This is a genomic window from Cognatishimia sp., from assembly GCF_964229375.1.
GTDB lineage: Bacteria > Pseudomonadota > Alphaproteobacteria > Rhodobacterales > Rhodobacteraceae > Cognatishimia.
This window is the reverse complement of record NZ_CAXREH010000082.1, coordinates 1-52,568: the sequence shown is the minus strand read 5'-3', so window position 1 is coordinate 52,568 and position 52,568 is coordinate 1. Positions and strand designations below refer to the sequence as shown.

The following is a 52,568-nucleotide window of genomic DNA, read 5'->3' as shown; positions in this document are numbered from 1 at the left end:
TGGACGTGTGGTTTGACTCAGGTTCTACCCACTCTTTCGTGCTGCGCGATCGTGAGGATGGTACCGAGGACGGTATTGCGGATGTCTATATGGAAGGCACCGACCAGCACCGCGGCTGGTTCCACAGCTCGCTGTTGCAGGCCTGTGGCACCAAGGGCCGCGCACCGTATCGCAACGTGGTGACCCATGGTTTCACTCTGGATGAGAAGGGCATGAAGATGTCCAAGTCTTTGGGCAACACGATTGTGCCTGAAGAGGTCATCAAACAGTACGGTGCCGATATCCTGCGTCTTTGGGTGGCGCAGACTGACTATACAGCCGACCAGCGGATCGGGCCTGAGATCCTGAAGGGCGTGGCCGATGGCTATCGCCGCCTGCGCAACACCATGCGGTATATGCTGGGTGCGCTGGGCAATTTCACCGAGGCAGACCGCGTTGATCCAAGCGAGATGCCAGAGCTGGAGCGCTGGGTGCTGCACCGCTTGGCGGAGTTGGATGTGAAGGTCCGCGAAGGCTATCAGGCCTTTGATTTCCAAGGGGTCTATTCCGCGATCTTCAATTTCCCGACCGTGGATCTGTCGGCGTTCTACTTCGATATCCGCAAAGACGCGCTTTACTGTGACGGCAACACGTTGCGTCGCCGCTCGGCACGCACGGTTATGGACATCCTGTTTGAACGCCTGACCACGTGGCTGGCGCCGATCCTTGTCTTCACGATGGAAGAGGTCTGGCTTGAGCGTTTCCCCGAGGAGGGCAGCTCTATTCACCTGGTGGACATGCCAGAGACACCGACTGCGTGGCTGGATGCGGATCTGGCTGAGAAATGGTCCAAAGTGCGCGCCGCGCGCCGTGTCGTAACGGCCGCCTTGGAAGTCGAACGCACCAACAAGGTGATCGGCTCGTCGCTGGAGGCCGCTCCCGTGGTTTATGTAACGGATGCCGATTTGGCCGCGCTGTTGCAGTCGGTGACCTTTGAGGACGTCTGCATCACCTCTGCGATTTCCGTGGTGGAAGGCGCAGCACCTGAGAGCGCCTTTACGGTGCCAGAGGTCGACGGTGTTGCAGTGGTCTTTGCCAAGGCCGAGGGCAACAAATGTCAGCGCTCCTGGAAGATCATGCCCGAAGTCGGCACGGACCCGGATTTCCCGGACGTGACATTGCGTGACGCAAACGCTTTGCGTGAATTGCGGGCCGCTGGTCTGTTTTAAAACACACGCGCGGCCCGCCCCCACGGGGGAGCCGGGCCGCGCGGCGCAAATCGTTGCGCGGGTTGCGTTTGGCGCACCCATTTGAAACAGTTGCCCTATGGCAGTTGCATGTTTTGACAGCCCCGTCGGGCGTCTTTCTATCACAGAAGAAAATGGCAAAATCACTCGGTTAAGCTGGGGCGGTGCCCCTGAGGGGCACGCCGATGTTTTGTCACAGGCCGTCGCGCAGCTGGCGGCCTACTTCGCAGGCGACCTGACCGCGTTTGATCTGCCGCTTGAGGTGCATGGCAGTGATTTCCAGCGCGCAGTCTGTGAAGAGATGCTGAAAATACCGTTTGGTGACACGGTCACCTATGGCGACATCGCCAAAGCGCTAGGCGTGCCTGCGCAACCGGTGGGTGGAGCGTGTGGTGGCAATCCGATCCCGATCATCATTCCCTGTCACCGTGTCATGGGGGCGGGTGGTAAATTGACAGGGTTCTCTGGCGCTGGTGGGGTCGAGACCAAGGTCACCTTGCTGCGTCACGAGGGTGCAGCAGGTCTACTGATTTAGCGGCGTTCTGGAATGATCTGCTGCACGACGCCGACGCTGACCAGATAGACAGAGGTCACGATCAACCCCCAATGCGCCCAGCTTTGCGGGTGGAAATCGACCCAAGCGGCCCAACCGGCAAAGATTGTCCAAGCCAGTGCCATAGGCAAGGACACAGCGCGCCAGCGTTCGGTTCTGACCGGATGAATGAACCGCAAAGGCAGGAACATTGCCAGCGATAGCGCGCTGACCAGTGCCAGTGAGACCCAGAAGTTCGGCTCGATTGCAAAAATCACAATGATCAGCATGTTCCAGCAGCCAGGAAAGCCCGAAAAGGAATTATCTTTTGTTTTCATGCGGGTGTCTGCGAAATACAGCGCGCTGGCAAAGGTGATGACGATGATCGCAAACCAGCCCGTCCAGCCTGCCATGAGACCCGATTTGAAAAGCGCGAAGGCCGGAATGAAGACATAGGTCAGATAGTCGATAATCAGATCCAACAGCACGCCATCAAATTCGGCGGCGTTGGTTTTGACATCGTATTTGCGTGCCAAAGGCCCGTCGATGCCATCCACCGCAAAAGCGACCACAAGCCATAGGAACATAAGGCTCCACTTCGCGTCGACGGCGGCGAGCATGGCCAGCATGGCGAACACAGCGCCAGAGGCGGTGAGCAAATGAACGGCGAGTGCTTTGATACGGGGTGTCATGCAAGTGTCATGACGGAAATACTGCCCCGGCGCAATGGAGGAAGACCTACTTTGTGATTTCCTCGTCTTTCACAAACATATTCGCCCAGGCCCGATCAATCAGATCTGGCGACATTTGGCGAGGCATCGCCTCGAAGTCACAGATCGAGATCATCTGGTCGATCAGGAAGCCGGGCTGATAGTTTGCATAGACATTGTCGATCTCGGGATAGCGGGTCTTCATCAGGTGCACGAGGGCCTGTTCATCCAGCTGCAATCCTTTGGCGCGGGCGACCAGACCAAAAATCTTGAGATAGTCTTCCTGACTCGGGCCATCGACCTTGATCTTGAAAAAGATACGGCGCAGCGCGGCTTGGTCAAAGATTTCATTGGGGTGGAAGTTGGTCGAAAAGATCACCAGCGTGTCAAAAGGCGTTTCGAATTTTTCACCCGATTGAAGCGCAAGGATGTCGCGGCCCTCTTCCAAGGGCACAATCCAGCGGTTGATCAGCGCTTGAGGCGGTTCCTGCTGGCGGCCAAGGTCATCCACGATAAAGACGCCGCCGGCGGCCTTCAGTTGCAGTGGGGCCTGATAGGTGCGCGCAACGGGGCTATAGACCAGATCCAGCATGTCCAGCGTAAGCTCGCCGCCGGTGACAACCGTTGGGCGGTCACAGCGCACATAGCGGGTGTCAAACTCGCGACGCAGACGCAGGGCAAAGCGGTCTTCTCCTTCGCCCTCGGCCTCGGCTTTGGAATGCACGATGGGGTCGTAGACGGTGATCACCTGACCGGCATATTCAACAGCGCGTGGCACAAAGATCTTGTCGCCCAACGAGTCTCGGATACCGTTAGAGATCGAGGATTTACCATTCCCCGGAGGGCCATACATCAAAATCGAGCGACCCGCAGAGACCGCAGGGCCAAGGTGATCCAGCAGATTGTCGGGCAACACCAGGTGCCCCATGGCATCAGTCAACTGGGTCCGGGTGACTTGAATGTTGCGGATCGACTGGCGTTTGACCTGCTCGGCATAGACGTCCAACGGCACGGGCATCGCACCATAGTATTCCGATTGCGCCAAGGCGTCCTGCGCGCGGGCGTTGCCTTCGTCGGTGAGCTGATAGCCCATCTCGTTGGCGTTATTGGCGTTTAGAGTGCCGGTGGCCTCGAGGAATTTTTGTCCGCGGGCCAGGTCGATCAGTTCCTGTGTGACAGCCGTCGGCAAACAAATTGCAGCGGCGACCTCGCTGACCAGCGTCACGTTCTTGCGGAACATGGTTTTAATCAGAATATCGCGCATCATCACGATGGGCAGTTTCATATCCTCCATGCGCTTTGGAGCGGGAGGGGGTGTCACTGTCGTGTCGTTGAGTTGGATATTCATGAATAGGCCTCAGATAGTCTTGGCCTTAACTTGCAAGGCACCCGTGGCGAAATTGGGGCAGCGGGGTGGCAAATTTAAAGACGAATAGGCAGGCTTTTTCACGTCCCAAAACAAGTTGAGAGAAATAATTTCTTTTATTTCATGTATTTAAATAAAGGGCGTGGCCAGATAAATGATCAACGCTGGGCCAAGGGCCAGACCCATTGGGAAGTCTTTCTTCATGTTCCAGCTGTCCCAATCTGGAAAGAGCCGCCGAAGGCCCGTGTGTTTTGCGACCCTGTGGGCGGCCCATGCCGCAAGCAAGGCGGTGGCAAAGATCAGTGCGATCTGGGACAGGTCGCTCAGCGCTACAAAAGGCGCTGCCGCTGCAACGAATTTGGCGTCGCCCGCGCCCACCAGCCCGCCAGCGTTCAACCCCATCCCAATCAACAGCGCCACCACAAGGTGGGTGTATCGCCACAGATAGACGTCAAAGGGCAGGGCAATCAGCCCAACGACCGCGAACACTGCGAACAGTGCCACCACCGAAGGGTTCGGGATGCGCATGGATTTCATGTCGCTATAGGCAACATACAGACAAATCGGAACGACAAAGGGCAGAAACCACGCCGCCGCCCAAGGAGTCAGAGACATCAGCTGCTTTCCAACGCGCGCAACGAACGCACGGCCGCTTCGAAATGCTGCGGGTGCGTGTCGATGGCTTCGCGCAACAACGCTTTGCCGGTCTGAACGTCACCCTGTTTGATCGCTGACAACGCGAGCGTGTGCAGCAATTGCGCTTTCTCGGTTTGCTCAAGTGGGATCACCGGCAGGGTATAATTGCGCTGTGCACCCCGTGCCAGAACCAGGTTGTTCTTGGCGGTGAACAGGCTGTCGTCATTGCGCAGTGAATCCATGAACAAGCGCTCGGCGGCGGTGAAATCTCCGCGGCTGAGTTTGGAATAGCCCCAGTTGTTCAGAACCCCGGCAGGGCGGGTCGTCAGACCGACGGCAATCTCATAGAAACTATCGGCTTTGTTCCATTCCTGATTGCTGTCTGCAACGATGGCTTCCAGACGATAACGCTTAAAGCTTTCGTGCGTCGGCGGTACTCCGTCCAGCACTTTGTCAGCCTCTTCCCAGCGACCTGCGCGGATCAGCGCGTCTGCCAGATCGACCTGATCGTCCAGCGTCGCCTCGGGCAGTTTGACCACACGTTTCCACGCGGCAACGCCCTCTTCGGCGCGTTTCGCGCGCACCAGAGACACGGCCCATCCCCGTTGGAAATCGATGCGTTTGGGGTCTTCGGCGGCCTTTTTCGAGAAATACGCGACGGATTCAGCCGGATCGGCCATCGTCAGCATGATATCGTTCATATTGGCTTCGTCGACAGCGTTAATCGCTTCGACGGCGCGCTCCACTTCGGCTTCGGTGGCTTTTTGACAGCCCGCCAAAACAAGCGATGCACTTAGCCCAAGGCCGATAAGGGTCAAATGGCGCATTTTCTGCGTCCTTTACTGCTCTTGCCCTGTCCAATTATGGCGTGCCGGTCAGCAGGTAGCCCCCATTTCCCAAACGCACCAGTTTGAACTCTTGATCTAATTGTTCGCCATCATAGGCGGAATTTTCCAATTTTGCGAGCGCTAAGCGCAAATTGTCCCGAACTGAGTCACTTTGGCCATTGTCCATCGCATAGGCCTTGCGGAAAATCTGAGCGGCTTCGGCAGTTTCGCCCTGTTCGATCAGCACAACCCCCAGATTGTTCCAGATTTCGGGGCGTGTTTCATTGACCTTGATGGCTTGGCGCAATTGGGTTTCGGCCTGACCCAAACGGCCCAATCCGATATTGGCCGTCGCGAGAGAGGCGAGCACATCGGCGGTAAATCCCTGCTGGCCTGCCGCGCGCGTATAGGATTTCAGAGCAAGTTCAAACTCGCCTGCCTCCATCAGTCGATGTCCCACCAACAGAGGGTCGACCGCTGTGCCGCGCGCGTCGACATCGGGCGCAAAAGGGGTATCTTTGGATGCGCCAAGGCCGCCCGTGTTGCAGGCGGCCAAAGACAGCGTCAGAAGAAGTGGGGCCAGAGTGCCTGTCCCCGGTAGTCGTATCATTGTTGCCCGTTACCCGCCAAAGTTTGCGATATTCGCGACCGACGGGGCGACCAGAATGATCAGAAGCGGTGGCACCGTCAGCATCATTGTGGCAAGGGTCATCTTTGTTGGCAACTTGTTTGCGGCCTCTTCGGCGCGCATCACGCGTTTGTCACGCATTTCACCGGAATAGACCCGCAGAGCTTCGGAAATGGGTGTGCCGAAAGACTGCGACTGGTTCATCACAGTGACAAAACTCGAGACATCTGGCACGCCACAGCGCTCGCCCATGTCTGTCAGAACCTGGCTTTTGTCCTTACCGGCCTTCATTTCGTGGGCGACGATTTCATATTCGTCCGCCAGTGCCGGGTATGAGGCGCGCAATTCCGAAGCCACCCGGATAATGGCCTGATCCATCGATTGACCAGCTTCGACGCAGACAAGCATCATGTCCAGACTGTCCGGAAACCCGTAGGTGATTTCCTCTTTGCGGGCTTCGACGCGGCGGGTGATCCAGTATTTTGGCAGGAAATATCCAACCGCACCTGGGCCCAGAACATACATGATGGTCTGCTGCGTTGTGGCTGCATCCGTGTCCATCGAGGTCACGAAATAGGCCACGCCCAGCACCAGACCGATCAGTCCAAGGCCCATCTGAGCCAGATAAAACGCGCGCACCGCGTCCTGAGATTGATACCCCGCCTGAATAAGTTTCAAGCGCACCGAAGAGAGTTCTTCCTGGTTTTGCGGCTCCAGAAAGGCTTTGTATTTGGCCAGCTTTTCGTTTGGTGACGCGCGGCGCAACTTCTCTTTCTTGGTTTCTTTCTTGGCAACTGCCCCTTCGCGGCCGGCATTGGCCAGACGCGCCATGGGGTCGTCGCGCTCTTTCAGCATCAGCAGGATGGCGATGGCGATAATGCCAAGGCCCAGAACACCCACGGCGATGATCGGTCCAAAGGGGCCAAGCGCGCCGGTCAGGATCGTGTTCAAAGTGTCAAAAATGGGCATATCGCGTTCCTTACACTTTGATGTTCGTCAGAATGCGCATCACAAAGAGGTTGGCGGCAAGGAATGCCCCCACGGCGATACAGCCGGTGATGAACAAGGGGTGGTCGCGGACGCCGTCATAGTAGTTCGGGTCGCTGACGTTGATGAAGATCAGGGCCGCAACAGGGAAGCCTGATAGAAACTTACCGGACCACTGTGCTTCGGCGGTGATCGCTTTGACCCGGCGGAACAGGCGGAAACGGGCGCGGATGACTTTGGACAGACCTGCCAGAATCTCGGCAAGGTTACCGCCTGATTGCTGCTGGATCGCAACCGCAACCGCAAGGAACCGCATGTCCTGCATGTCCAGTCGCTCTGCCATCTCTTTGAGAGCTTCCGAGACGTCGCGGCCATAGGCGCTTTCGTCGGCGATCATGCCAAATTCGGTGGCCAGTGGATCTGGCAGCTCTTTGGCGACGATCTGAACCGCGGATGAGAACGGGTGGCCGACTTTCAGGCTGCGGACCATCAGTTCGATAGCATCCGGCAGTTGCTCTTCGATCAGCGCCATGCGTTTGTTGGCCTTCATCGACACCCATAGATAGACGCCGCCGACACCTACAGCGACGGCAATCACCGCGTTGATCAGTGGGCCTGTGTTCGTGGCAATCGTCATGGCCATAAAGGCCAGTCCCGCCAGCGCGCCCATAATCATAATCAGTTGCTGGGGCGAAAAGGCGATGGCGGCTTTCTGGGCCTTGGAAGCCAACAGGGAATAAAGAGGAATACCGCCGGTTTTGGCGTGTGCCGCCATTTCCTTGCGCAGCTGTTCCAAAACGTCCTGACGTTTCGCGCCTTTTTCCATCATGTCCAACCGGCGGCTGACGCGGTTGTTCAGGCTGATGGATTTGCCAAAGACCGTCAGATACGCGCCTTCGACCAGAACGACGACACCAACAAAAATCAAACCATAAATAAGAAGTTCCGGGCTAATCGGCATCTGACTTATCCTACTGTTGGTTCATAGATTTGCGCAGGCAGGTCATAGCCCCACATGCGGAAACGTTCAGAATAATGGCTGCGCACACCGGTCGCCGTGAAATGGCCCAGGATTTTGTTTTCCGGGGTCAGGCCGGTGCGCTGGAACTTGAACACCTCTTGCATCGAGATCACGTCGCCCTCCATGCCGGTAATTTCGGTGATCGATGTCATACGGCGGCTGCCGTCTTGCAGGCGGCTGGCCTGTACGATCAGGTTCACAGCCGAAGAAATCTGGGACCGCACGGCCTTGATCGGCATTTCAATACCGGCCATTGCGATCATGTTTTCAAGACGGCTGACACCATCACGCGCAGAGTTGGCGTGGATCGTCGTCATGGATCCGTCGTGGCCGGTGTTCATCGCCTGAAGCATGTCGATGACTTCTTCGCCGCGGGTCTCGCCTACGATAATGCGGTCCGGACGCATCCGCAGGGCGTTTTTCAGACAGTCGCGCGGGGAAACTTCGCCTTTGCCTTCTACGTTTGGAGGGCGGCTTTCCATACGTCCGACATGGGTCTGTTGCAGCTGAAGTTCCGCTGTATCCTCGATTGTCAGGATCCGCTCGGCGTTGTCGATGAACGACGACAGCGCATTCAGCGTTGTGGTCTTACCAGAGCCGGTACCGCCTGAGACGATCACATTCAATCGGGTCGCAACAGCGGCCTGAAGATAGGCGGCCATTTCCTCGGAAAACGCGCCAAAGCCGACAAGATCGTCGATGCCCAGTTTGTCTTTCTTAAACTTACGAATAGAGACCAGAGAGTCGTCCACGGCAATCGGCGGCACCATCGCGTTAAAGCGCGAACCATCGGCCAGACGCGCATCCACATAGGGGTTGGATTCATCGACGCGACGGCCGACGGCGGACACGATCTTGTCGATGATCCGCAACAGGTGCTTTTCGTCTTTGAAGGTGATGTCTGTCAGTTCCAGCTTGCCTGAGCGTTCTACAAAAATCTGTTGTGGGCCGTTCACCAGAATGTCGTTGACGCTTTCATCCTGCAGCAATGTTTCCAACGGACCAAGGCCTGTGACCTCGTTATAGAGTTCTTGAAACAGCTGATTGCGTTCCTGACGGTTCAGGACAATCGCTTTGTCTTCAAGCACTTCGGTCGAGATGGCGCCGATTTCCGTGCGCAGCTCGTTTTCCGAGGCTTTTTCAAGTGCGGCGAGGTTCAGGTTGTCCAGCAGCTCGCGGTGCAGATCCAGTTTGATTTCCTGCAACCGCTCTTTGCGCTTGCGGTCCTTGTCCGAGGCCTGCGCCTGTGCGCGGGCCAGCGGCATCGGTTTGCGTAGCGTTGCGTCCACTGGGGGTTTTTCGGCGACCTGAGGCGCGGGCTCCGCGGCCTTTGGCGTCGCGTTTACCGGTTTGGCTTTGGCGTCTTTTTTATAACGGCTGAACATGCTCTTTATCCTCTACCCAACACGCGCTGATTTTTCTTCGAGCTCTGCAAGGCTTTGCGCGAGTTTTGCGATTTCCCGACGAAGCGGGTTTTTGGACGCTGACAGCGCCAATGGTTGTCCGTGGTCTCCGGACGCCTGAACTGCTTTGCCGCCATCAGGCAGCTGAACTTCCATCGAGATGCCAAGGCTCTCAGACATCCGTTTGATGCGAGACTTCCCAGACAGATCGGTGAATTTTGGTGCGCGGTTAAGCACATAGCGCAGTTTTTCAAACGGCATTTCTTCGGCCTGCAAGGCACGTTTCATCCGCATTGTGTTCTGCGCCGAGCGCATGTCGATGTCGGTCAGTGCGAAATAGACATGGGCGGCTTGCAGGACCACTTCAGTCCACTGCACGATGGTTGTCGGCATGTCGACCACGACGAAATCAAAGTGGCGGCAGGCGATGTCCAGAACACGTTGAACGTCTTCGTTCGAGATCAGATCCAGCGGCACCATATCGGTGGGCGAGGTCAGAACGTTCAGCTTGTCTTCGTATTTTTGCAGCGCCTGGCCAAAGCTTTCGCTGTCCATGCTTTCAGTGTCTGTCAAAAGCTCGAGTACCGCGTCGCGGCGGGGCAGGTCCAGATAGGTGGACACAGAGCCAAACTGCAGATCCAGATCGATCAGGCAAACCGTTGGTGCGTTCTTTTTGGAAACAGTTGCCAGTTCCCAGGCCAGATTGGTGGACAGGGTCGAGGCCCCAACGCCGCCGGCAAGACCATGGGTTGCTATCAGAACCCCATGCGCTTCGGGGGCGTCTTTCTTAAGGCTCACCGAGTGCGCGGCCTCTGCATCCGGGGCCGCGTCAGGCACGGCTGCAACAGCAGGCACTGCCTCGGGTTCGGCCGCAGGGACCGCCTCGGGGATTTCGTCCACCACGTCTTCTGCCTGGCGCAGTGTTTCGACGATGTCCATCAGTTCGCCTGATGGCGGTGGATAGGGGATAAATTCGTCGGCACCCATGCGCAGCAGTTGGTGCAGCAGGGCGGGGGTGACGTCCTCGGCGATCAAAAGTGTGCGAATGCCGCGTTTTTTGGCTTCGATGACCACGCGTTTCAGCAGTTCGGGTTCATCTTCGTCCAGATCGTCAATCGCGAGGGCGATAAATTCTAGGTGCTGGGCTTCGGCCTGATCAAAGAAGGTCAGCGCATCAGAAAAGCCAAGGTCGCCCCACTGGTCGCCCATGACTTCTTCCATATCTACGATGAGCAAGTCAAAATTCTGCACATCCCGACAGACCGTACAGGCCAGGATCGGGCGCGGATCAGATTCGACTTTCAAACCACTCTTCATTGCCTATTCCTTAGATGCAGACGCTGCCTGTTTTGTTTTTTTGGCGTTGCCTGTGTCCGACTCGTGCGGACATGGTCATCCTTCAGACTGTTTTTGACGGCGAAGTGGGGCGGAAATTGGGCGAAAAGGGCGTCTAAATGCGGAAATTCTGTCTGGTCATCGCGATTGTTTCGCGTGTTTTGACATTCCTGAAGAACCGCCAACCCGACATGAAAAGACCCGCCAGAGGCGGGCCCAGTTCAAAATTGCGACTTATGCTGCCGCTTGAATTCGAGTTATTCGTTGGTTGATGGCACGGCCGCGGTCGGCAGAGGCACCGCGCTGGCTACATATTCGCGATAAATAATGGCGGCGTATTTGCCATCCAGCACGTTCGGATGTCCGGCAACAAAGCCTGAGACCTCTGTAACGGTACGGCGGTTTTGGCGTTCGCGATCTTGCGTTGCGATGACCGGCTGGGTTTCACCAAACGACACCAAAGCCTCGAGCCGATCACGTGAAATCCCTTGCGAGGCAAAGTAATTCACAACCGCATTGGCGCGCCGTTTGCCCAGACGCTTGTTATAGGCGTCAGAGCCAACCGCATCGGTGTGCCCATAGACGTTAAAGCGCACTTCTGGGAATTGTTTGATCCAGTCAGCCTGCTGGCGCAGTGTTGCGCGGGCTGTGGCGTCCAGCACTGCTGAGTTGAAGGCGAAGGTCACAGTTGTGTCGACCTCTGCAGCAAAGCGGTTGCCCAGATCGATGGTGAACTGCTTGTCGCCGTTATGGATTGCCGTGTTGTGCGCGGTTGCTGATCCGAAGTGGCCCGTGCGATCCAGCTCGGAGCCAACTTCGCCAAACCAGTTGCTATAGGTGTCCTTAGGCGTCGAACAAGCTGCGAGCAGTACAAGTGCGGGCAGGGCGATCAGATGTTTCATAGTCTGCGCTCCCTAGTCCAGCACATAGCCGTAAGATCCGCCAAAATCTTGTTTGGCAACTTCGGCGGCTGCGCCTTTGGGTTTCTTGTTGGCCACAACGCGTCCATGCAGGAAAAGATCCTGTTCTGACGGGGGTTTAACACTGTCGGTGGGCAGGGCAATTGCCTCGCCGACGGTTGGTGTAACCAGATGCGCCGTCACAATAATAACCAGCTCGGATTGGTTGCGCTGGAAAGACGCGCTGCGGAACAGTGATCCCAGGATCGGAATGTCGCCCAACCAAGGAAGCTGGCTTGTGGCGTCTTGGAAATCTTCGCGCAGCAGGCCTGCAATCGCAAAGCTTTCTCCGTCGCGCATTTCAACCGTTGTCGAGGCCTTACGGGTGCTGACCGCCTGAATTGTGATCGTGCCGTTGGTGAAACCGTTGGTCGGATCCAAGGCCGAAACTTCGGTATTCAGTTCCAGATTGATCAGATCGCCGTCGATCACGCGTGGTACAAACTGAAGGCTGACGCCAAAGGGTTTGAACTCGACGGAAATCGTGCCGTTGTCTTGGGATACGGGGATCGGATACTCGCCGCCCGCATGGAACGTGGCTTGCTGGCCTGACAAGGCGCTGAGGTTTGGTTCTGCGAGCGTGCGCACCATGCCGCGTTGCTCGAGCGCTTCTAGAAGAATGCCAAGCTGTACGCTGCCAACGCCAAATTCAAACGCGATACCGCCTGCGACGCCATCGGTGACTGTAATGTCCTGACCCAGCCCGTTGCTACCGCTGAGCCAAGTGCCGGACTCACCGCGTACCGAGTTGCCGGTGATGGCAACACTCGAAGACAGGGATTTGGACACAGAGCGCTGCATTTCAGCAAAGCGCACCTTCAGCATCACCTGCTGAACGCCGCCAACTGTCATAAGGTTGCTGACGCGCTCGGGGGCGTAGCGTTCCGCAAGATCCAGTGCGCGTTGCAGTTTCTGCGCGCTCGAGGCCGTGCCCGACAGAACAATGCCGTCGTTGGCTGTGCGCACGTCGATCTTTTCGTTCGGCAAGATCTGGCGCAGGCGCTCTTTGAATTCGCTGATATCGGCGGCGACGCGGACGTCGACATTGGTGATCAAGCGACCGCTTGCATCCAGCAATGTCAGTGTTGTGGTGCCCGGAGCCTTGCCCAGCACGTAAATCGTGCGGTCCGATAGGGTCGAGATATCGGCAATCGTCGGATTGGCGATGGAAAGCTCCGCGAAAGGGGTGTCGCTTTCTACGACAACGGCGCGGTTCATTGGAACGCCCAACAAAGAGCCTGTGCCATTGCGCATCACGCGCAAGGTTTCAGCCGCACTCATGGTGCTTAGAAGGGGTGTACACGCCAGCGTCGCTCCGACGAGCGCCGCCTTAAGAATATTTCGATATGTCATGTGACCTGCCTCTCGATCACGCCTCTGTTGCGGGTCTTTGCGCCCACGATTGCCAACACCATGCGCCAATTTCACTTTTTTTGCAAGAATCAATGACTTCTCTTGCGCTTTGAACCTGTGAAAGTGATGCGCTGTGCCTCAAATGCAAAGGGCGTCAAACAATGACGCCCCGCTAATCAGTTGAAATGACTCAGTTTGAACAAGGGATTGCGATCTCGACCACATCCGCGCCGCGGCGGGTTCGGATGGTACAGACCTTTTCTTCCTCGGCCACTTCAGCCACGATTTCTTCTTCTTGGATCCCCAGCAGGGATTTCTGATCGACTTCGATGGTCTGCGCCACCGTGTCATCAGCGGCACCGACCAGCGATAGGGATAGACGGCCTGAGTTCTGCGCCTGGGCGAGTGCGGCCACCTGTTCGGGGCTGACGGCCACCGTTACTGTGCGCGCAATACGGCCTTCGGCGGTGTCCACGTCAGAATTCTGGTCGATCGCAATCAGATCGACACCCGCTTGAATAAGCTTGGTAATGTCGCGGTTGCCGCCTTCGCGGGTGGCACGCACCGAGCCGGTCCAATAAACATCAACCCGGTCGCCGGGGCGCAAGAAGCCCGACACGCCGCTGGCCACATCCACACGGATCGCAAATGCGCGCATGCCTTTGGACAGACGAGTGGTCAGACCCGCGCCTTCGCCGGGTTCAGAGATTTTAAGCGCCATAATCGGCTCGCCTGGCTCCATGGGGCGCAGGACATGGCGGACGTCTGCATTATTGTTGGGAAACAGCGCGTCTGCGGATTTAAAGACACCGGCAGGCATCGAATTCACCGGCCATTTGATCAGCAAGACGTTTTGCGGATCAAGTTTGTCACCGTATTTCATAGAGGCATTGGCCACCATGATGTCGACGGTCTCGATCGCAGGCTTCTGCGCTTGGCGTTCCTGCGCCAAGGCACGTTGATAACCTTCGATATAGTTTTGCGCCATATAGACGGCGAAACCGGCAAGGCCGACACCGACGAGCAAAACGACTGCAAAAATACCACGCATGGGGTCCCTCATAAAACTGTGCCGCTTGGGCATTCACAGGCAAGCTGACAGCAGAATGTGGCGAAATAACGGAAAGGGGGGGCTGCTTTTGGGGCGAAATGTCTAAACACAAAAGCACCCTGTCGGGCGCAAAAAATCCGGCGCGGTGGCGCCAGACGATACTCGTTCTTGGGGGGCTTTAGTCGCTTGTTGAGGCGGCGGGTGTTGTCACATCCCAGGCCTGAACTGTCGCGCCAATATCGGCGGCAAGCTGATGCGTCTCGGTTTCAACGATGGTACCTGCTGACACCGCAAGGCCGACGAGGGCTGCGGTCAGGACGACCCATTCGACAGAAATAGCGCCGCGTTCGTCACGAATGAAATGCTCGAAGTATTTTGCCATCGTATCCTCCCGTTCAGAAGGTTTGGCGTTTGCTGGAGAATTCTTCTCCGGGGCGGGCCTGAGGCCACTTATTATGTCTTGGAGTGAAAACGGCCGCGCCGGGAAAGGCACGGCCGAAATCTTGTTCAGATGGTTAGGCTATTAGGAGCCTGTGCCGCCTGCTACGCCAGTTGGAGTAGAAGAAACGGCAACGTTCTGGGTGTCGATGGTCGCGCCAACGTCAGCTGCCAGCTGGTTTGTCTGAGTTTCGATGGTGGAGTAAGCTGCTACTGCCAGACCAACGACTGCTGCTGTAAGAACAACCCAGTCAACTGTTACTGCGCCGTTTTCGTCTTTGCGGAAATTTTTGATAAACTTGATCATGATGTGTCCCTCCATAGGATCTCTAAGTGTGTGTTGAACCTTGTCGGATCCGTTGTTGGCCGCTCTCTCTCATTGGCCTGTTCCCGACTTGGTATGAGCATATATAGCTTTGAGAATGGGGCACGATTGGGGCACGAATGGCACGATTTTTTGCGGTTCGGTTTTTTGTCAAAATTTTTCTTCAAGCATCTGTAATTAAACAATAAAATAATCAATAATATTTTCGACAAAGCGTTTTTTGTACTGCGCAGCCGTGATTTTTCAACTCTGAGGTGCTGCAGTTTTCACAGAAATCCCGCTCTGGGGGATCACTTTTTTGCGAATTTGCGCGTCTGACGTGCCATACTTCTGCAAAGAAAGTTCAAAAGGGCAGAAAAAACGTGACTCGGGCGGTCTCTATATTGGCTTTGGCGACGATTCTGGCGTGGCCAATGGGTGTTTGGGCGCAATCTGCACCCGCATTCCCAGAATTCTCGGCCAAAAGGGTCAAGCCGCCCGCGCCGGGGGCCAAAAAACGGATTACGGTGCAAATCCAATCAGCGCCCACGGTGCCCGAGCCGATCTTGCCGCAGGATGTCGTCGCACCCAAAGCGGCGCCGGTGTCTCTTTATGAATGGTTCTGGGATGCGATCGATCCGTCTACGGCAACGTCATCCGGCCCGGGGCGCGTGTCTGACGCCTTAGAAGTGCTCTCGACCCCCTCGGCGCAAGAGGCGCTCTCGCCACCACGACTGCAAACGTTGCAGGACATCGTGACGCTTTATGGGTTGGACATCATGCTCGCGACCATCGGGACGGATGTTTCGCCGGCTCTGGCGCTGGCGGTGATTTATGTGGAATCGCGCGGGCAGGCTGATGCGGTCAGCGGGGCCGGTGCGCAGGGGTTGATGCAATTGATTCCGGCAACCGCCGAGCGGTTTGATGTGTCTGACCCCTTCGATGTTAAACAAAACATCACAGGCGGGGTGCGGTATCTGGATTGGCTGATGGGAGAATTCGGCGAAGATCCGATCCTTGTCCTTGCGGCCTATAATAGTGGCGAGAACGCAGTGCGGAACAATCAGGGTGTTCCGCCGTTTGCCGAGACACGCAATTATGTGCCCAAGGTTCTGTCGGCCTTTTCTGTGGCCAAGGGCCTGTGTCTGACGCCACCGCTTTTGGCAAGCGATGGCTGTGTGTTTGCCAATCTTGGGAATTGATCAGCAGTTTGGCACGTTGACGGCGAGGCCGCCCAAAGACGTCTCTTTGTACTTTTCGTGCATGTCCTCGCCAATCTGACGCATCGTTTCAATGCAGGCATCCAGGGGCACAAAGTGATCGCCATCACCGCGCAGGGCCAGTGACGCAGCAGACACAGCTTTCACCGCGCCAAGGCCGTTGCGTTCGATGCAGGGGACTTGGACCAGCCCTTTGACCGGATCGCAGGTCATGCCCAGATGATGCTCCAGTGCAATTTCAGCGGCGTTCTCGACTTGCTCTGGTGTGCCGCCCATAACGGCGCACAGACCCGCGGCAGCCATCGCCGAGGCTGAGCCGACCTCGGCCTGACACCCGGCCTCAGCGCCCGAGATCGATGCGTTAAATTTCACCAGACCACCAATCGCGGCTGCGGTCAGCAGGAATTCGTCGATGCGGCTCTGCGTAGCGCCCGGGACGTGATCCAGCCAATAGCGCATCACAGACGGCAGCACGCCCGCGGCGCCATTGGTCGGGGCGGTGACCACTTGGCCCCCGGCCGCGTTCTCTTCGTTGACGGCCATCGCATAGGCGCTCATCCAGTCGTTGATGGTGTGTGGCGCGGTCAGGTTCATGCCGCGCTCGGCCAACAGAGCATCGTGAATAGACTTGGCGCGGCGACGCACGTTCAAGCCACCGGGCAGGGTTCCATCGTGGGTCAGCCCTCGGTCGATGCAGTCGTTCATAACCTGCCAGATGCGCGCACAGCCCTTTGCCAGATTGTCAGAGCCGCCGCGCGACACTTCGTTGCTGCGTTTCATATCGGCGATGGACTTGCCGGACCGTTCCGCCATTTGCAGCATCTCTGCGGCGGATTTGAACGGATAAGGCACAGGCGCGCCTTCGTCGGTATCTTTGCCCGAGGCCAGTTCCGCTTCGGTGACAACAAAGCCGCCGCCAATGGAATAGAAGGTCTCTTGCAGGATGACGTCGCCCTGCGTGTCGGTTGCCATAAGGATCATACCGTTGGCATGACCTTCAAGGGCTGGCCCGAAATCAAAGTGCAAATCTTCTTTGGGATTAAACGCCAGCGTGCCAAGCCCATCTGGTGACAGGGTGTGGCTTTGGTGGATCTCGCCAAGGGCAGCCTCGGCTTTTTCGTGGTCATAGGTGTCGGGCAAAAAGCCTGCCAGCCCCAGGATCGTGGCGCGGTCTGTTGCGTGGCCAACGCCTGTAAACGCAAGCGAGCCGTGCAGGCTGGCTTTGACACCAGCAAAATGGAATGGGCTTGCGCGCATAATGTCAAGAAACCGCGCGGCGGCCACCATGGGGCCCATCGTATGAGAGGACGACGGGCCGATGCCCACTTTGAACATTTCAAATACCGAGAGGAACATCAGGCAGTCTCGCTTTAGTACAAGTAGAAGTTTGCTGGATTGCTGAACGGCGTGTCGCCAAGCCCTTCGGCCTCGATCAGCGCCGCAACAGAGGCGCGACCTTCGAGCCGTTGCGCCAAAGCTTTGAGGTGTGGATAGGGATCCAGGGTGACGCGTCCATAGTCTTTGGCGGGGTAGATCTGAGACCACCTCAGCGTCGCCGCGACATATAGATCAAGAATGCTGACGGTCTCTCCGTTCAGCCAAATAGGACGGTCGGCCGCGACGCTGTCCAACAGAGTAAAGCTGTGCTGGATGTTGCGGACGGCCCCGGCGCGCAGGGCTTCTTGTGCGTCATCGGTGTATTGGTCGGGATAAAACCGCAGGTTCAAATTCGCATGCAACGTGTTGGACACATAAAACAGCCACTTCAGCGCATCGCCTCGTGCCGGGTGGTCAGCGGCTGGAAACAGCGCCTTGTGGCGATCGGCCAGCCACAAAAGGATCGCGCCTGTTTCAAACAGGATGCCATCAGGGGTTTCCAAGGCAGGTATCCGTCCGGCCGGATTGATCGCCAGATAGGCGGCTGATTTCTGCGCCGAGGTTTCTCGGTCGACCAACACGCACTCAAACTCGGCCCCCAGCTCTAAGAGGGCAAGCCGAATAATAAGGGACGCATTGTCCGGTGCATAGTGAAGGCGGTAGGTCGACGTCATAGGAGTAGTCTAGGCAGAATTCGGGAATCCAATGCGGTGGTTTGCGACGTTTCCTATCGGAAACAAGACGCGGTTTCCAGCGAATGCGGCGCTCAATTGGGGGTTGTCGTGAAATTGCACCGAAATGCCTCTCGCAAGCGAGTCCGTTTCCACCTATAACCTGTGCAACTGGTATTGATGGAGCTGCGTATGTCCACCGAACTTTCTCCGATTGATAAGGCGAAATTCGTTGCCGCCAAGAAGGCTGTTGAATTTGTCGAAGACGGAATGCGGGTTGGTTTGGGAACAGGCTCTACGGCGGCTTGGATGGTGCGATGCCTGGGTGAGCTGGTGCGCGAAGAGGGGCTGAAGATCAAAGGCGTGCCAACATCGACACGCACGGCTGAACTCGCGCGGGACGTAGGCATCGAAGTGGTGAGCCTTGATGCTGCCAAATGGCTGGATCTGACCATCGATGGCGCAGATGAGTTTGACGGGGATTTGAATCTGATCAAAGGAGGCGGCGGGGCGCTGTTGCAGGAAAAGATCGTCGCAACCGCGTCCGACCAGATGATCGTTATTGCCGACGTCGGCAAAGAGGTGGAAACGCTGGGCCAGTTTCCCCTGCCTGTCGAGGTCATTCCATTTGGCTGGCAAACAACTCAGGCGCTGATCGAAGAAACCTTGGTGTCGCTGGATGTGCTGAGCCGCAATTCGACCCTGCGGATGAATGGCGATGTGCCCTTTGTCACGGACGAGGGAAATCACGTGCTGGATCTGCATCTGAAACGCATCGGGAATGCGCAACAGACCGCGATGGTTCTGAACCAAATGCCGGGTGTCGTCGAGAATGGTCTGTTTATCGACATATGTGACAGAGTTGTGATCGGCTATGGGGATGGCAGAGTCGAAGTGCGCGACATAAATGCAGGAACGATTGAAGAAAACATGCTGGATTTCGTGGAAAGCGAAAACGTGTTTTCTGATTTGGCAGACTGAGGACCAATATGAGTTTTGATTATGATCTCTTTGTCATCGGAGGTGGCTCCGGTGGCGTTCGTGCCGCGCGCGTCGCGGCCGCTGAAGGCGCGAAAGTGGCGCTGGCAGAAGAGGACCGCTATGGCGGCACCTGTGTTATTCGGGGCTGTGTGCCCAAAAAGCTGATGGTCTTTGCCAGCGAATATTCCGGCATGGTTGAAGATGCGCAAAGCTACGGCTGGGATATCCAGCCCGGCGCGTTCAATTGGGAAAGCTTTAAGGGCAAACTGCACGCCGAACTGGACCGTCTGGAAGGCATCTATCGCAACCTGCTGAAAAACAGCGGCGTCGAAAGCTTCGATCAGCGCGCCAAACTGGCGGATGCTCATACTGTCGAGCTGGCAGATGGCACGCAGAAAACAGCAAAACATATTCTGATCGCCACGGGCGGCCGTCCGGTCTGGCCCGAGCTTCCTGGCGCCGAGCTGGGCATTTCCAGCAACGAAATCTTCCATCTGGAAAAACTGCCAGAGTCGATCCTGATTGTTGGTGGTGGATACATTGCATCCGAGTTTGCCGGCATCATGAACGGTCTGGGCGTGAAAACCACTCAGTACTATCGCGGTGCTCAGATCCTGCGCGGCTTTGACGACGAGGCACGCGGATTGGTGTCGGAGGAAATGTGTCAGCGCGGCGTTGATGTGAAGCTTGGAACCAACGTGCTAGAGATGCGACGCGAAGGCGACAAAATCTGGGTTAAGGCAACCAATGGCGACGAGCAGCTGTTTGATCAGGTGATGTTCGCAACTGGTCGTTCGCCGAACTCGGATGACCTTGGCCTTGAGGCGCTGGGCATCGAGCTGGGTCGTAAGGGCGAGATCATCGTGGATGACTACAGCCAGACCGCGGTGCCTTCTGTTTATGCGATTGGCGACGTAACAGACCGTGTGAACCTGACGCCTGTGGCCATTCGCGAAGGCATGGCATTTGTCGAGACCGTGTTCAAAGGCAACCCGACCAAGCCAGATCACGAACTGATCCCGACTGCGATCTTTACGCAGCCCGAGATGGGCACCGTTGGCCTGTCTGAAGAAGAGGCGCGCGAACAGGAAGCTATCGAAGTCTATGCGACCTCGTTCAAACCCATGCAGCAGGCCTTCGCAGGCCGCAGCGAGCGGGTTTTGATGAAGCTGATCGTCTCTCAGGCCACACGCAAAGTGCTTGGCTGTCACATCGTGGCCCCTGCCGCGGGCGAGATGATCCAGCTTGCAGGTATCGCTGTTAAGATGGGCGCGACGAAAGAAGACTTCGACCGGACGGTTGCGGTTCACCCCACCATGTCCGAGGAATTGGTGACAATGAAAGCCCCTGTGCGCACTGGATAGTGACGCACATGGGTTGATTTTCCTGACACATTGCACAGTTTAGTGTCAGGCCTTTTATGATGAGAAAGGGATAGACCTTTATGGCAGGCAATTCTGGCGGCCCCTGGGGGGGCGGCGGCAATCAAGGCGGTGGCAACCGCGGTGGCAACAATGGGAGCGGCAATAACGGCGGCGGTCGTCGCCCCGACGACAACCCACAGATCCCCGATATCGATGACCTGATGAAAAAGGGTCAGGACCAGCTGCGCGTTCTTATGGGCGGTCGCGGCGGCTCTGGTCAGTCAGGTGGATCCGGCGGCGGTGGCGATTTTCAGGGGCCAGGCCGTGGTGTGATGACCATTGGTGTGATCCTGTTGATCGGTATCTTCTGGGTTTGGAACAGCTTCTATACGGTTCGTCCGGAAGAACAGTCTGTCGAACTGTTCCTTGGCGAATACTACTCCACAGGCAATCCGGGTCTGAACTTTGCACCGTGGCCGGTTGTGACTGCCGAGGTTATCCCGGTAACCCGCGAACAGACCGAAGATATCGGTGTAGGCGCGCGTGGTTCTGATGCGGGCTTGATGCTGACTGGGGATGAAAACATCGTTGATATCGACTTCCAGGTCGTTTGGAACATCAACGATGCTCAGAAATTCCTGTTCAACCTGCGTGATGCGCAACTGTCGATCCGTGCGGTGTCTGAATCCGCTATGCGTGAGATTATCGCGCAGTCTGATCTGGCGCCGATCCTGAACCGGGATCGTGCATCCATCGCAGCGCGCCTTCAGGATCTGATCCAGTCTACATTGGACAGCTACGACTCTGGCGTGAACATCGTGCGTGTGAACTTTGACAAAGCGGACCCTCCGACACAGGTGATTGACGCATTCCGTGACGTTCAGGCCGCCGAGCAAGAACGTGACCGGACCCAGAAAGAAGCAGACGCCTATGCAAACGCCGTACTGGCGGGCGCACGGGGTGAAGCGGCGCAGGTTCTGGAAGAAGCCGAAGCCTATCGCGCTCAGGTGGTCAACCAGGCGGAAGGTGAAGCAAGCCGTTTCACAGCGGTTCTTGAAGAATACCGCAAAGCGCCAGACGTGACACGTAAGCGTCTTTACATCGAAACCTTGGAAGAGGTTCTGGGCCGCGTTGATAAGATTATCATCGACGAAGGCGCCGGTGGCGACCAGGGCGTCGTGCCGTATCTGCCTCTGAATGAACTGCGCAAAGGGAGCAATAACTAATGACTCGTTCTGTAGCTTTGCTGGCCGTTCTGGCCGTTGCCCTTCTGACCGCTCTGTCGTCGATTTTCATCGTGGATGAGCGCCAAAAAGCACTGGTTCTGCAGTTTGGTCGTGTCGTTGATGTGAAAGAAGATCCTGGTCTGGCGTTCAAACTGCCGATCATCCAAGAGGTTGTTTACTATGACGACCGTATCCTGAGCCGCGACCTTGATCCGATCGAGGTCACGCCACTGGATGACCGTCGTCTCGTCGTAGACGCGTTTGCGCGCTACCGTATTGCGGACGTCAACCAGTTCCGTCAGGCGACGGGTGCGGCGGGCGATCAGGCGATTGCGGTCGCCGGACGTCGACTGGACTCGATCCTGCGGTCTCAAACACGTGAGATTCTGGGTTCTGTGTCCTCAAACGACATCCTCAGCTCTGACCGGGCTGCCCTGATGCTGCGGATCCGCAATGGCGCGATCCGGGACGCAGAAGCGCTGGGTCTTGAGGTGATCGACGTGCGTCTGAAACGCACCGACCTGCCGCGCGAAAACCTGGATGCGACTTTTGCGCGGATGCGTGCGGAACGTGAGCGTGAGGCAACTGACGAACGTGCACGTGGTCAAGAGGCGGCGCAGCGTATTCGCGCGCAAGCGGATCGTACTGTGGTCGAACTGACCTCGGATGCGCGCCGTGATGCTGAAATCATCCGCGGTGAAGCGGATGCGCAGCGGAACGCGATCTTTGCGAATGCCTATGGCGCAGACGCCGAGTTCTTCCAGTTCTATCGCTCACTCGCGGCTTATCGCGCGTCTTTGCTGGAAGGCAACTCGACCATGGTGATCTCGCCTGACAGCGAGTTCTTCAACTATCTCAAGTCTGACCTTGGGGCCCAATGATCGAAACGATCCTCTTGGCCCTCGGGCTTGTCTTAATTCTGGAGGGGCTGGTCTATGCGCTGGCCCCTTCGCTTATTGAAGAGCTGCTTAAGGCGCTTCAAAGTCTGTCCCTTGGTCAAAGGCGACAGATTGGGCTGCTGGTACTGGCTCTTGGGGGCGTGCTGGTGGTGATGGCCCACCAATTCGGTTAGGGCACACAGGCGCCAGAATGGCCGCCGCAAAAAACTGTCTGGGACAGTTTCGGTGAAAGTCGCGGCTATGCTGTGTTGCTGCGATAGCTTGGGAATTCAAGAACCACCGCGTCTTCGGGTTCGTTCACATCCGCATTCAGATTTGCCGCAACAGACAAAAGCTGCTCTGCCGTGTCGTCCAGCCCGTCATGTTTTGCCTGAGCCGCTGTCAGCCGGATGACATGTGACAACGTGATTTTGGACTCTGGGTCGCCATTTCCAAGATAATCTTGAGTCGCGCTGCGGGCTAACACCATATGGGCTTCCAGTATGGAATGGTGGCAATACTGCGAGACTTGAATAAACTCGTCCAGTTTCTTCATATACCAATCGAACATCAAAAAGAGCCTTTCAAAAAGGTCTGCCGCGTGACTCTCCTTGCTGGGTGCACGGGCGGTGTGACTCATATCCAGTGACAGGTGACGCGCACCAAGTCCTGGGTCTCAAGTTCTGGGGGTAACTGATGTGATCTGGCGAAATTGGGCTCGATCACGTATTCGTAAGTTTACATGTATTCATTCATAGATGTTTCTTAGGTACGATCAAGAGTGAACTTGCCAGTTCAATTTTAAAGTTACAATTTTGCTCACGTGCAGTTGAAGGAAGGTGGGCAAAGTTGTGCAGCAATTAATTTGTCCTATGTTACCTTTATCATGTCGCGTTTCGGGGACACGGCATTCTGGAGCAGAAATCCAAAAGGAGATTTTTAGGTGAAACCAATCGCTGTTTCCGCACCCGTTCAAAGCATCGGCCAGATGCGCGCGCTTTGGCTCTCGGCCTTGGCGTTGATGTTCATTCTGGCACAAACGCTGGTGGCTCAAGCCCGCCCCGACAGTTTTGCCGACCTCGTCGAAGAGGTCAGCCCGGCCGTTGTTAACATTTCTACCTCGACCGTGGTGGCCAGCCGGTCTGGCCCACAGGGCGTTGTGCCCGAGGGCAGCCCGTTTGAGGATTTCTTCCGCGAGTTTCAAGACCGCCAGGGCCAGGGCGATCAAAACCGCCCCCGTCGTAGCGCGGCACTGGGCGCGGGTTTCGTGATCTCTGAGGACGGTTTTGTTGTCACCAACAACCACGTCATCGAAGGCGCGGACGAAATCCTGGTCGAGTTTTTCTCTGGCGAGGAACTCCCGGCCACTGTGATCGGCACCGACCCAAATACAGACATTGCGCTGTTGAAAGTCGAAAGCGAGACCCCGCTTGGGTTCGTGACCTTTGGTGACAGTGACGTTGCCCGCGTTGGCGACTGGGTTATGGCCGTAGGCAACCCGCTTGGTCAGGGTTTCTCCGTGTCTGCCGGTATCATTTCGGCGCGCAACCGGGCTTTGTCGGGATCTTATGACGACTTCATCCAGACGGATGCTGCGATCAACCGCGGTAACTCGGGTGGCCCTTTGTTCAACATGGACGGTGACGTCATTGGCGTGAACACTGCGATCCTGTCGCCAAACGGTGGCTCGATCGGCATCGGCTTCTCGATGGCCTCCAACGTGGTCAGCAATGTTGTCGACCAGCTGCAAGAATTCGGTGAAACCCGCCGCGGCTGGCTGGGCGTGCGCATTCAGGACGTGACCGAAGACATGATCGGCGCGGTCGAAGGCCTCGAGACAGCGGCCGGTGCCATGGTCACGGACGTGCCTGATGGCCCTGCAAAAGACGCAGGCATCGAAGCGGGCGACGTGATCCTGACCTTTGATGGCGCCGATGTGGATGATGTCCGCGGCCTTGTGCGCACCGTTGGCAACACTGCGGTCGGCAAAGCTGTGCGTGTGATCGTGCTGCGTGGCGGCAAGACACAGACGCTTCTGGTGACGCTTGGCCGTCGCGAAGAAGCCGAGGCAGCGGTTCCTGCAGCGCAACCTGTGACCCCTGAAGAGCCAACCGAAAAAGACATGCTTGGCCTGACAGTGACACCTCTGACAGAAGAGCTGCGCACAGAACTGGGTCTGGGCGAGAATGCCGAAGGTCTGGTGATCACCAATGTGGATGAGCTGTCCAAAGCCTATGAAAAAGGTATGCGGGCCGGTGATGTCATCACCGAAGCCAGCCAGCAGAAAGTGTCCACTGTGTCTGATTTGGACGCACGGATCGCCGAGGCCAAAGAAGCAGGCCGCAAGTCGATCCTGTTGCTGGTGCGTCGTGGCGGTGAACCCCGCTTTGTGGCGCTGGGTCTGGACGAATAATCAGGTCTTTACGGATCACGAAAGGCGCCCCAATCGGGCGCCTTTTTTATGCGGGGTCGCGCCCGATGGAAATCAGCCCCAATTGCCGGCCTGTCTCAAGGGACAAAAGACCCGAATCCAAACCGTTGGCCGACTGATATCTGCGAATGCCTGCGCGCGTGCGCGCATCCATCTGCCCGGTCACCGGCCCGCGATACGCCCCACGCACTTTCAGCGCACGCTGCACCGAGGCGATGAAGTCCGGTGTCAGATCTTCGGGGCAGGGGGTTTCAAACCAGGTTTCACGTCGAGGCGTCACGATCCTTTGCTGTGTCTCGGTACGATATATCGCAGGCGTCAGGACGGTGCCATCGCCCATCAGTTCGGCGGGCTGAATAAGGATCTGTTGCTGTACCGTCTCAATGACAGCAGGCCGGATCGATTTCCCCCAACAGCTTCCAGGGCGCGCGCCCGGTGGGCCTGGCTGATGTTCCAAAACCACTTCCGGCTCGTTGAGGCCTGCGAAATCCGGCACGACTTCGGCACAGCCCAATAGGGCCGTGGTCAATGTGCCAATCAGGAATGGCCGAAACCTCATCTGCTCGCCTTCGCGGTTTTTCTCGTTTTACCGCGTTTTAAGCTTTGCCTAAAGCCTATTGTACAGGCGTCTCGACATCCGCTTTCCAGGTGAGTCCCGGCTGCACCAGCTGATCAAGCATCGGCGAGATGTCTTCAATACGGTCTGCAATCACATGGGTGACATTGTTTTCACGCTGAATGCGGCCCGTGATGCGCAGCAGCCGCCCCGCAATCACCGCCCGGCGAAACACCTCATAAATCTTGCGCCAGACCACAATGTTCACCACGCCGGTCTCATCCTCAAGCGTCAGGAAAATCACGCCATTGGCGGTTCCCGGTCGCTGCCTGAGGATCACCAGCCCAGCCACGGTGACCAGCGCGCCCTGCGGCGGCAGAACAAGCTGGCGCGCCATAATCGCTGAAGGCGGGCGGGGCCAGTCCGTATCTGGCAAGACGGGGTGCGCTGGGGGATATGTCATAAGAACAAATGTAGAACAAATTCACGCTGTCGCAAGCGTGACAGGAAACTGACGAAAACGGACTGGCATATGAGGGCCGCGCGCACTAACTACGAAAGGGAATCGCAAGGGAATACACGAACAATGGCAAAAATCACTTATGTCGAATTCGGCGGTACCGAGCACGTTGTAGAGGTCGCAACCGGCCTGACCGTGATGGAAGGCGCACGCGACAACAACATTCCAGGTATCGAAGCAGACTGCGGCGGCGCATGCGCCTGCTCGACCTGCCACGTCTATGTGGACGAAGCCTGGGCAGACAAGCTGCCTGCTATGGACGACATGGAAGAAGACATGCTGGACTTTGCCTTTGAGCCAAAGCCAGGCCAGTCTCGTTTGACCTGCCAGCTGAAAGTCAGCGATGACCTGGATGGTCTCAAGGTCTTTATGCCTGAAAAGCAAATCTGATGCCGGCACAAGCGCGGCGTCAACCCAAAGTGGCGTGGCACGCTTTTGCGCGCCGCGCATGGCAGATGGCGCGCCTGTGGCCTCTGGCCCTTGTGGCCAGCCTGTCCGTGGCTCAGGCCGAGGTGATCTCGGCCCGCTATGCGGACCCAACCGACAGATACGCCCATGGTGTTCTTGGCGATGCCATCGAATGGGGCACGCTCGAGCTGCGGATTAAAAACAAACCCCGCCTGCGCATTATCCTGCCAGAAACCCGGGTGTTTGAAGATCTTGAACCGCGCCTGTTTGACGTAGATCTGGACGGCGACCTTGAGGTCATCGTGATCGAAAGCAACGCGACACAAGGGGCGCGGCTGGCGATCTATGACGAAAATGGCTTTGTGGCGGCCAACCCCTATATCGGCACGCGCAACCGGTGGCTGGCTCCCGTCGGGGCTGCGGATCTGGATGGGGACGGCAAGGTTGAAATCGCCTATATCGACCGCCCGCATTTGGCCAAAACGCTGCGCATCTGGCGGTTTGAAAACGGCGCACTGAGCGAAGTCGCGCAAAAAGCCGGTCTGACCAACCATCGCATCGGTCAGGATTTCATCTCAAGCGGTATCCGCGACTGCGGTGCGGGCCCGGAAATGGTCACCGCCGATGCCAACTGGCGCTCTGTTGTCATCTCGCGTTTTGACGGGCGCACGATCCAAAGCCAGGCCGCAGACGGCTTTTCCCAATCCGCGCTGGCGGATGTTCTCGCCTGTAAATAAGGCTTTTTCTCTTGCCGGAAATATCCCGGGGAGCGCGAGGGGCTGGCCCCTCGCGGGTGCTTCTAGAGCGCGCGCCAGCCAATGTCGTTGCGATAAAAGCCGCCGGGCCAATCCACATCCGCAACCATCTTATAGGCCCGGTCCCGCGCGTCTTGCAGTGTTGCCCCACGTGCGGTCACGTTCAACACCCGACCCCCTGATGCCAGAACAGCCCCGCCATTTGCGGTTGTTCCCGCATGAAACACAAAGTTCTTGCTGTCAGAGGGCAATGTATCCAGCCCTTTGATCTCGGATCCTTTTTCATAAGATCCGGGGTATCCGTTGGCGGCCATAACCACGGTCATCGCATGATCGTCGGCCCAGTTGACCTTCGCCTCAGACAGCCTGTTTTCGGCCACCGCCTGCATCAGGTCCAAGGCCTGCGCCCCAAGGCGCATCATCAGAACCTGGCACTCTGGGTCCCCAAAGCGCACGTTATATTCCACCAGACGTGGCACGCCGTCTTTGATCATTAGACCCGCATAAAGCACACCCTGATACGGCATGCCGCGCTCGGCCATGACTCGCATCGTAGGCTTGACGATCTCTTCCATCGCCCGCGCTTCGATCTCGGCCGAGAGCACCGGCGCCGGAGAATATGCGCCCATGCCGCCTGTGTTCAGACCGGTGTCGCCTTCGCCGACCCGCTTGTGGTCCTGTGCGGTGCCGATCGACAGCACATCTTGCCCGTCAACCAGAACAAAAAGCGAGGCTTCCTCGCCCTCCATGAACTCTTCGATCACGACTTCAGCGCCAGCGCCACCAAATGCGCCGCCAAACATGTCATCGACCGCGTCCAATGCGGTGTCTTCGTCCATCGCAACGATCACGCCCTTGCCTGCGGCCAGACCGTCGGCCTTGACCACAATCGGTGCGCCGGTTTCGCGGATATGGGCTTTGGCGGCTTCGGCGTCGGTGAAATGGCCATAGCCTGCTGTCGGAGCGTCCGCGGCCACGCAGATTTCTTTGGTAAAGCTTTTCGAGCTTTCCAGACGTGCGGCGGCCTCAGAAGGACCAAAAGTCAGAAAGCCTGCGTCACGCAAGCGGTCGGCAACACCCAGCGCCAGAGGGGCTTCGGGCCCGACGATGACAAAGTCGATCGCGTTTTCGCTGGCAAAGTCGACAACCTCTGCCCCATTCTCGATATCCAGTGAGGCGCATTCGGCGATTTTGGCGATGCCTGCATTCCCCGGTGCCACGATCAGGCGATCACATTTCGGGTTTTGCTTCACTGCCCACGCCAATGCGTGCTCGCGGCCACCGCTGCCGAGAATGAGAATGTTCATGGGGAGTCCTTTATTGATCGCTGAACGTCTTGGCCTTCGTTGACGCGCGTTCTAAGCTGTGTCCGGCAATACATCAAGCGAGGCCAGATGTCAGATCTGATCGATGATCCACGAGAGGGCGAAAATGCCCCAGAGTTTTCCGTTTCCGAACTTTCTGGAGCGATTAAGAAACTCATTGAAGGCACGTTCAGCCACGTCAGGATTCGCGCCGAGATCGGACGGGTCAGTTTTCCACGGTCAGGTCATGTCTATCTGGACCTGAAGGACGACAAATCGGTGATTTCCGGTGTGATCTGGAAAGGTGTCGCCTCACGGCTGCCGATGCGACCCGAAGAGGGGATGGAGGTCGTTGCAACCGGGCGGCTGACCACGTTTGGCGGCCAGTCGAAATACCAGATCGTCATCGAAGACATGAAGCCAGCGGGCGTCGGCGCGTTGATGGCAATGCTCGAGAAACGCAAAGCTCAGCTGTCGGCCGAGGGATTGTTTGATCAAAGCCGCAAGCAGCCGATTCCCTATCTGCCTTCGGTCATTGGTGTTGTGACGTCGCCCTCAGGCGCGGTGATCCGCGATATTTTGCACAGGCTTCGGGATCGTTTTCCCAGCAAGGTGCTGATCTGGCCGGTTGCCGTTCAGGGCGAAAAATGCGCGCCCGAGGTGGCGCGTGGCATCGAAGGGTTTAACGCGCTGACCCCCGGTGGGGCTTTGCCGCGGCCGGATCTGATCATCGTTGCGCGGGGCGGCGGGTCTGTTGAGGATCTTTGGGGCTTTAACGAAGAGATCGTGGTGCGCGCTGCTGCGGCCTCGGATATTCCTCTGATTTCGGCTGTCGGGCATGAAACCGACACCACGCTGATTGATTTCGCCTCTGACAAACGTGCGCCAACTCCGACCGCTGCGGCAGAACTTGCGGTGCCGGTGCGACTGGAATTGATGGGGTGGACGGACGAGCAAGGCGCGCGGCTGACGCGGGCGCTGACGCAGTCGATCACGCAACGCGGCCAGCGGCTGCGCGATCTGGCGCGGGCGATGCCCCGGATTGAAACCCTGTTGGACAGCCCCCGTCAGCGACTGGACCGCGCGGCTGAAAAGCTGCCGGATGCGCTGCGCCGCTCTGTGGACACGCGCCGTTTGAAGCTGACCGAGGCTGCGGCCTCTTTAAGGCCCACCAACCTTCGGCGGGCAGTGGAGGCGAAACGTGAGGCCCTTGGGCGTCGGGCGGATCGTCTGTCGTTGCGCCCAATCGAGCGCGACATAGCGGTCAAGAAAGACCAGCTTGCCGCGCTGACGCAACGGTTTGCAACGGCTGCGAGCACGCAAACCAAGTCCTTGAAAGATCGTCTGGACCACCTTGACCGCCTGCGTCTGACTTTGGGATATGAGGCGACGCTTGAGCGGGGATACGCGGTTGTCTGGGATGGTGACGCGGTCGTGACATCGGCCAAGGCAGCGGCCAAAGCAGCGGCGCTTGAAATCCAGTTTGCCGACGGACGCCATTCTGCAGGCGCGACTGCAAAACCTGTTCGCAAGACGGCGAAACCTTCGTCCTCAGATGCGTCAGATCAGGGCAGCTTGTTTTAGCCTAGACCCCGATTTCAGGCCCCAAACACAGCATGTCCTCTTCGGCACCGGTGATTTCATAAAGCGTGGTACTGGCACTGTCGCCGGTGAATTTTGCAGACAGGCCGCCGGGTTCCAGAAAGAACTGCCAGCACTGAGGATCCGGGTTGTCTTCGTAGACAAAACAAATGTCCTGCCCGCTGGCGAACCAGCGCCCTTCCTGACATTGCCCGTCAAGAAAGCTCCAGCGTACGCGGCGCTGATCCAGATATTCTTCGGCGCCATAGCGGGTGCCGCCTTCGGAATAGTAAAGGGTTTTGCCGCGGGTATATCGGTCAAACGCCTCGGCACTCATCGGCGTGTCGGCAAAAGCGAATGTGGTCTGAAAGGTCAGGGCGAGGGCAACAAGCTGTCTCATTCCGACAGCCTGCCAAAAGCCTGCGGTACAATCCAGTTTTCTTTTCAGGGCTGGCTGACGCCGTTCACCTCGGCGACGCGGTGATCCATCAGATGCCGCCACAAAGGCGGGAACAGCGCGATGATGCCCATCACAGGCAAGGACCGCGGTAGGATCGGCATGCGATCTTCTTCAATGCGCAGGTTCGGATAGGGGCGCGTAGGGTTCAAATGGTGGTCTGAATGGCGCGGCACATTCAGCATCATGGCCGAGCTGAAAACCTGCGGCGCATTCCAGCTGTGCTGTGCGCCAACCGGTTCCAGCTTGCCATTCGCCAGTTTGCGGCGCTTCAGCCCGTAGTGCTGGATATAGTCGCTCGCCAGATGCTGAAGCGTGGCATAAAGCGACACCGCAATCAGCGCGCCAAAGCCAGCCCAGCCCGCAAGGGCAAAAGAGACGATAACGGTGACCAACGTGCCGATCCCGTACCAGACATAAGGATGGGTCCATTTTGGGCTGGGGGTTTTTGCCCGCGCGCGCATCGTGTTTTCCGCCTGAAGGCCCGCCATAAACGATCCCCACCAGGCGCGGGGCCAGAATCGATAGACGCTTTCACCCAGCCGCGCCGTGTTCGGGTCGCGCAGGCTGCCAACCCAGGTGTGATGGACCTTAGTGTGGGCCGATGCGTGGTGGCCAAAGAAAATAGAGCTGTAAACCGCGATTCCCAACCGGTTAAGCCAGCGCGAGCCTCGATGGATCAGCTCGTGGGCGTTGGCGTTGCTGACCTGCCCAAAGTACTGACCGAAAAGCACAAAACACGCCAATCGCTCCCAGATATTCAGGCCGGTTGTCCCGCTGAGCGCAAGGATCGCAACCACGATCAACCCCAGATGAGTGAACCCCAGAAAGATGCACAAAGCCGTGCTGGCCGGGAATTCTTCATGGGTGTCTTTGTCGGTCGCCGCGTATTGGATCAGCCGGTCCATGATGAACACAAAGACGGTCAGATAGAGCACGGCGATCACAGCCCAGATGCCGCCCAGAAAGCCGGCAAGAGCCAAAAGGAAGACCGGCACAGCGGTCGCCAGTGTGAACCATAACATGTCGCTTTATCTCCACCTGATCGTGGGTTCCAATCGGGGTATGACGTTTAACTTAGGAAATTTTGTGCCACAAGCGAGGCCAGTCTTTGATAAATGCAACGCGAAACATTCAATGAATGTCGTTTTGAGTATAAGGTGGGCTGCTCAATTTGTGTATTCAAAGACCAAGTTCATTAATGGAGCACCCAAATGGCACTCGACGAACGCAAAGGTGTTTGGAAATCCGGCAAAGGTAAGGGCCGGCATACCCCTAAGGGGCGGCAGGTCGATGACACCGCGCTAGAGCAGGTGCGCGCCTTGATTGGCGAGCGTCCGCGCGACCGTGATTTGCTGATCGAGTATCTGCATCTGATTCAGGATGAATACGGCCATCTGTCTGCGGCACATATCCGTGCGCTGGCCGAAGAGATGCGCACGGGGCAAGCCGAGGTTTATGAGGTTGCGTCCTTTTATGCGCATTTTGATGTCGTGCGCGAAGGCGAGACTCCACCGCCTGCCTTGACGATCCGCGTCTGTGACAGCCTTTCCTGTGAATTGGCCGGTGCGCAGCAATTGCAAAAAGCGCTGGAAGACGGTCTGAACCCTGACGAAGTACGCGTTGTGCGCGCGCCGTGTATGGGCCGCTGCGACACTGCGCCTGTGCTGGAAATCGGCCACAACCACATTGACCACGCCACAGTGGACAAGGTGACCGCCGCGATCGACTCGGACGACACCCATGCGCATGTTCCGACCTATGAAACATATGCGGATTATGCGGCCGAGGGCGGATACGAGACCCTGAAAGACCTGCGCGCCAATGGCGATTGGGAAGCGGTACAAGCCAAGGTCAAAGACGCTGGGCTTCGTGGTTTGGGCGGGGCGGGCTTTCCGTCTGGCACCAAATGGGGATTTGTGCGCGCCAACGAAGGGCCACGTTATCTGGCCGTAAATGGCGATGAAGGCGAGCCGGGCACCTTTAAAGACCGCTACTACCTGGAGCGGACGCCGCATGTCTTCCTTGAGGGTATGTTGATCGCGGCTTGGGCTGTCGAAGCGGAAAAAGCCTTTATTTATATGCGTGATGAGTATCCGGCCGTGCTGGAAATTCTGCGCCGTGAGATCAAAGCGCTTGAGGACGCGGGCCTTGTTGATCAGGGCTATATCGATCTGCGACGCGGGGCAGGTGCCTATATCTGCGGCGAAGAAAGCGCGATGATTGAAAGCATCGAAGGCAAACGCGGCGAGCCGCGCCACCGCCCGCCATTTGTAGCGCAGGTCGGCATCTTTGGCCGTCCGACTTTGGTGCACAACGTCGAAACGCTCTATTGGGTCGCAAAGATCAACCGCGAAGGGCCAGAGTGTCTGAACTCGGTTGAAAAGAACGGGCGCAAAGGCCTGCGCAGCTATTCTGTGTCCGGCCGTGTGAAGAACCCGGGCGTGCATCTGCTGCCCGCAGGCTCCACGATCACCGACATCATTGAAGCTTGCGGTGGCATGCTGGATGGCCACAGTTTCAAAGCCTATCAGCCGGGCGGTCCGTCGTCTGGTCTGCTGCCTGCATCAATCAACGATGTGCCGCTTGATTTTGACACGTTGCAACCGCTTGGCACCTTCATCGGGTCTGCGGCGGTGGTTGTTTTGTCTGACAAAGACAGTGCCAAAGAGGCGGCTCTCAATATGCTGAAGTTCTTTGAGGACGAAAGCTGCGGGCAATGCACGCCGTGCCGTGTGGGGTGCGAAAAAGCCGTCAAACTCATGAGCCGCGACAGCTGGGATACAGGCCTTCTGGAAGAGCTGAGCACAGCGATGGTGGATGCGTCGATCTGTGGTCTGGGTCAGGCCGCACCGAACCCGATCCGGTTGACGATCAAGCACTTCCCCGAAGAAATATAGACCTCGGTTTATCTAAACTCTTCTAAAGAACGCAAAGTAAAGCGCGCGAATCCCGCGCGCTTTGCCTATTCTGGGTCAAGGTAACGATTGAGCAGCCATGACGTTCTTAGAAGAAATCGCCCTGCGCCAAAGCCTGTTTTGGGGCGGCGTAACCGTAAGCCTTGTGACAGCACTTTTGTTTGCTGTTTTTGCCTGCTGGCGTGGTCCAAGCTGGTGGAAAACCATCTTAAAGGCGCTGCCGGTTGGGGCCTTGGTGTTTGCCGGAATTGCCAATTTCGCCAATCCGCTTGTGATCGCAGGTCTGGCGCTGTCGCTTGTTGGCGACGTGGCTTTGTCACGCGCGGGGCAGCGGGCGTTTTTGATCGGGTTGATCGGCTTTGCAGCGGCGCATGCGGTTTATATCGTTTACTTTTTTGACCTTGCCAGTGGCACGCCGCCACTTTTGGCCGCTGCGATCATCGTCGCTTTGGCTGCGTCGACGGAACTGTGGCTCAGGCCGCATACGGGCGATTTGAAATGGGCCGTCCGTCTTTATGTCGTGCTCATTTCCCTTATGGGCCTCACAGCCATCTCTATTCCTGCGCGAGATTTGGCCTCGTTGGGGGCGTTGTTGTTCATATTCTCGGATCTGCTTTTGGCGATCCAAGTGTTCCGGCGGGATGCGCGATCCAAGCTTAATGTCCCGATATCCATCGCGCTTTGGGTGACCTATGCCTTGGCGCAGGTGGCAATTCTGATCGGGGCGGGGTTTGCGCAACCCTTGGTGTCGCTCTAGGGTGTATGGCCTCTTTTCACTCTGGCCGCGATTGACTACATGTGGGTGAAATCAAGTCGAGGCCCCTATGGCGTTATTTTCCAAGCTCCGCGCGCGTTTATTTAAGTCTTCTTCCCGTTTGGAAGAGGGGTTGGATGCCATCGTTGAAGATGGTGGCGAGGAAACCGTAGCCGAGGCACCCGAAGCCCCCGAGGTTGAGGCGACTGAAACGCCTGTGGAAACCCAACCGGAGGCGCCTGCTGCGACCCAGCCTGCTGCACCTGAGCCTGTGGCCCAAAAGCCCGCCGAAACCCCGTCGCGCGGGTTGCTAAGCCGTCTGACGGGCGCAGCTCCGGCCAAGCCTGTTGTGCGCCGCGAGTTGGATGACGACATGCTAGAGCAGCTTGAAGAGCTGTTGATCGCCTCTGACATGGGCGTGGATACGGCTTTGCGTGTCACGGCAAACATCGCCGAAGGGCGGTTTGGCAAACGCTTGTCCACCGAGGAAATCAAATCGCTGCTGTCTGATGAAATCGCGCGTATCATGGACAGCGTTGCAAAACCTCTACCGCTTTATCCCAAGAAACCCCAGGTGGTGCTTGTGGTGGGCGTGAATGGGGCCGGTAAAACGACCACGATCGGCAAGTTGGCCAGCCAGTTTACTGCGGCGGGAAAGTCGGTGGTTATTGCTGCGGGCGATACGTTCCGCGCGGCCGCGGTCGAGCAGCTTCAGGTCTGGGGCGATCGTGCTGGTGTGCCGGTTTTGACCGCGCCCGAGGGCTCTGATCCGGCAAGCCTTGCCTTTGATGCCATGACGCAAGCCGAGGAAATGGGCGCAGATCTGTTGATGATCGACACCGCCGGTCGTTTGCAGAACCGTCAGGATTTGATGGAAGAGCTGGCCAAAATCGTGCGCGTCATCCGCAAAAAAGACGAGACCGCGCCGCATAATACGGTGCTGGTTCTGGATGCAACCACGGGCCAGAACGCGCTGTCTCAGGTCGAGACGTTCCAAAAGCTGGCTGATGTGTCGGGCCTTGTGATGACAAAATTGGATGGCACAGCCAAAGGCGGTGTGTTGGTTGCGCTGGCCGATAAGTTCGGCCTGCCGATCCACGCGATTGGTGTGGGTGAGACGATTGATGATCTGGATGCCTTTGACCCGCAGGACTTTGCCCGCGCTTTGACGGGTTTTGGGGATGAGTAACCAGTACCGGCAACAGCCCCGCTGCCGTGGGGCGCGTGACGCCATGAGGCAGCGCCGGTTGTGAGCGAGTGGTTCACATCTCTCGAAGGCACCGAGGCCGGGCATCAGCTGGCCCTGTCCCTTGCTCTTCTGGCAGCGTTTCTGCACGCGGTTTTCGGTGCTTTGCAGAAGGGGCGTCATGATCCCTGGCTCAGCCGTGGCGCTATCGACTTAAGCTATGGGCTGATGGCCGCGCCGTTTGCCTTGTTTATTGTGCCCTGGCCTGAACCTCATATGTGGCTGATCTTTGTGGGCGCTTTCGTCATTCATGTCGGCTATAAACTGCTGCAGGCGTTCACCTATACCAAGGGCGACTACACCGTCGTCTATCCTGTGGTGCGCGGCACCGGGCCGCTTTTTGCCGTTATCGGGGCCTATCTGATCTTTGGCGAGACCTTTACCGGCATCCAATGGCTGGGCGTTGCGGTGTTGTTGACCGGTATTTTTGGGCTGGCGGCCTATAATCTGGTCTTTCTGCAGTCAAATCGTGACACGCTGCCCGCGGCGTTGATGCTGGCCTTGTTCACTGGATTATTTGTAGCGCTTTACACCACTTATGACGCCTACGGCATCCGCGCGACGGCGGACCCTTTCACCTTTTTGGCCTGGTTTTTCATGATCGACGGCATCTTTATGCCGCCTATTGCCGCCTGGATGTATCTGCGCATGGAGAACCGTCCCGCCCTTGGCCCTCTCGCAGTCAGGGGCTTCTTTGGCGGTTTGACGGCCTTCGCGTCTTTCGGTTCGATCATGTTGGCGACCCGTCTGGACAAGGTTGGCGAGGCCGCGGTCCTGCGCGAGACCTCGACAGTTTTTGCGGCCCTCATTGGCGTGGTTTTCCTGAAAGAAACCGTCGGGCCAAGGCGCGTCGCTCTCATGGCTTTGATCGCAGCCGGGGCGGTCATTGTTGAATTGGGTGGCTGAGGCGATATATCGGCTGCGACGACCTTCATAAAGGACACCACAATGGCAGGTAAGAAAATCCACCCAATGCTGAAGTCGGCTTTGGAGTTTGGGCCGATCATTTTGTTTTTCATCGGCTATCTGCGGCTGCGTGATCAGGTCTTTTCGATCGGTGGCAATGACTATGACGGCTTTATCATTGTAACCGCTGCCTTCGTGCCGCTTTTGGCGCTGACCACCTTTATTCTGTGGCGTCTGACAGGCCATCTGTCCAAGATGCAGATCGCGACTGTGGTTCTGGTCGCCGTTTTCGGCGGGCTTTCCGTTTGGTTGAACGATGACCGATTCTTCAAGATGAAACCGACCATGATCTATGTCCTGTTCGGTGGCATTCTTGGGTTTGGCTTGCTGCGCGGCAAAAGCTATCTGAAATTTGTGATGGAAGAGGCGCTGCCTTTGGAAGACGAAGGTTGGATGATCCTGACACGTCGCCTGACCGGGTTTTTCATCGGTCTTGCGCTGTTGAACGAGGTCATCTGGCGCACGCAATCAACGGACACGTGGGTCTATTTCAAAACCTTCGGCCTGACGGCGGCGGTCTTCCTGTTTTTTATGACGCAGGCGGGTGTCTTTACCAAATATGGCATCGAAGAATCTGAGGACGAAGCGCAGAGCTAGGTCAGGCGTGGTCTGGAAACAGATCCCGAACCACCCAAGTGTCGCTTCGATCTCCGCGCAGGCCCGCCAACAGAGCCCGTCCGCGCCGCACGGCGGGTCTGGCCCAAACGGTTTTGAGCCAACGGGCGAGGTTTGGTTTGTCGTCTAGCGTCTGCTCTTGTCCCTGCCAGAGCGAGGCCCACGGCCAGATCGCCATGTCCGCAATCGTATAGTCAGCGCCAGCCACAAATTCCGTCTCGGCCAGCCTGCGGTCCAGAACACCGTAAAGACGCGCGGTCTCGTTGCGGTAGCGGTCTTTGGCATAGGCGATATCTTCGGGGGCGTATTTCAGAAAGTGATGCGTCTGGCCCGCCATTGGCCCGACGCCACCCATCTGCCACATCAGCCATTCTTCGACGGCCACGCGCTCTCGTTCATTTTTGCCGTAAAACCGTCCAGTCTTGCGTGCGAGGTATTGCAGGATCGCGCCGCTTTCAAACACCGAGATCGCGCCGTCGACGCCGTCGTGATCTATGATCGCGGGCATTCGGTTGTTGGGCGCAATGCGCAGAAAATCGGGCGCAAACTGGTCACCTTTGCCGATGTTGATCTGATGAACCGTATACGGCAGGCCGAACTCTTCCAACGCTATCGAGGCTTTCCATCCATTGGGTGTTGGCCAGTAATAAAGATCAATCGGTGTCATGTGCTCTCCCCTTCGCAAGCGGCATCATGCCCGATGAAAGGTGCCCCGCCTAGAGGGGAGTTGTCTCTGTGCGTCCAAGACGTCGGGTATATGAAAATCCCGCGTCGATTTCAGCCGGGGCAGGGCCTCAGCTTCTTACGCTCGGCAATGCCGTAGCCGTGCAATGTCTGTGGGAAAATCTTGTTACAGTTGCGCGATGCGGTTGACGCTCTTGCCGCGTCGACGTATGAGATCTGCGTGGCGATTTGTAACCGGATTGCGGGCCACGTGGGACTGAGATGTCCCCGAATTCCGCTAAAGAGGTCAGACCGAAGGGACCCCCTTACGCTGGCCGTACGGGGGTTTTTTGATGCGCGATTGGCGCCAAGGAGTGGAAGATGAACGACTGGAGCAAACGGACGAAACTTGTGCATGGTGGCACACGTCGGAGCCAGTACAACGAGGTCAGCGAAGCGATCTTTATGACGCAGGGGTTTGTCTATGACAAAGCCGAAGACGCAGAGGCGCGCTTTATCGAGACTGGCCCTGACGAGTTTATCTATGCCCGTTATGGCAACCCAACCGTGGATATGTTCGAAAAGCGTATCGCGCTGCTGGAAGGTGCCGAAGATGCCTTTGCCGCAGCGTCGGGCATGGCGGCTGTGAATGGTGCGCTGACCTCATTGGTGACCGCGGGCGACCACGTGGTGTCGGCCAAGGCGCTGTTTGGCTCTTGTTTGCACATTCTGGAAAACATTCTGTCCAAATTCGGGGTCGAAGTCACCTTTGTAGACGGCACCGATCTGGATGCCTGGCGCGCAGCGGTTCGGCCTGACACCAAGGTCTGTTTCTTTGAATCGATGTCCAACCCGACTCTCGAAGTGATTGACATCGAGGGCGTCGCAAAGATCGCGCATTCCGTTGGGGCGACGGTTGTCGTGGACAACGTGTTTTCTACGCCGGTTTACTCCGAGGCGATTTCTCAAGGCGCGGATGTTGTCGTCTATTCCGCGACCAAGCACATTGACGGCCAGGGTCGCGCGCTGGGCGGCGTGATCTTGGGGACCAAGGACTATATTCGCGGCACGCTTGAACCCTATATGAAGCATACCGGTGGCTCTCTTAGCCCGTTTAATGCCTGGATCATGTTGAAGGGTCTGGAAACCATCGAACTGCGGGTGAACGCACAGGCCGAAAGCGCCCTTAAGATCGCAGAGGCGGTTCAGGGGCATCCGGCGCTTGAGCGCGCGATCTATCCGGGGCTGAAAGATCATCCTCAGAACGCGCTGGTGCAATCACAACTCAGCGGATGCGGCGGCACAGTGCTGTCACTGGACATCAAGGGCGGTAAAGTGGCTGCGTTCAAATTCCTGAATGCGCTGACGATTCCGGTGATTTCAAACAACCTGGGCGACTCAAAATCGATCGCGACCCACCCGGCGACGACCACGCACCAACGTCTCAGCGAAGAGCTGCGCGCCGAGCTGGGGATCACTGCGGGCCTGATCCGGTTCTCGGTCGGGCTTGAGGGCACGGACGACCTGATCAATGACATTCGAGTCGCATTAGAGGCCTCTCAGGTCTGATTGGCGCCTGCAAAACGGCTGCGACATAGAATAAGATACTGAAAAGGGCATGATCTATGTGCCCTTTTTCTGTTTTTCCGGGCTGCCATGCGCATTTGGCGGGAGAGATTGGCAATTTTTGGTGCGACGCTTTAAGTTAGTCGCAGGTAGCGTTAGGGAAGTGCCGATGAACATGCACCCATCCAAGTCAAAGTCCGAGCTTAGCCGGGACGAGGCCAAAGAGGCCCTGCAAAAGCTGCGCGCCTGGGCCAAAGATGCATCCCCCACAGAAATCGCTGAGCTTGAACCCGCGATTGCGCGTCTGTTGCCGGGACAAGAGGTTGCGAATTATCCCGAGCTTTCTCGTGAATATCCCGAAGACTTCCGTGTGGATGCGGACTATCGCGATACCTTGCCTGATCTTCAGAACGGCCCCACCAGCCTGATCAAAGGCGCCAAAAAACAGATCCAGCACGTTGGCATTTCCAACTTTAGATTGCCGATTTCCTATCGCACGCGCGAAGGCGGTGATGTGACGCTTGAAACCTCTGTGACAGGCACGGTCAGCCTTGAAGAGGACAAAAAGGGCATCAACATGTCCCGCATCATGCGCAGCTTTTATAAGCACGCAGAAAAGACGTTCAGTTTCGAAGTGCTGGAACACGCGTTGGCCGATTACAAAGCCGATCTGGACAGCTTTGATGCGCGCATTCAGATGCGGTTGCGGTATCCGATGAAAATCCCCTCCCTGCGCTCGGGGCTGGAGGGGTATCAGTACTATGACATTGCTATGGAAAAGGTGGATGTGAACGGCAAGCCGCTCAAGATCATGCATCTGGACTATGTGTATTCTTCGACCTGTCCATGTTCGCTCGAGCTGTCTGAACATGCGCGCCAGTCGCGGGGGCAGCTTGCGACGCCGCATTCCCAACGGTCTGTCGCACGGATTTCGGCGGTGACGATGCCGATCCAGAAGCTTTGGTTTGAGGATCTGATTGATATGGCCCGCCGCGCGGTGCCAACCGAAACCCAAGTGATGGTCAAACGCGAAGACGAGCAGGCCTTTGCCGAGCTGAACGCAGCCAATCCGATCTTTGTTGAGGATGCCGCACGCCTGTTCTGCGCCGAGTTGCAGCAAGATGACCGCATTGGTGATTTCCGCGTCATTGCGAGCCATCAGGAAAGTCTGCACAGCCATGATGCGGTGTCGATCCTGACCGAAGGCGAGACGTTTGAGTCAGGCTCAATCGATCCGAAACTTTTCACGACTTTGTTCCACGTCGGCTGATCTGAACGATTTTCCCTGCTAAGCTCACCTGTGAATCGCTTTAGGGGGTAATATGCGTAAATTTCTGTTTCTGATTGGATTTCTGGCCACGCCGCTTGCTGCACAAGAGGTGGATTGTTCGAATGCGGTGACGCAGGTCGAGATGAATTTCTGCGCGGCCCAGTTTTATGGCTATGCCGACGAAGACCTGAATCTGGCCTATAAACTTGCCATGGCGCAGGCCAAGGAAATGGACAAATACATTGCCGAAGACGAGCTGCCGTCAGCCACCATGCTCAGAGATGCGCAACGTGCCTGGATTTCGTATCGCGATCTGGCCTGTGCAGCCGAAAGCACGCTTGTGCGCGGTGGATCGATGGAGCCCCTGGTCTTTTACAGCTGCCTAGAGCGTGAAACCCGCACGCGGACGGAAAGTCTGCGGATCTTTGGTGAAACCAACTAGTCGCACGCTATGAGTTGACACTGGCCAAGGTTCACGCCAACGCTGCGCCTATGATCGACCTAAGACCTGTCGGATATGTTGTTGGCCTGATGGTGGCCATGCTGGGCGTCGCGATGTTGGCGCCCATGGTGATGGATATCGTCGACGGGCAGGGGCACTGGCCAGTGTTTGCTGAAAGTGCCTTGTTTACCACTTTAGTCGGCGGGCTGGTGGCGCTGGCCTGTCAGTCTGGAAATCAGCAGGGGTTGTCTTTGCAACAGACCTTTATGCTGACGACGGGCGTCTGGCTGGCCCTGCCGATTTTCGGGGCCTTGCCCTTTATGCTTGGCGCGACCGAAGCGCGATTTGTCGACGCGTTTTTTGAGGCGATGTCGGGGCTGACCACCACGGGGTCCACGGTTTTGTCCGGTCTGGAAACCCTGCCGCGTGGCTTGCTGTTGTGGCGGGGCATTCTGCAATGGCTGGGGGGGATCGGTATCATCGTTGTCGCGATGGTTTTCCTGCCGGAGCTCCGGGTCGGGGGTATGCAGATCTTTCGCTCCGAAGGCTTTGATACCATGGGGAAAATCCTGCCGCGCGCAACGCAGATCTCGGCGCAGATTTCCAGCATCTATATCTTTCTGACAGCGGCCTGCGTTGTGGTCTATCTGATCTTTGGGATGTCGTTCTTTGATGCGTTGGTGCATGCGTTCACTACTGTGTCGACCGGCGGATTTTCAAACTATGACGCTTCGTTTGGCACGTTCAGCGGGCCGCTCGAATATGTTGCCACGATCTTTATGTTCCTCGCAGCTCTTCCTTTCGTGCGTTATGTGCAGATGGTGAATGGCGCCTCTGGCCCATTGTTCAAAGACTCGCAGGTGCGCGCCTTTCTCGCGACCATCCTTGTGCTGGTTGTGCTGTCGACGGTCCTTTTGACGTCGACCTTTGCCTATCATCCGGAAAAAGGCTTCCGTGAAGCTTTGTTCAACATCACCTCGATCATTTCGGGCACGGGATACGCCAGTGCTGATTATATGACCTGGGGCAGCAGCCTGATCGCCATGTTCTTTTTCATCGGCCTGATCGGCGGCTGCGCGGGGTCAACGGCGTGTTCTATCAAGATCTTCCGTTATCAGCTTTTGTTTTCGGCGATCCGGGTGCAAATCCTGAAAATTCATGCCCCCAACGGGGTGTTTACACCGCGCTATGCGGGGCGGGCCGTCAGTGAGGACGTGCTGAGTTCTGTGATGGTGTTCTTCGTGTTTTTTGTTGTGTCACTTGGTGTTCTGGCTGTGTTGTTGGCCATGACCGGGCTTGATTTTTTGACCTCTGTTTCGGGCGCTGCTGCGGCGATCGCCAATATCGGGCCGGGGTTGGGGGATATCATTGGCCCGTCTGGGAATTTTGGCGCTTTGAATGATACTGCCAAATGGCTGCTGGCCATTGGCATGTTGGTTGGACGGCTCGAGCTTTTGGCCGTCTTTGTCATGCTTACCCCTCAATTCTGGAGAGCCTAATGAGCAAACGCCCCCTTGGAGCGCAGATTTCCCACATGCTGAAGGCGCGTGGTGTGGACGTGATATTCGGTATTCCGGGTGTACATAACGTCGAGATGTACCGTGGGATCGAAGAAGCGGGCATCACCCATGTTCTTGCCCGCCACGAGCAGGGCGCGGGGTTCATGGCCGATGGCTATGCGCGGGCCTCAGGCAAGCCTGGGGTGGCCTATGTGATCACGGGGCCGGGGCTTTGCAATGCGATGACCCCGATGGGGCAGGCCTATAGCGACTCGGTTCCGGTTTTGGTGATTTCCTCCTGTCTGGATGAAACTGCGTCCTACAAAGGGCAGCTGCATCAGATGAAAGACCAAGCAGGCGCGGCGGCCACCGTCTGTGACTGGAGCCACGAAGCCTATACGCCTGAGGCGGCCTATCAGTTGATTGAACGGGCCTTCGCGGAATTCAAAACCTCGCGGCCGCGCACCAAGCATATTCAGGTGCCGATTGCATTGGCCGGCGCCGACGCGCTGCCTGCACCTGCACCGCAAAGCCTGAGCGCAACGCAGGCACTGGATTTGGCCAAAGTCGCGGAAGTGGCACAGCGCCTGTCGGCAGCAAAACGGCCCCTGTTTGTCTTTGGCGGCGGTGCCAAACACGCCTCTGCTGAGGCGCGGGCGATTTTGGCGAAAACGAAGGCTGCGTCCTTCTCGACCTATGCTGGGCGCGGCGTGGTGTCACCTGAGGATCCGCTGTCTTACGGCGCGACTCTGGCACGCCCTGCCAGTGCCGACGTCATTGCGACGGCCGATCTGGTGATTGCCGTCGGCACAGAACTGTCCGAAGTCGATCTGTGGCGGCGTGATCTTGGCCACCGCGCGGACCTGATCCGGGTTGATATCGATCCGATGGTCCTTGCAGATCAGCACCGCAACGATGTTCAGATTTTGTCGGATGCGCAGGCATTCCTTGCAGCGCTTGACGCAGAAACCGGCGCGCAAACCTCGGATTGGAAGGCGGCGGACGTTGCCAAATCCCGAGACATCTGGCGCACCGAGACGGATGCAGAGCGGCCAGGTATTGTCGCCATCTGTGACGCTCTGAGGGCCGCGCTGCCGTCTGATGCGATGTATTTCTCTGATATGACTCAGTTCGCCTACGTCGGAAAAGAGGTCTGGGACATGGACCGACCTGGCCATTGGCACCACCCCTCAGGCTTTGGCACATTGGGCTATGCTCTGCCTGCGGCCATCGGCGGTGCTATGGCGCGCCGCGGCCAGCCCACGGTCTGTATCGCGGGGGACTATGGCTTTCAGTATACCGTACAGGAATTGGGCGCAGCGGTTGAGATGGGTCTGGGGTTCCCCATTCTGCTTTGGGACAATGCGAAACTGAAAGAGATCGAGGATTCGATGGTGCGCAGCCAGATCGCGCCAAATGCAGTGACTGCGCTTAATCCGGACTTTCTGGCACTTGGACGGGCCTATGGTTGTCACGCCGTCGAGCCGACAAGTTTTGCCGAGCTGACGGCCGAGACGCTGAAAGCCTTTGACGCGGATCGTCCGACAGTTATTCGGATGACCCCCGCGCTAACGGCCTAGGCCTTTACGATTGCGATGAACTGATCGATCAGATCGTTGCTGATGGCCCAATCACACACAAGGCGCGCTGGAAGCAGCGCGTCGTCTGCTCCGTCCAGGTCACCGCTCAGCAGGTAATACATCGCGCCGGCCTCTTTCAGCCGCTTATGGGTGCCACGCGGCATCTGGCAAAAGATCATGTTTGCCTGCGGTTCGTAGTCAAACACCACGCCGGCCTCGCGCAATCCCGCTGTCAGACGTGCGCAGTTGTCATTGGCCTGACGCGCCGTGGTTTTCCAAAGATCGTCCGCCAAATAACCCTTAATTTGCGCAGACAAATAGCGCAGCTTTGAAAACAGATGCGCCCCCAGTTTGCGGCGCAACTCGAATTCCCAGGCCTTTTCAGGGTCAAAGATGACGACGGCTTCAACGCCCATACAGCCATTCTTGGTGCCGCCAAAGCTGACAGCATCCACTCCTGCGCGCCAAGTCATATCAGCAGGGCTGCAATTAAGAGCCACCAGCGCATTGGCAAAACGTGCGCCATCCAGATGCACAGGACAGCCAAATTCCTTGGCCGCCGACGCCAGCGCGGTCAGTTCGCTTAGGGAATAGATCTGGCCGAACTCGGTCACCTGAGTGATCGATACCGGCCCGCGTTGGGCACCATGCACACCCAGAACGCCTGTGGCCTCGATACGCTTGCGCAACACCTCTGGATCGATCTTGTCGCCATGCCCGACAGTGGTCAGCTTGGCCCCACTGTAAAACTCGGGCGCGTTGCATTCGTCCATCTGGATGTGAGAATGGCGCGCGCAGAAAATCGTGTCCCAAGGGTTTGACAGAACGGCCAGAGCCAAAGAGTTTGCTGCGGTGCCAGTTGGCACGAAATGCACCATCGCCTCGGGGGCTTCGAAAATCTCGCGGATGTGGGCCTGAACTTCGGCCGTCAGGGGGTCGTTGCCATAGCCCATGGCGTAGCCTTCATTGGCCTCGGTCAGCGCGGCCATGACTTTGGGGTGGACGGTTCCTGCGTTGTCAGATGCGAAATACATTTACTGCGGCTCCTCGATAATATGATCTTCCCACTCGTCTTCGGGGATCTCCCATTCCGATACGGTCATATCCTGCACCGAAACACCAGCCTCATGCACCGTTTCCGCACGACCCGATATCAAAGGGTGCCACGCAAACAAAGGTTTGCCTTCCCACAAAAGCCGATAGGCGCAGGTCTGGGGCATCCAATAGGCGTGGCTGTCGATATTCTCGGGGCTAAGAACGATACACTCGGGAATGAACTGGTGCCGGATTTCATATTGCGCGCAGCGACAGGTGCTGTCGTCCAGCAGTCGACAAGCCACACGGGTCAGGGCGACCTCGCCTGTGTCTGCATCTTCAAGCTTGTTCAGACAGCATTTGCCACAGCCGTCGCACAGCGCTTCCCACTCTTTCGGGGACATTTTGGTCAGGGGTTTCCTCTCCCAGAACCTTTTACCCAATCCGGTGCGGTCTATCGGGTCGCTCATAGGGCGCTCAGAATGGTGCGGCACTCTGCGCAATCTGCGTCCATCTGAGCAATCAGCGCGTCCAGCCCATCAAACGTCAACTCCGGGCGCAGGAACTCGACCAGCGCGACCGAGAGTTGCGCGCCATAGAGATCACCTTTGAAGTCAAAGAGGAAGGTTTCGATGTTCGCGGTGTTTTCGCCAAACATCGGACGCACACCCACCGAACTCGCGCCGTGATAGCTGCCTGCATTGGGGCCATCCAGAACATCGACCAGCACGGCATAGACTCCAAATTTTGGCGGGTGCAGCCCGTCGATTGACCTGTTGGCTGTCGGGAACCCCAGGTCGCGACCCCGTTGTTCGCCGCCAATGACCGGGCCTTCGATGCGGTGCCAGTGCCCCAGCATCGCTGCAGCATCGCGGGGGCGCCCGTCGCTGAGAGCATTGCGGATATTGGTCGAGGACACTTGCTGATCGCCGCCTGTCACCAGCGGTGCGATGGTCACGCCAAAACCCAGCTCTTTGCCCAGTGCAACCAGATCCTCTGCAGTACCTTTGCGCCCTTTTCCAAAACAGAAATCCGCGCCAACGACCACGTGCCGCAGACCCAGACCGCTGACAATCACATCCTGCGCAAACTCGCGCGGGCTGAGACTCGCAAGGGATTGATTGAACGGCAGCTCATACAGGCATTCCACACCCAGTTTTTCCAAGCGCGTTGCCCGTGCATCAGGGCCGGTCAAACGGAAAGGCGCTTGTTCGGGCGCGAAATAGGCGCGCGGATGGGGTTCAAAACACATAACCCCAAGTGGCGCATCCGGCGCGGCGGCCTTCGCCAGCGCGATCACCGATTGATGTCCGATATGAACGCCGTCAAAATTGCCGATCGCGACGCTTGCGCCGCGGTCTTCATTTGAGATGAATTGATAGTCTCGCAGTATCCGCATGGGGCACAGCGTTAGCTGTCTGCGCCCAGCCGTGCAAGGGGCTTTGGACCAGAGGCTTTCATCTTGTCATAATTACTCATGCAAGACCGCGCAGACCCGCGGTGGCGTTAGTCAAACTTGCGCGACGGCGCCATCACCATGGCTTCGCCAACAAGCACCTTTTTGCCATCCACGATGCAACGACAGTCCAGCTGAACGCGCCGTTTGCCAATTTCGATGCCAATAACCTCGACTTCGGCAGTCACCAAGTCGCCCGGGCGCACGGGGGCCAGAAATTTCAGGTTCTGGCTCATATAGATGGTGCCGTGACCCGGAAGCTGCTCTCCGATCACCGCAGAGACCAGCCCGGCGGTCAGCATGCCGTGCGCAATGCGGCCCTGAAAGATCGTGTCCTGCGCATAGTCGTCGTCCAGATGCACAGGGTTTCGGTCGGTCGAGACCTCGGCGAATTTTTGGATATCCTCGTCGGTGACCACTTTGCGCACATAGCGCATCATGCCCATTTCGATGTCTTCGATACAGATCGTACCGCGTGGGAAATTGTCCAACATAGGATCCTCCGCAGATCGAGCGCACAACAATTGCACGTGAATCAGTTTGCTTGCGAAATTTTATTACTTCGCAGCTGCAGAAAATCAAGCATTTTCGCCGGATATTTTGCCCTAGCGCAGGAAACCGATGGCAAATTGCGGGAACCGTTCTTCTTTCGCCACATAATCGGCCAGCGCATCTGGCTCGGGCTGATATTTTGTTTTGGTTTCCGCAGCCGCCAGACCGCCAGTGATGAACAGAGCGTCAATATCTTCGCCAAGCGCGCCGGCGACATCGGTATGGATGCCATCGCCAATCGCAAGGATTCGCGTGTCGGGAATATCCGCCATTTTGCGCGCATTGGTCACCTCGGCCAAACGGCGACGCGCCAGATCATAGATAGGAGGATGCGGCTTGCCGAAATAAAGGCTCTCGCCGCCCATCTCGGTGTAAAGCTTGGCCAGCGCGCCCGCGCACCATTCGCGCACTTCGCCACGGTCCACGATGATGTCCGGGTTGGCGCACAGAAGTTTCATGCCCTTTTGTTTGGCAAAAAGAAACGCAGGGCGGTTCACTTCGGGATCAGCCATCGTATCGTTGGGGCCGCAACAGACAATGCCCTCGGCCTCTTCAAGGGGCACAATTTCAATATCGAGCGGATTGTCGAGCACGTTTAGTGGCTCAAAAAAGCCCTCGTCGCGCTGCCATTCCCCCATGAAATGCACCTTCTGTCCGACGGCGCCCTGATACATCGCCGATCGCGCAGAGTCGCCTGAGGTTGAAATCGTGTCATAGGCATCTGCGGGCACACCAAAGCTGGCCAGCTGTTCGCCAACCCCTTTGCGTGGCTTGGGAGAGTTTGTCACCAGCACCACAATGCCGCCTTTGGCGCGATAGTCTTGCAAGGCTTTGACCGCCTCGGGAAAGGCCGTGATGCCATTGTGCACACAGCCCCAAAGATCGACGAACAACGCGTCATAGCGGTCAGAAATCTCGGAAAGATGTTCGATGATCTGGGTCATTTCAGGGCCTTTGCCAATCTGGGGTCTGGAGTGTGTATGCCCGAGCTATGACAGATTTACTACGGGCAAAAAAAGAGCGCCTCTTGGGGCGCTCTTTTCTGTGGGTTCGGGTGTGATCAGACCTTGAGGTTCGGAATGATCTGCTTTTTGCGGCTCATGATGCCGGGCAGGACAACTGTGTCGCCAGCAACCGTCGCGCCAAAGCTTTTCTCGGCAACGCCTTTGACCAGATCGTTTGGCACCAGCAGCGTGGCTTCTTCTTTCAGGATGTCGACGACAAACAGCAGAACCTCATCTACGCCGTCCTCGGATTTGACGGTGGAATAGGTCTCCATCAGGCTGTCTTTGCGGTTCAGCGGGATCTCTGGTGCGGTGGTTTCCAGAACCGACACGCGGAACTTGGTGCCGTCGACTTCGTATTCCTTTGAGTCCATGCGGATCAGCTCTGCGTCCGAGAAGGCAGAGACATCTGATTTCGCCGCAAACATCTCGGCCGCATAGTCGGTGATGTTCAGCCCCAGATCAGCCGCCAATTTTTCAGCGACGGCTTTGTCGTGATCCGTTGTGGTCGGGGAACGGAATTCCAGCGTGTCAGACAGAATGCAGGTCAGGGCCGCGCCTTTGATGGCCTCGGGCATTTTGGCTGCATCTTCGCCCATCAGATCGATCAGGATGGTGGCCGCGCAGGCCAGCGGGCGGATGGTGATGTCAATCGGACCTTTGGTTTCCAGACCGCCAACCAGCTTGTGGTGGTCGATGATCGCCTGAATGTCGGCGCTGTTGATGTTTGCCGGCAGCTCGGCCGGGTTGTTGGTGTCAACAATCACCACCGGCGCGTCGTCCGCCACATCGTCGATGATACGCGGCTTTGGCAGATCCCAGCGCGCGAGCATAAAGGCCGCTTCGGTGTTTGGCTCGCCCAGAAGCACGGCTTCAGCGGCGGTGCCTTTGACCTCGTTCAGATACCACGCCCAAACGATGGCAGAGCCGGTTGTGTCGGTGTCAGGGGATTTATGGCCAAATACTAGGGTTGTCATCGTGATGTCCTTGGTTTGCCGCGGCGGCTGTCAATTTTGCGGGCGTTATAGGCCCGACACGCTGGCTTGTCACGGGCAGATATGTCGCGGAGGAGGGCGATACCCTCTTGGCCTGACGGCCAATTCACCCGGGATATTTTTAGCAAGAGAAAGAGGTGGGCTTGGGGCGGGCTGCGGGGTAGCTTGGGGACATGAAAGAGACGGATCTATATCTGCCGGTCAAGGCCTGGCTTGAGGGGCAGGGGTTTGAGGTAAAGGCCGAAGTGGGGGCCGTGGATGTGATGGCCTGTCGCGAAGGCGAGGACCCGGTGATTGTCGAGCTGAAGGTGGGGTTTTCATTGATCCTGTTGCAGCAGGCTGTGGCGCGGCAGAGGGTGAGTGATTGGGTCTATGTCTGTGTGCCGCGCTGGAAGGGGAAATCTGGGTGGCGGACGTTTAAGGGCAATGTGGGGCTGTGCAAGCGGCTGGGCGTCGGAGTTCTGTCGGTGCGCCTTGAGGATGGGCACGTGCAAGTGCATGCGGATCCAGCCGAGTTTAGGCCACGCAAGAGCAAGCCGCGCAAAGGGGCTTTGCTGAAGGAATTTGAACGGCGAGAGGGTGATCCGAACCTGGGCGGTACGCGCGGCAAGGTAGAGACGGCTTACTTGCAGGAAGCGCGGCGCTGTGCGGCGTATTTGGCGGAGCATGGGCCAAGCCGGGGGGCTGAGGTGGCGAAGGCTGTTGGGGTGGCGAAGGCGACCGCGATTTTGGCGGCCAACCATTATGGGTGGTTTGAGAAGGTTTCGCGCGGGGTTTACGGGGTGACGGCCACCGGTAAGGCAGCCGTTCAACCAAATCTTGAGGCCAACTAGGATGCCTGATTGCTTTTCAATAGACTGCTGATTTGATCGCGGTGCAGATACAGAACGGCAGTACACATCAGCCCAAGTATGATAGCAGGGACGGCAGACGGGCCGATGATGAACCAATGAGTCAGCACAGCGCCAACCATTGTTCCACCCAGAAGCGAGGCGCCAAAGATCTGGCGGTTTGGCCACCACAGCGATGCGGCTCCGACGACTTCGATGACGCCGGTCACGTATCGAAACCATTGCCCAAAGCCGACGGCTTCAAAGCTTTCTATCATCATTGGGGCACCTGCGAGCTTTGCGCCACCAGCGCCGATGAATACCAGTGTAAGGAGGGCGCGCAGGCCAAGTGAAAAATAGGTCATGTTTCGGTTCAAACTTTCGTTTTCGTTGCTTTGCATCAAATTGTATGCTGATAAATTGTAAATCAATGCGCGCTTTTGTGCATTGAGTGCGCGAAAATTGTACAGGTGAGCTTTGGAAAGATGGACTGAACTTCGTGCGGCCTACCACGTTGCAAAACTGGGCACCGTTAGCGCTGCGTCTCGTGCATTGGGCACGCATCGGGCAACCATCAATCGCCATATCGATGTGCTGGAGTCTGAACTTGGTAGTCGCATTTTTATTCGAAATGCGAAGGGCTACGTTCTCACAGAGTTCGGCGAAGAGTTCGTAAAGATCGCAGGAAAAGCCGATGAATTGTTCCAAGACCTGGCGGGCAGGGCCAAAGGCAGCGACGGTGATATTCAGGGCGAGCTTAAACTCACGACGGTATTGCCTCTTTCGAATTTGCTTATGGCGTCAATCGCGACATTTCGCCAAAAGAACGCAAATTGCAAAGTCACGGTCACAACAACCGAGGATCTGGAGCGGCTTGAGTACGGCGAAGCGCATATTGCCTTAAGAGCAGGTTTGAAGCCGGAGCATCCAGATTATGTGGTGCAGAGTCTTGGGACTGTTTCACTTAATCTGTACGGCAGCCAAAGCTATCTGTCGCGCTTTGAAGCGCCCCCGAGTGCTGAGGAATTGGAGCAACTTGCATTTGTTATGCCACCTGATAACGCACGCGGGCTCGCAATCTGGGCTTGGATCAAGGCTCGTGTTCCAGAGCCAAAAATCGCAATCGAGGCCAATGACCCAATGGTGATCAAAGAAGCGGTTTTTGCTGGGCTTGGACTTGGGGTTCTCAGCGAGATTGACGCTGCGGAGAGTGGCGAACTTTTTGCGGTCCTTCCGACTCAAGAAGACTGGAAAATTCCGTTGTGGCTAGTGACGCATGTGGACCTACACCGAACCGCAAAAGTGCAAGAAATGTTGGCGCTCTTAAAGGAATCGCGCGGCTAGACCGTTATCACGTGACCGGTTTCGCGACGATTGCCACGAACAGTACTGCAAAAGCGAAATGTCTAATTAAAAGCGTGCATTTGCTTTGGAAGATGAAATCTCCCAACACACCCGTTGACTCATCCACACCCACCTCCTAACTATGCGCTGTTAGCACTCGCCGATTGGGAGTGCTAACGACTCCGCTGAGGGAGTCAGGGAGACACTTTGTTAGGGAAACCTATAATGGCACTTACACCTCTACACGATCGTGTGTTGGTTCGTCGCACCGAAAGCGAAGAAAAAACTGCAGGCGGTCTTATCATTCCAGATAGCGCGAAAGAAAAGCCAGCAGAAGGCGAAGTTGTTGCTGTGGGCGCAGGCGCGCGTAAAGACAGCGGCGAGCTGATCGCTCCGGCCGTTTCCGCAGGCGACAAGGTTCTGTTCGGCAAATGGTCCGGCACCGAAGTCACCGTCGACGGCGAAGAGCTGCTGATGATGAAAGAATCCGACATCATGGGCATCCTGTCCTAAGTCGTCGATCAAACATTTAAGAATTTCAAAGAGGTAAAGCACAATGGCTGCTAAGGACGTAAAGTTCGACACCGATGCCCGCAATGCAATGCTGCGCGGCGTGAACATCCTCGCGGATGCTGTCAAAGTCACCCTGGGCCCAAAAGGCCGTAACGTAGTTCTGGACAAGTCTTTCGGTGCGCCACGCATCACTAAAGACGGTGTTTCCGTTGCCAAAGAGATCGAACTGGAAGACAAGTTCGAGAACATGGGCGCGCAGATGGTGAAAGAAGTTGCTTCTCGCACCAACGACGAAGCGGGCGACGGCACAACAACTGCGACCGTTCTGGCGCAAGCGATCGTTAAAGAAGGTCTGAAGCAAGTTGCGGCTGGCCTGAACCCAATGGATCTGAAGCGCGGCATCGATCTGGCGACTGCAAAAGTTGTTGAAGCAATCGTAGCGTCCGCACGCGAAGTCAAAGACTCTGACGAAGTTGCTCAGGTTGGCACCATCTCTGCAAACGGCGAAGCGGAAATCGGTCGTCAGATCGCAGACGCGATGCAAAAAGTTGGCAACGAAGGTGTTATCACCGTTGAGGAAAACAAAGGTCTGGAAACCGAGACCGACGTTGTTGAAGGTATGCAGTTTGACCGCGGCTACCTGTCCCCTTACTTCGTGACCAACCCAGACAAGATGACTGCAGACCTTGAGGACTGCATGATCCTGCTGCACGAAAAGAAACTGTCTTCCCTGCAGCCAATGGTTCCACTGCTTGAGTCTGTGATCCAGTCGCAGAAGCCTCTGCTGATCATCGCAGAAGATGTTGAAGGCGAAG

At 57.1% G+C, this 52,568-nt stretch carries 56 protein-coding genes; 26 read left to right on the top strand and 30 right to left on the bottom strand.

What is annotated here, in order from left to right:
• Positions 1–1,208, top strand: a 1,208-nt coding sequence (locus ACEQWH_RS06685; protein ID WP_370229078.1) for a class I tRNA ligase family protein, incomplete at its 5' end; no start/stop codon positions are given.
• A 97-nt stretch (positions 1,209–1,305) separates the two neighbouring features.
• Positions 1,306–1,761: a methylated-DNA--[protein]-cysteine S-methyltransferase gene (locus ACEQWH_RS06680; protein WP_370229076.1), complete on the top strand. Its 456-nt coding sequence runs from the start codon at positions 1,306–1,308 to the stop codon at positions 1,759–1,761.
• Here ACEQWH_RS06680 and ACEQWH_RS06675 read toward each other — a convergent pair.
• The 14 genes from ACEQWH_RS06675 to ACEQWH_RS06610 all read right to left on the bottom strand — a co-directional run bounded on the left by ACEQWH_RS06675 (position 1,758) and on the right by ACEQWH_RS06610 (position 14,779).
• Positions 1,758–2,450, bottom strand: a complete 693-nt coding sequence (locus ACEQWH_RS06675; protein WP_370229075.1) for a phosphatidylcholine/phosphatidylserine synthase — start codon at positions 2,448–2,450, stop codon at positions 1,758–1,760. The genes ACEQWH_RS06680 and ACEQWH_RS06675 overlap by 4 nt on opposite strands.
• Positions 2,451–2,496: 46 nt before the next feature.
• Positions 2,497–3,816 carry an ATPase gene (locus ACEQWH_RS06670; protein WP_370229074.1) on the bottom strand — a complete coding sequence of 440 codons (1,320 nt, stop codon included), beginning with the start codon at positions 3,814–3,816 and terminating at the stop codon, positions 2,497–2,499.
• Between the two features lie 147 nt (positions 3,817–3,963).
• Positions 3,964–4,449, bottom strand: a complete 486-nt coding sequence (locus ACEQWH_RS06665; RefSeq protein ID WP_370229072.1) for a prepilin peptidase — start codon at positions 4,447–4,449, stop codon at positions 3,964–3,966.
• Entirely contained in the window at positions 4,449–5,297 is an 849-nt protein-coding gene (locus ACEQWH_RS06660; protein WP_370229071.1) for a tetratricopeptide repeat protein, read from the bottom strand. The genes ACEQWH_RS06665 and ACEQWH_RS06660 overlap by 1 nt, the downstream gene beginning before the upstream one ends.
• 34 nt (positions 5,298–5,331) lie before the next feature.
• The gene (locus ACEQWH_RS06655; RefSeq protein ID WP_370229070.1) at positions 5,332–5,907 is read right to left on the bottom strand and encodes a tetratricopeptide repeat protein; all 576 of its coding nucleotides are present in this window, start codon (positions 5,905–5,907) and stop codon (positions 5,332–5,334) included.
• Positions 5,908–5,916: 9 nt separating this feature from the next.
• Positions 5,917–6,894 carry a type II secretion system F family protein gene (locus tag ACEQWH_RS06650; protein ID WP_370229069.1) on the bottom strand — a complete coding sequence of 326 codons (978 nt, stop codon included), beginning with the start codon at positions 6,892–6,894 and terminating at the stop codon, positions 5,917–5,919.
• 10 nt (positions 6,895–6,904) lie between these two features.
• Positions 6,905–7,873, bottom strand: a complete 969-nt coding sequence (locus ACEQWH_RS06645) for a type II secretion system F family protein (RefSeq protein WP_370229068.1) — start codon at positions 7,871–7,873, stop codon at positions 6,905–6,907.
• 5 nt (positions 7,874–7,878) lie between these two features.
• Positions 7,879–9,318, bottom strand: coding sequence for a CpaF family protein (locus ACEQWH_RS06640; RefSeq protein WP_370229067.1), 1,440 nt, complete (start codon positions 9,316–9,318; stop codon positions 7,879–7,881).
• A gap of 12 nt (positions 9,319–9,330) precedes the next feature.
• Positions 9,331–10,653, bottom strand: a complete 1,323-nt coding sequence (locus ACEQWH_RS06635) for a CpaE family protein (RefSeq protein ID WP_370229066.1) — start codon at positions 10,651–10,653, stop codon at positions 9,331–9,333.
• 275 nt (positions 10,654–10,928) lie between these two features.
• A complete protein-coding gene (locus ACEQWH_RS06630) occupies positions 10,929–11,573 on the bottom strand; it encodes an OmpA family protein (protein WP_370229065.1) in 645 nt (214 codons plus the stop codon).
• Between the two features lie 12 nt (positions 11,574–11,585).
• Complete coding sequence (locus tag ACEQWH_RS06625; protein ID WP_370229064.1) at positions 11,586–12,983, bottom strand: type II and III secretion system protein family protein; 1,398 nt, start codon at positions 12,981–12,983, stop codon at positions 11,586–11,588.
• Between the two features lie 190 nt (positions 12,984–13,173).
• Entirely contained in the window at positions 13,174–14,034 is an 861-nt protein-coding gene (gene cpaB / locus ACEQWH_RS06620; protein WP_370229063.1) for a Flp pilus assembly protein CpaB, read from the bottom strand.
• A 178-nt stretch (positions 14,035–14,212) separates the two neighbouring features.
• Positions 14,213–14,416 carry a Flp family type IVb pilin gene (locus ACEQWH_RS06615; protein ID WP_370229061.1) on the bottom strand — a complete coding sequence of 68 codons (204 nt, stop codon included), beginning with the start codon at positions 14,414–14,416 and terminating at the stop codon, positions 14,213–14,215.
• A 141-nt stretch (positions 14,417–14,557) separates the two neighbouring features.
• Positions 14,558–14,779, bottom strand: a complete 222-nt coding sequence (locus ACEQWH_RS06610; protein WP_370229060.1) for a hypothetical protein — start codon at positions 14,777–14,779, stop codon at positions 14,558–14,560.
• 431 nt (positions 14,780–15,210) lie between these two features.
• On the opposite strand from ACEQWH_RS06610, the gene ACEQWH_RS06605 reads away from it, so the two are divergent.
• Complete coding sequence (locus tag ACEQWH_RS06605) at positions 15,211–15,978, top strand: lytic transglycosylase domain-containing protein (protein WP_370229080.1); 768 nt, start codon at positions 15,211–15,213, stop codon at positions 15,976–15,978.
• Here the strand turns inward: ACEQWH_RS06605 and ACEQWH_RS06600 are convergent, their stop codons facing one another.
• Together ACEQWH_RS06600 and ACEQWH_RS06595 are read right to left on the bottom strand one after the other, a co-directional pair.
• A complete protein-coding gene (locus tag ACEQWH_RS06600; protein ID WP_370229059.1) occupies positions 15,979–17,352 on the bottom strand; it encodes an L-serine ammonia-lyase in 1,374 nt (457 codons plus the stop codon). It abuts the gene before it with no gap.
• 14 nt (positions 17,353–17,366) lie between these two features.
• Complete coding sequence (locus ACEQWH_RS06595) at positions 17,367–18,047, bottom strand: glutathione S-transferase family protein (protein ID WP_370229057.1); 681 nt, start codon at positions 18,045–18,047, stop codon at positions 17,367–17,369.
• 189 nt (positions 18,048–18,236) lie between these two features.
• Between ACEQWH_RS06595 and rpiA the strand changes: the two genes are divergently transcribed.
• The 5 genes from rpiA (at position 18,237) to ACEQWH_RS06570 (ending at position 22,687) form a co-directional block, all read left to right on the top strand.
• Entirely contained in the window at positions 18,237–19,025 is a 789-nt protein-coding gene (gene rpiA / locus ACEQWH_RS06590; RefSeq protein ID WP_370229055.1) for a ribose-5-phosphate isomerase RpiA, read from the top strand.
• Between the two features lie 8 nt (positions 19,026–19,033).
• The gene (gene gor / locus ACEQWH_RS06585) at positions 19,034–20,389 is read left to right on the top strand and encodes a glutathione-disulfide reductase (RefSeq protein WP_370229054.1); all 1,356 of its coding nucleotides are present in this window, start codon (positions 19,034–19,036) and stop codon (positions 20,387–20,389) included.
• An 80-nt stretch (positions 20,390–20,469) separates the two neighbouring features.
• Complete coding sequence (hflK, locus tag ACEQWH_RS06580; RefSeq protein ID WP_370229053.1) at positions 20,470–21,615, top strand: FtsH protease activity modulator HflK; 1,146 nt, start codon at positions 20,470–20,472, stop codon at positions 21,613–21,615.
• Complete coding sequence (gene hflC / locus ACEQWH_RS06575; protein WP_370229052.1) at positions 21,615–22,496, top strand: protease modulator HflC; 882 nt, start codon at positions 21,615–21,617, stop codon at positions 22,494–22,496. Before hflK ends, hflC begins: the two co-directional genes overlap by 1 nt.
• Positions 22,493–22,687 (top strand): DUF2065 family protein, encoded by a 195-nt coding sequence (locus tag ACEQWH_RS06570; RefSeq protein ID WP_370229051.1) that lies wholly within the window; start codon positions 22,493–22,495, stop codon positions 22,685–22,687. Before hflC ends, ACEQWH_RS06570 begins: the two co-directional genes overlap by 4 nt.
• Positions 22,688–22,752: 65 nt before the next feature.
• On the opposite strand, the gene ACEQWH_RS06565 is transcribed toward ACEQWH_RS06570, so the two are convergent.
• Entirely contained in the window at positions 22,753–23,064 is a 312-nt protein-coding gene (locus ACEQWH_RS06565; RefSeq protein ID WP_370229049.1) for a hypothetical protein, read from the bottom strand.
• Between the two features lie 417 nt (positions 23,065–23,481).
• On the opposite strand from ACEQWH_RS06565, the gene ACEQWH_RS06560 reads away from it, so the two are divergent.
• The gene (locus ACEQWH_RS06560; RefSeq protein WP_370229079.1) at positions 23,482–24,906 is read left to right on the top strand and encodes a Do family serine endopeptidase; all 1,425 of its coding nucleotides are present in this window, start codon (positions 23,482–23,484) and stop codon (positions 24,904–24,906) included.
• Between the two features lie 46 nt (positions 24,907–24,952).
• Here the strand turns inward: ACEQWH_RS06560 and ACEQWH_RS06555 are convergent, their stop codons facing one another.
• Positions 24,953–25,483 (bottom strand): peptidoglycan-binding protein, encoded by a 531-nt coding sequence (locus ACEQWH_RS06555; RefSeq protein WP_370229048.1) that lies wholly within the window; start codon positions 25,481–25,483, stop codon positions 24,953–24,955.
• 55 nt (positions 25,484–25,538) lie between these two features.
• Positions 25,539–25,943, bottom strand: coding sequence for an OB-fold nucleic acid binding domain-containing protein (locus ACEQWH_RS06550; RefSeq protein ID WP_370229047.1), 405 nt, complete (start codon positions 25,941–25,943; stop codon positions 25,539–25,541).
• 123 nt (positions 25,944–26,066) lie between these two features.
• On the opposite strand from ACEQWH_RS06550, the gene ACEQWH_RS06545 reads away from it, so the two are divergent.
• Both ACEQWH_RS06545 and ACEQWH_RS06540 read left to right on the top strand, forming a co-directional pair.
• Complete coding sequence (locus ACEQWH_RS06545) at positions 26,067–26,390, top strand: 2Fe-2S iron-sulfur cluster-binding protein (RefSeq protein WP_370229045.1); 324 nt, start codon at positions 26,067–26,069, stop codon at positions 26,388–26,390.
• Positions 26,390–27,145 (top strand): FG-GAP repeat domain-containing protein, encoded by a 756-nt coding sequence (locus tag ACEQWH_RS06540; protein ID WP_370229043.1) that lies wholly within the window; start codon positions 26,390–26,392, stop codon positions 27,143–27,145. Before ACEQWH_RS06545 ends, ACEQWH_RS06540 begins: the two co-directional genes overlap by 1 nt.
• 62 nt (positions 27,146–27,207) lie before the next feature.
• On the opposite strand, the gene purD is transcribed toward ACEQWH_RS06540, so the two are convergent.
• Positions 27,208–28,470, bottom strand: a complete 1,263-nt coding sequence (purD, locus tag ACEQWH_RS06535) for a phosphoribosylamine--glycine ligase (protein WP_370229042.1) — start codon at positions 28,468–28,470, stop codon at positions 27,208–27,210.
• Between the two features lie 87 nt (positions 28,471–28,557).
• On the opposite strand from purD, the gene xseA reads away from it, so the two are divergent.
• The gene (xseA, locus tag ACEQWH_RS06530; protein ID WP_370229040.1) at positions 28,558–30,051 is read left to right on the top strand and encodes an exodeoxyribonuclease VII large subunit; all 1,494 of its coding nucleotides are present in this window, start codon (positions 28,558–28,560) and stop codon (positions 30,049–30,051) included.
• 1 nt (position 30,052) lies between these two features.
• Here the strand turns inward: xseA and ACEQWH_RS06525 are convergent, their stop codons facing one another.
• Both ACEQWH_RS06525 and ACEQWH_RS06520 read right to left on the bottom strand, forming a co-directional pair.
• Positions 30,053–30,448: a hypothetical protein gene (locus tag ACEQWH_RS06525; RefSeq protein WP_370229038.1), complete on the bottom strand. Its 396-nt coding sequence runs from the start codon at positions 30,446–30,448 to the stop codon at positions 30,053–30,055.
• 44 nt (positions 30,449–30,492) lie between these two features.
• On the bottom strand, positions 30,493–31,530 hold the full coding sequence (locus ACEQWH_RS06520; RefSeq protein ID WP_370229036.1) for an alkane 1-monooxygenase: 1,038 nt from the start codon (positions 31,528–31,530) through the stop codon (positions 30,493–30,495).
• Between the two features lie 189 nt (positions 31,531–31,719).
• Between ACEQWH_RS06520 and ACEQWH_RS06515 the strand changes: the two genes are divergently transcribed.
• The 5 genes from ACEQWH_RS06515 to ACEQWH_RS06495 all read left to right on the top strand — a co-directional run bounded on the left by ACEQWH_RS06515 (position 31,720) and on the right by ACEQWH_RS06495 (position 36,986).
• Positions 31,720–33,405 (top strand): NAD(P)H-dependent oxidoreductase subunit E, encoded by a 1,686-nt coding sequence (locus tag ACEQWH_RS06515; RefSeq protein WP_370229034.1) that lies wholly within the window; start codon positions 31,720–31,722, stop codon positions 33,403–33,405.
• A gap of 97 nt (positions 33,406–33,502) precedes the next feature.
• Positions 33,503–34,180, top strand: coding sequence for a lysoplasmalogenase family protein (locus tag ACEQWH_RS06510; RefSeq protein WP_370229033.1), 678 nt, complete (start codon positions 33,503–33,505; stop codon positions 34,178–34,180).
• A 67-nt stretch (positions 34,181–34,247) separates the two neighbouring features.
• Positions 34,248–35,366: a signal recognition particle-docking protein FtsY gene (gene ftsY, locus ACEQWH_RS06505; protein WP_370229031.1), complete on the top strand. Its 1,119-nt coding sequence runs from the start codon at positions 34,248–34,250 to the stop codon at positions 35,364–35,366.
• A 60-nt stretch (positions 35,367–35,426) separates the two neighbouring features.
• Entirely contained in the window at positions 35,427–36,329 is a 903-nt protein-coding gene (locus ACEQWH_RS06500) for a DMT family transporter (RefSeq protein WP_370229030.1), read from the top strand.
• A gap of 42 nt (positions 36,330–36,371) precedes the next feature.
• Complete coding sequence (locus tag ACEQWH_RS06495) at positions 36,372–36,986, top strand: inner membrane-spanning protein YciB (protein ID WP_370229028.1); 615 nt, start codon at positions 36,372–36,374, stop codon at positions 36,984–36,986.
• Between the two features lies 1 nt (position 36,987).
• Here the strand turns inward: ACEQWH_RS06495 and ACEQWH_RS06490 are convergent, their stop codons facing one another.
• A complete protein-coding gene (locus ACEQWH_RS06490) occupies positions 36,988–37,671 on the bottom strand; it encodes a glutathione S-transferase N-terminal domain-containing protein (protein WP_370229026.1) in 684 nt (227 codons plus the stop codon).
• Between the two features lie 377 nt (positions 37,672–38,048).
• Here ACEQWH_RS06490 and metZ point away from each other — a divergent pair, with 377 nt between their 5' ends.
• From metZ to ACEQWH_RS06465, 5 genes are all read left to right on the top strand, one after another.
• On the top strand, positions 38,049–39,236 hold the full coding sequence (gene metZ / locus ACEQWH_RS06485) for an O-succinylhomoserine sulfhydrylase (protein ID WP_370229025.1): 1,188 nt from the start codon (positions 38,049–38,051) through the stop codon (positions 39,234–39,236).
• A 166-nt stretch (positions 39,237–39,402) separates the two neighbouring features.
• Positions 39,403–40,503: a GTP cyclohydrolase FolE2 gene (gene folE2, locus ACEQWH_RS06480; protein ID WP_370229023.1), complete on the top strand. Its 1,101-nt coding sequence runs from the start codon at positions 39,403–39,405 to the stop codon at positions 40,501–40,503.
• Positions 40,504–40,555: 52 nt separating this feature from the next.
• Positions 40,556–40,945: a lysozyme inhibitor LprI family protein gene (locus tag ACEQWH_RS06475; protein ID WP_370229022.1), complete on the top strand. Its 390-nt coding sequence runs from the start codon at positions 40,556–40,558 to the stop codon at positions 40,943–40,945.
• Between the two features lie 50 nt (positions 40,946–40,995).
• Positions 40,996–42,444, top strand: a complete 1,449-nt coding sequence (locus ACEQWH_RS06470; protein ID WP_370229020.1) for a TrkH family potassium uptake protein — start codon at positions 40,996–40,998, stop codon at positions 42,442–42,444.
• Positions 42,444–44,024 (top strand): 5-guanidino-2-oxopentanoate decarboxylase, encoded by a 1,581-nt coding sequence (locus ACEQWH_RS06465; RefSeq protein WP_370229018.1) that lies wholly within the window; start codon positions 42,444–42,446, stop codon positions 44,022–44,024. The genes ACEQWH_RS06470 and ACEQWH_RS06465 overlap by 1 nt, the downstream gene beginning before the upstream one ends.
• Here ACEQWH_RS06465 and ACEQWH_RS06460 read toward each other — a convergent pair.
• The 6 genes from ACEQWH_RS06460 to ACEQWH_RS06435 form a co-directional block, all read right to left on the bottom strand.
• Positions 44,021–45,058, bottom strand: a complete 1,038-nt coding sequence (locus tag ACEQWH_RS06460; protein ID WP_370229017.1) for a low specificity L-threonine aldolase — start codon at positions 45,056–45,058, stop codon at positions 44,021–44,023. The genes ACEQWH_RS06465 and ACEQWH_RS06460 overlap by 4 nt on opposite strands.
• Entirely contained in the window at positions 45,059–45,529 is a 471-nt protein-coding gene (locus tag ACEQWH_RS06455; RefSeq protein ID WP_370229016.1) for a YcgN family cysteine cluster protein, read from the bottom strand.
• Positions 45,526–46,458: a bifunctional riboflavin kinase/FAD synthetase gene (locus ACEQWH_RS06450; protein ID WP_370229014.1), complete on the bottom strand. Its 933-nt coding sequence runs from the start codon at positions 46,456–46,458 to the stop codon at positions 45,526–45,528. The genes ACEQWH_RS06455 and ACEQWH_RS06450 overlap by 4 nt, the downstream gene beginning before the upstream one ends.
• 107 nt (positions 46,459–46,565) lie before the next feature.
• Complete coding sequence (locus tag ACEQWH_RS06445) at positions 46,566–47,009, bottom strand: MaoC family dehydratase (RefSeq protein ID WP_370229012.1); 444 nt, start codon at positions 47,007–47,009, stop codon at positions 46,566–46,568.
• A gap of 111 nt (positions 47,010–47,120) precedes the next feature.
• Positions 47,121–48,011: a TIGR01459 family HAD-type hydrolase gene (locus ACEQWH_RS06440; RefSeq protein ID WP_370229011.1), complete on the bottom strand. Its 891-nt coding sequence runs from the start codon at positions 48,009–48,011 to the stop codon at positions 47,121–47,123.
• A 116-nt stretch (positions 48,012–48,127) separates the two neighbouring features.
• Positions 48,128–49,048 (bottom strand): manganese-dependent inorganic pyrophosphatase, encoded by a 921-nt coding sequence (locus ACEQWH_RS06435; RefSeq protein ID WP_370229009.1) that lies wholly within the window; start codon positions 49,046–49,048, stop codon positions 48,128–48,130.
• Between the two features lie 191 nt (positions 49,049–49,239).
• On the opposite strand from ACEQWH_RS06435, the gene ACEQWH_RS06430 reads away from it, so the two are divergent.
• Positions 49,240–49,899, top strand: a complete 660-nt coding sequence (locus tag ACEQWH_RS06430) for a DUF2161 domain-containing phosphodiesterase (protein ID WP_370229008.1) — start codon at positions 49,240–49,242, stop codon at positions 49,897–49,899.
• Here ACEQWH_RS06430 and ACEQWH_RS06425 read toward each other — a convergent pair.
• Positions 49,896–50,261: a DoxX family protein gene (locus tag ACEQWH_RS06425; protein WP_370229007.1), complete on the bottom strand. Its 366-nt coding sequence runs from the start codon at positions 50,259–50,261 to the stop codon at positions 49,896–49,898. The genes ACEQWH_RS06430 and ACEQWH_RS06425 overlap by 4 nt on opposite strands.
• Positions 50,262–50,373: 112 nt before the next feature.
• On the opposite strand from ACEQWH_RS06425, the gene ACEQWH_RS06420 reads away from it, so the two are divergent.
• The 3 genes from ACEQWH_RS06420 to groEL all read left to right on the top strand — a co-directional run.
• On the top strand, positions 50,374–51,240 hold the full coding sequence (locus ACEQWH_RS06420; protein WP_370229005.1) for a LysR family transcriptional regulator: 867 nt from the start codon (positions 50,374–50,376) through the stop codon (positions 51,238–51,240).
• 225 nt (positions 51,241–51,465) lie between these two features.
• Positions 51,466–51,753, top strand: coding sequence for a co-chaperone GroES (locus ACEQWH_RS06415; RefSeq protein WP_370229003.1), 288 nt, complete (start codon positions 51,466–51,468; stop codon positions 51,751–51,753).
• Between the two features lie 43 nt (positions 51,754–51,796).
• Positions 51,797–52,568: chaperonin GroEL (gene groEL / locus ACEQWH_RS06410; RefSeq protein WP_370229002.1), on the top strand; the 772-nt coding region annotated here is incomplete at its 3' end.

Bases quoted from the DNA above. Each gene is read 5' to 3' on its own strand.
- ACEQWH_RS06555 (WP_370229048.1), bottom strand. From the start codon at position 25,483: ATGAGGTTTCGGCCATTCCTGATTGGCACATTGACCACGGCCCTATTG.
- ftsY (WP_370229031.1), top strand. From the start codon at position 34,248: ATGGCGTTATTTTCCAAGCTCCGCGCGCGTTTATTTAAGTCTTCTTCC.
- ACEQWH_RS06565 (WP_370229049.1), bottom strand. From the start codon at position 23,064: ATGTTCGATTGGTATATGAAGAAACTGGACGAGTTTATTCAAGTCTCG.
- ACEQWH_RS06560 (WP_370229079.1), top strand. From the start codon at position 23,482: ATGCGCGCGCTTTGGCTCTCGGCCTTGGCGTTGATGTTCATTCTGGCA.
- ACEQWH_RS06595 (WP_370229057.1), bottom strand. From the start codon at position 18,047: ATGACGTCGACCTACCGCCTTCACTATGCACCGGACAATGCGTCCCTT.
- ACEQWH_RS06515 (WP_370229034.1), top strand. From the start codon at position 31,720: ATGGCACTCGACGAACGCAAAGGTGTTTGGAAATCCGGCAAAGGTAAG.
- ACEQWH_RS06635 (WP_370229066.1), bottom strand. From the start codon at position 10,653: ATGAAGAGTGGTTTGAAAGTCGAATCTGATCCGCGCCCGATCCTGGCC.
- ACEQWH_RS06445 (WP_370229012.1), bottom strand. From the start codon at position 47,009: ATGTTGGACAATTTCCCACGCGGTACGATCTGTATCGAAGACATCGAA.
- ACEQWH_RS06435 (WP_370229009.1), bottom strand. From the start codon at position 49,048: ATGACAACCCTAGTATTTGGCCATAAATCCCCTGACACCGACACAACC.
- ACEQWH_RS06625 (WP_370229064.1), bottom strand. From the start codon at position 12,983: ATGACATATCGAAATATTCTTAAGGCGGCGCTCGTCGGAGCGACGCTG.
- metZ (WP_370229025.1), top strand. From the start codon at position 38,049: ATGAACGACTGGAGCAAACGGACGAAACTTGTGCATGGTGGCACACGT.
- ACEQWH_RS06440 (WP_370229011.1), bottom strand. From the start codon at position 48,011: ATGACCCAGATCATCGAACATCTTTCCGAGATTTCTGACCGCTATGAC.
- ACEQWH_RS06470 (WP_370229020.1), top strand. From the start codon at position 40,996: ATGATCGACCTAAGACCTGTCGGATATGTTGTTGGCCTGATGGTGGCC.
- ACEQWH_RS06510 (WP_370229033.1), top strand. From the start codon at position 33,503: ATGACGTTCTTAGAAGAAATCGCCCTGCGCCAAAGCCTGTTTTGGGGC.
- ACEQWH_RS06455 (WP_370229016.1), bottom strand. From the start codon at position 45,529: ATGAGCGACCCGATAGACCGCACCGGATTGGGTAAAAGGTTCTGGGAG.
- ACEQWH_RS06670 (WP_370229074.1), bottom strand. From the start codon at position 3,816: ATGAATATCCAACTCAACGACACGACAGTGACACCCCCTCCCGCTCCA.
- ACEQWH_RS06465 (WP_370229018.1), top strand. From the start codon at position 42,444: ATGAGCAAACGCCCCCTTGGAGCGCAGATTTCCCACATGCTGAAGGCG.
- ACEQWH_RS06615 (WP_370229061.1), bottom strand. From the start codon at position 14,416: ATGGCAAAATACTTCGAGCATTTCATTCGTGACGAACGCGGCGCTATT.
- folE2 (WP_370229023.1), top strand. From the start codon at position 39,403: ATGAACATGCACCCATCCAAGTCAAAGTCCGAGCTTAGCCGGGACGAG.
- purD (WP_370229042.1), bottom strand. From the start codon at position 28,470: ATGAACATTCTCATTCTCGGCAGCGGTGGCCGCGAGCACGCATTGGCG.
- cpaB (WP_370229063.1), bottom strand. From the start codon at position 14,034: ATGCGTGGTATTTTTGCAGTCGTTTTGCTCGTCGGTGTCGGCCTTGCC.
- ACEQWH_RS06600 (WP_370229059.1), bottom strand. From the start codon at position 17,352: ATGTTCCTCTCGGTATTTGAAATGTTCAAAGTGGGCATCGGCCCGTCG.
- ACEQWH_RS06660 (WP_370229071.1), bottom strand. From the start codon at position 5,297: ATGCGCCATTTGACCCTTATCGGCCTTGGGCTAAGTGCATCGCTTGTT.
- ACEQWH_RS06415 (WP_370229003.1), top strand. From the start codon at position 51,466: ATGGCACTTACACCTCTACACGATCGTGTGTTGGTTCGTCGCACCGAA.
- ACEQWH_RS06610 (WP_370229060.1), bottom strand. From the start codon at position 14,779: ATGATCAAGTTTATCAAAAATTTCCGCAAAGACGAAAACGGCGCAGTA.
- rpiA (WP_370229055.1), top strand. From the start codon at position 18,237: ATGTCCACCGAACTTTCTCCGATTGATAAGGCGAAATTCGTTGCCGCC.
- ACEQWH_RS06640 (WP_370229067.1), bottom strand. From the start codon at position 9,318: ATGTTCAGCCGTTATAAAAAAGACGCCAAAGCCAAACCGGTAAACGCG.
- ACEQWH_RS06425 (WP_370229007.1), bottom strand. From the start codon at position 50,261: ATGACCTATTTTTCACTTGGCCTGCGCGCCCTCCTTACACTGGTATTC.
- ACEQWH_RS06630 (WP_370229065.1), bottom strand. From the start codon at position 11,573: ATGAAACATCTGATCGCCCTGCCCGCACTTGTACTGCTCGCAGCTTGT.
- ACEQWH_RS06430 (WP_370229008.1), top strand. From the start codon at position 49,240: ATGAAAGAGACGGATCTATATCTGCCGGTCAAGGCCTGGCTTGAGGGG.
- ACEQWH_RS06650 (WP_370229069.1), bottom strand. From the start codon at position 6,894: ATGCCCATTTTTGACACTTTGAACACGATCCTGACCGGCGCGCTTGGC.
- ACEQWH_RS06520 (WP_370229036.1), bottom strand. From the start codon at position 31,530: ATGTTATGGTTCACACTGGCGACCGCTGTGCCGGTCTTCCTTTTGGCT.
- ACEQWH_RS06605 (WP_370229080.1), top strand. From the start codon at position 15,211: ATGGGTGTTTGGGCGCAATCTGCACCCGCATTCCCAGAATTCTCGGCC.
- ACEQWH_RS06570 (WP_370229051.1), top strand. From the start codon at position 22,493: ATGATCGAAACGATCCTCTTGGCCCTCGGGCTTGTCTTAATTCTGGAG.
- ACEQWH_RS06460 (WP_370229017.1), bottom strand. From the start codon at position 45,058: ATGTATTTCGCATCTGACAACGCAGGAACCGTCCACCCCAAAGTCATG.
- hflC (WP_370229052.1), top strand. From the start codon at position 21,615: ATGACTCGTTCTGTAGCTTTGCTGGCCGTTCTGGCCGTTGCCCTTCTG.
- ACEQWH_RS06680 (WP_370229076.1), top strand. From the start codon at position 1,306: ATGGCAGTTGCATGTTTTGACAGCCCCGTCGGGCGTCTTTCTATCACA.
- ACEQWH_RS06495 (WP_370229028.1), top strand. From the start codon at position 36,372: ATGGCAGGTAAGAAAATCCACCCAATGCTGAAGTCGGCTTTGGAGTTT.
- ACEQWH_RS06550 (WP_370229047.1), bottom strand. From the start codon at position 25,943: ATGACATATCCCCCAGCGCACCCCGTCTTGCCAGATACGGACTGGCCC.
- ACEQWH_RS06540 (WP_370229043.1), top strand. From the start codon at position 26,390: ATGCCGGCACAAGCGCGGCGTCAACCCAAAGTGGCGTGGCACGCTTTT.
- ACEQWH_RS06545 (WP_370229045.1), top strand. From the start codon at position 26,067: ATGGCAAAAATCACTTATGTCGAATTCGGCGGTACCGAGCACGTTGTA.
- gor (WP_370229054.1), top strand. From the start codon at position 19,034: ATGAGTTTTGATTATGATCTCTTTGTCATCGGAGGTGGCTCCGGTGGC.
- ACEQWH_RS06665 (WP_370229072.1), bottom strand. From the start codon at position 4,449: ATGTCTCTGACTCCTTGGGCGGCGGCGTGGTTTCTGCCCTTTGTCGTT.
- ACEQWH_RS06675 (WP_370229075.1), bottom strand. From the start codon at position 2,450: ATGACACCCCGTATCAAAGCACTCGCCGTTCATTTGCTCACCGCCTCT.
- xseA (WP_370229040.1), top strand. From the start codon at position 28,558: ATGTCAGATCTGATCGATGATCCACGAGAGGGCGAAAATGCCCCAGAG.
- ACEQWH_RS06525 (WP_370229038.1), bottom strand. From the start codon at position 30,448: ATGAGACAGCTTGTTGCCCTCGCCCTGACCTTTCAGACCACATTCGCT.
- ACEQWH_RS06450 (WP_370229014.1), bottom strand. From the start codon at position 46,458: ATGCGGATACTGCGAGACTATCAATTCATCTCAAATGAAGACCGCGGC.
- ACEQWH_RS06475 (WP_370229022.1), top strand. From the start codon at position 40,556: ATGCGTAAATTTCTGTTTCTGATTGGATTTCTGGCCACGCCGCTTGCT.
- ACEQWH_RS06490 (WP_370229026.1), bottom strand. From the start codon at position 37,671: ATGACACCGATTGATCTTTATTACTGGCCAACACCCAATGGATGGAAA.
- ACEQWH_RS06655 (WP_370229070.1), bottom strand. From the start codon at position 5,907: ATGATACGACTACCGGGGACAGGCACTCTGGCCCCACTTCTTCTGACG.
- ACEQWH_RS06645 (WP_370229068.1), bottom strand. From the start codon at position 7,873: ATGCCGATTAGCCCGGAACTTCTTATTTATGGTTTGATTTTTGTTGGT.
- hflK (WP_370229053.1), top strand. From the start codon at position 20,470: ATGGCAGGCAATTCTGGCGGCCCCTGGGGGGGCGGCGGCAATCAAGGC.